Origin of the sequence: Pumilibacter muris, from assembly GCF_943193045.1 — a bacterium.
Classification (GTDB): Bacteria; Bacillota; Clostridia; order Christensenellales; family Pumilibacteraceae; genus Pumilibacter; species Pumilibacter muris.
The window spans coordinates 287,103-344,773 of record NZ_CALPCN010000002.1 but is presented as its reverse complement, the minus strand read 5'-3'; the positions used below and the strand labels follow the sequence as shown (position 1 = coordinate 344,773).

Here is a 57,671-nt window from a genome sequence, read left to right as displayed (position 1 = left end):
CGTTGTTAAAAAGCAAATGCGCGTCGTGCAGGAAATCGCGTCGCTTCTCGGCGAAACGACTGCCGAAACCAAAATCGCGCTCATTAAAATGCGCGATACGATTTCAGCCCAAGAGCGCGACGAGCAAAAATAAAGGAGCGACAAATGGAAGTTCTCGAATACGGGTATGTGTCGCTGAACAAAAAGAACGAGGAACTTTGCGGCGACAAGGTGGAAATGATTCCGTCGGAGGACGGCGGCGCAACGCTTGTGCTTGCCGACGGACTCGGAAGCGGCGTTAAGGCGAACATACTCTCAACGCTCACGAGCAAAATACTGTGCACTATGGCGGCGGCTAACGTCCCGCTCGAAGAGTGCATAGATACCGTTGCGGGCAGCTTGCCCGTGTGCAAACAAAGGGGAGTTGCGTATTCCACGTTTTCGCTTTTAACTGTGGGCGCCGACGGCAACGGATATTTGGCGGAGTTCGACAACCCGCCCGCAATACTGTTGCGCGGCGGAAAGTGGGTGCCGTTAGAGCGCGCCGAAAGAACATACGGCGGCAAAAAACTTTATATAAGCAAAGTTAAGTTAGAGCGCGCCGACGTTGTGCTTTTAATGAGCGACGGAGTTGTTCACGCGGGCGTTGGCGAAACGCTGAACTTCGGTTGGGATATAAAAGAAATACGCGAGTTTGCCGAAATTCAATACGACCCTGCGCTTTCCGCCCGAACTATGGCGAGCATTATGGCGAACGCGTGCTACGAACTTTACGGGCACCGTCCCGGCGACGACACGACTGTGCTTGCGGTGAAATACCGTGCGCCGCTAACCGTTAATATGATGATAGGACCGCCCTCGAACGCCGAAAGCGATTCTCTTGTGGTTAGCGAGTTTATGGCGCACGACGGCAAAAAAGTTGTGTGCGGCGGCACGAGCAGTCAGGTTGTGGCGCGTGAACTGAAAACGCAGGTAACAACGAGTTTCGACTACTTCGATAAAGACGTTCCGCCGATAGGCTATATAAACGGAATAGACCTAACTTGCGAAGGCGTGCTCACGTTAAAAAAATTGCTTGTTTACGCCGAAAAATACGTTTCCGTCTCCGACCCCGATATTAAAATGTTTAAAGGCAAAGACGGAGCGAGTTTGCTTGCGAATTTGTTGCTTATCGAGGCGAGCGCCGTTAATCTGTTTGTGGGGCGCGGCGTAAACCTTGCTCACGAGGGGTTGGGCATAGACAACAAAACAAAGCTCGATTCGGTTGTTAAACTGTTGAATATTTTGAGAGGACTGAATAAGTCGGTAGAAATTAAATATTATTAAAATATTGTTCCGTTTGGGACTACGACAAAAAAGAGAAAAACATGAAAGAAAGAGTATTCGATACAAAAGTTCAATTATTAAAGTATAAAGCGCTTAAAGCCGTAATCGAACGCGCCTATGCGGGCACGCTCAACCAAGCTATGTACGAAATTCCCAAAGAAATCGTGCCCGGACCTAAGTCGGACATGCGTTGTTGCATATATAAAGAGCGCGCGGTGCTCAGCGAGCGCGTTAGAATGGCAATGGGCGGCGACCCCGAAAATCCCAACGTAATAGAAACGCTTCCTGTAGCTTGCGACGAGTGCCCTATGGAGTCGTACTTCGTTACGCCCGCGTGCAGAGGTTGCATAAACCATAAGTGTATGGAAGTATGCCCGCGCGGAGCGATTTCGATTGTGAACCGCTCGGCGCAAATCGACGCGGAGAAGTGCATAGAATGCGGACGGTGCGCAAAAAGTTGCCCTTACGGCGCAATAATAGAACTTGCCCGCCCGTGCGTTAAGGCGTGCAAGATAGGGGCGCTGAAAATAAACGAAGATAAAACGGCGGTAATCGACAACGACAAATGCGTTATGTGCGGAGCATGCGTATACAGTTGCCCGTTCGGCGCGATTGTGGATAAGTCGTATGTGCTCGACTGCGTGGAAATATTAAAAGAGGCTGAAAAATCGAAGCGCAAAGTTTACGCAATCATAGCGCCCGCAATAGTGAGCCAATTCAAATACGCGAAAATCGAGCAGATAGTGGAGGGCATCAAAAAACTCGGTTTCCACCAAGTAATCGAAACGGCTATGGGGGCCGACATTACGCTCGGCAAAGAGCTCGAAGAGCTGAACGAACGCGAAAAAATGACCACAAGTTGCTGCCCGAGTTTTGTTATGTATATCGAGCGGCATTTTCCGAAGTTAAAGCAATACATATCGTCGTCGCCCAGCCCTATGGTTGAGGTAGCAAAGCTCATAAAGCGCACTTCGCCGGGTTGCAAGGTGGTGTTTATAGGTCCTTGCGCTTCCAAAAAGTACGAATGCAAACTGCCCAAAACGGACGGCGCCGTAGACTGCGTTATATCGTTCGAAGAATTGCAGGCGTTTTTGGACGCGCGCGGAATAGACGTTTCCACGCTCGAAGAGTCTCCTCTAAACAACGCGTCGAAATACGGGCGGATTTTCGCTAAGAGCGGCGGAATAACGCAAGGCGTTAAAGAACTCAAAGAAAAGTACGGCATAACAAAAGAAATTTGCCCTATTGCGCTCAACGGACTCGAACAGATAAGAATGGCGATGCTCAAAATGAACGCGGGCAAGCTTCCCGAAAACTTTATAGAGGGTATGGCGTGCGAGGGCGGCTGCCTAAACGGTCCGCTTTGCCTAAGTCACGGCGACAAAAACGTTCTCGACGTTGATAAATACGGCGCGCAGGCGCGCGAACAGGATATAGCTGCGAGCATGAAGTTATACGAACTTACCAAAAACGACGATAAAGACTGAAAACGCATTCATCGCGCCATACGGGCTACGCTTGCCGAGTCGACTTGGTCGAGTACGTGGAAGTACACTCCCGTCGTCGACTCGGCAACTGTTGCCCGTCTTGCGCGCGACTGCGTTTTCAACCGTATCATGAAGCATAAACTTACGTGATACGGCATCAAAAGGAAAAATACGCGACAGCGGAGGATAAAATTTAAAGTATGACAAAACTAAACGAAGAATGCGGCGTGCTCGGATTTTACGACAACGACGGCTACAACGTGGCGCACATGCTGTATACGGGCATGTTCGCGCTTCAACATCGCGGGCAGCAGAGTTGCGGCATAGTTACTAACGACGACGCGCATTTGCACCAAATGAAAGACAAAGGGCTTGTTAGCGAAGTTTTTCACGAACATTCGCTCGCGTCGCTCACAGGGAATATGGGCGTTGCGCATGTGCGCTACGCGAAAGAGGGCGACCTTCTCAAAGAAAACGCTCAGCCGCTTGTGTCGCGCTATTGCAAAGGAAGCATAACCCTTGCGCACAACGGCAGTATAGTGAACGCCAAGCAACTCCGCGAAGAGCTCGAACTCGGCGGCGCAATCTTCCAATCAACCAACGAAACCGAAGTTATAATGCACCTAATAGCCATAGCGAGAACTCGCACTAAGAGCATAGAGCAAGCGGTGTTAAAAGTTATGGAACAAATAGAGGGAGCGTATAGCATGGTTTTAATGTCGCCGCGCAAATTGCTCGGCATACGCGACCCTCAAGGCTTCCGTCCGCTGTGCATAGGAAAGCTCGGAAACAGTTATATTCTTGCGAGCGAGAGCGTTGCGCTCGACGTTATGCGCGCCGAGTTTGTACGCGACGTGGAACCGGGCGAAGTTGTGCTTATTGAAGAGGGCGGCAAAATTACGAGCTTTAAAAACTTTTGCGGCAAAAAGCCGAGCCTTTGCGTGTTCGAATACGTCTATTTCGCCCGTCCCGATTCTATTATAGACGGCGTGAGCGTGTATCAAACCCGCATAGAAACGGGCAAACAACTCGCTTTGGCTCATCCCGTTAAAGCGGATATGGTTATAGGAGTGCCCGACAGCGGAACGCACTTTGCGCACGGCTACGCGTATCAAAGCGGTATTCCGTTCGGCGACGGACTTATTCGCAACCGCTATACGGGGCGCACGTTTATAAAGCAAACTCAAGCCGAACGCGAAATGGCGGTGTCTATAAAGTTGAACGTGCTTAAAAGCAACGTCGAGGGCAAAAGAATCGTTATGGTAGACGATTCGATTGTGCGCGGCACCACGAGCGCTAACCTTATTAAAATGCTTAAAGACGCGGGCGCGAAAGAAGTTCACATGCGCGTGGCGAGCCCTCCGTTCTTGTGGCCTTGCTACTACGGAACCGACATTCCGAGCAAAAAGGAACTTATGGCGGTTAAATACTCGCTCGAAGAAATCCGCGAAAAACTCGGGGCGGACTCGATAGGGTATCTTCCAATAGAGGCGCTTAAAAACATAGGGCTCAGAAAAGATTTCGGCTACTGCGACGCTTGCTTTACAGGCAATTATCCCGTAAGATAGCATAATAAAAAGTGTGACGTTTTTTGCAGTAGTTTCCATAGAGAAGTTCGGTGATATGAAAGAGAACCAGGCATAGCATAAAGCTATGCCTTTTCTGATATTTTGACTTTCGCTTGTGTTTTTGCTTCCAAAATGATATAATGATGGTGCGTAAACAGTAATTTAGCGGAAAAAAGGAAATGCAAACGATGAAAAAGCTTATTGCATATTGCGGGCTTGATTGCGAGAGTTGCGACGCAAGAACAGCTACGCTTAATAACGACAATGCACTGCGTGAAAAGGTAGCGCGGCTTTGGTCGGAAATGAACGGCATTGAAATTACGCCCGAAATGATAAACTGCGAAGGTTGTCGTGTAGACGGAGTTAAAACGCCTTTTTGCGACAGCCTTTGTCCTATACGGCAATGCGCGCTCGGTAAAGGATGCGAAACTTGCGGCGACTGTTCGGCAATGAACGATTGCCGTACTGTCGGCATGGTAATATCGAATAACGCCGAAGCATTAGGCAATCTTAAAAGCAAAGATTAACAAAAAAGGCGCAAGAATTATGAATACGGTATGGTCGAAATTTATACAAGGCGCAAAGACCTTGTATTACAGTCGCAAGTTGCGGTTTGACGATAAATTCGCAAGCGAGTACAAAGAGTTATTCGGTTTAGACGAAACAAAGCAACTGAAAATTCTTGAAATAGGTTGCGGTTCGGGTGCGCTTGCAGGCTCGCTCGCACGTTGGTATCCAAACGCGGAAATAATTGCTATCGACCGCGACGGCGAATTTATACGCTTTGCAAAAGAACACGAAACAGGCGTAACTTTTATAGAAGCCGATATTGCCGCATTACCGTTTGCAAATGAAAGCTTTGACGTTGTGATTTCCAACACCGTTTGCGAGCATATTGAGCCGTCCGTATTTTACAAAGAGCAACTGCGCGTATTGAAACCGAACGGCGTTTGCTTGGTGCTTTCTTCGCGTAAAGGCATAACGGTCGCGCCCGATTGCTATGTTGAAAGTGATTACGAAAAAGTGTTTTGGCAAAAAGCGGAACAATTCGATAACGCCGTTGAAAAATACGGCGTGGGTAAATATTATCTGAACGAGGCGAAATTGCCTGCCGCTATGGAACGATACGGATTTAAGAGCGTTAAAACGGGATATGTGATAGCAAATTTAACGCCCGATAATCCCGATACTGCGCCCGAATTTGCCCGTGCGATAATCGACGCCGACAGGTATGCGGCTATCGAATCGATAGAATCGGTTGTGTATTCTATGCCCGAACACTTTTCAAGCAAAGAAATAGCCGAAATGAAACGCATTGTAAATAATAAGTACGATACCCGCATCAATCAATATGACAACAACGAAAAGCAATGGGATACGACCGTATCGGTAACTATGGTATTGCGCGGAATTAAGCCGAATGTAACGGAGATTTGCAAAACAGCATCAAAAGTGATATAATGAGATTATATATAAGAAATATCTGGAGATTGATATGAAAGATAAAGAAATGACTTATGAAGAAAAGTTGAACGTAATGGAAAAATTCGGTCTGCAAAAAGAATGGTCGAAGTGGGAATTGAAACAGGAAAACGAATATTTTGCCGTTCTTCCCTCTTTCCGCTTTTTGAAGCCGATTAGCGACCACCTTGAATTTCATAGGGGCGGCTTTGCTGATATGATAAAAAAATATCAAGAGCAGGGCGAGCTTGACGAAAAATTTCCCGAAGTATTCGCGCTGATAAAAGAAGGGGCTTCGATAGAAAGCATAGAAAAGTTTGCGTTTGAAAGAGTGCAAGAAGCCGTCGAGTGCATTTTGTACCAACTCGGCGACCAGGAGTCCGCAGAATGCGCAGACGTGTTTGACGAGATAGATTGTTCAAAAATAAAAAAGATGCGCCTTATGGAAATCAATGATGACGGAACGCCGACAGGTCGGCGCGCCGTTGAGCTTCACGGAAAAATTCCGTTTTCCGATATGGAAGATTGACGATTGATGTTTAATTCAAAATCGAACGACAAGGAGTAAACACTATGACGGACGAGCAGATTGCAAAGCAATTGTTAAATAAGTACAAAAAAGACGACGCGGGAAGTTCGTTGACGCCGGAAGTTGTAGCCCAATTTAACGCATTATTCCGCGAGGCGGTTATTGACTTTTTCCCGAAATTCGTTGAAAAACATAAGGGGCAAACAATATACGGCATTTCTTTTGAAATAGGCAATCTCGTACAGTTCGTATACGAAGAGGACTTTGAAACGTACCTGTATTTCAACACGGAAGAAGAATACCGCAAACAAATCAAAGACTGCGCGGAAGATGAAAAATTGTACTACCGCTTCGAGCCGTATGCCGAGTGGGACGTTGTTCCCGCAGGCACGAAAGCATTCAAAAAGCTGCAAAAATTTTTGATGCAGAACAGTCTTTACTACTGCACCGTGTATTATCACTACGACCATTTGTTAAGTAAGGAAGTTGTCGATTGGTTTGAAGAAAACAGCGAGGACTTCGAGGAAAACTTCGATAGCGAGCGCGCTATGTTCCGTACTTTAATGGCGGGCGTTTTATGCAACTTACGGCAGGAAGGCTTTTGGAAAGAACAAGGGCTTGAAAAGCTGTACGTAATTCCTTTTGAGGCAGAGGACGAATTGCCTTTTGAAGAAAAGATAGCAACGTATCTTTAAATGGATTTCGGTTGTCACGCCGGCGAAACGGATTATTTGGAGTATATAAAAAGGTAGCCTCGTTAAAAAGAAATTTATTGAAGATAAACGGCTTTGCAAAAATAAGCAATATAATATTTATATTTATCCTATCAAGATAAGCTCACGCTTAATCTTTTTGTTTTTCTATATCTTAAAACATGTCGCTTTATAAATTTACACATTGCCACAATTCGAAAAATGCGCATGAGCCTTAGCCGCTTGACAACATTGCCGCAGTGCTGTACAATATTATAGGTGAAATTTGCCGCCGAACGGAAGGTAGCATTTTAAACTTACGGACTACGGAGACGAAGTTAAAATACGGTCATGAAAGAATTGATAGGTGCAATATTGATGCTACTTGCCGGCTTGGGCGTTCTTATGACGGGCATGAAGATGCTAAGCGAAGGACTCGAACGAAGCGCAGGTTCGAGTATGCGCAAGCTCTTCGGCAAAATCAGCAACAACCGTTTTGCAAGCATAGGGGTGGGGGCTGTTGCAACCGTTCTCGTAAATTCGTCGGCGGCTACAACCGTTATGGTGATAGGTTTTGTGAACGCGGGGCTCATGAGCCTTGTTCAAGCCACCGCCATAATAATGGGCGCGAACATAGGCACAACTCTAACGGGCGTTATAATAGCGCTTTCGGGATTCAGCCTTAGCGCATATATGGCTATTTTGGCTTTTATCGGCGTGCTTATAAATATGATTTCCAAAAACGACACCGTGAAAAAGGTGGGCTCGGCTATAACGGGCTTAGGTTTAATGTTCGTGGGGTTGTCGTTCATGAGCGAGGCTTTTAAGGCTCAGAAGATTGCGTCGGCGCTCGAATCGGTGTTTTTGAAAGTCGATTTCCCGTTGGTGCTCATTTTAATAGGAATAGTGTGCACCGCGCTGTTTCAGTCGTCGGCGGCAATGACGGCGATAGTCGTTACTATGTCGGGCGCGGGAATTATTCCTCTTTCGAGCGCGTTGTTCGTGATACTCGGCACCAACATAGGAACATGCGTAACGGCGATAATCGCTTCGTTCGGAACGAATACAAACGCTAAGCGCACGGCGATGATTCATTTGTTGTTCAACTTGATAGGCACGTTTATATTTACGGTGTTTATTTGGATATTCAGAGACGGCGCGGTTTGGCTACTTCGGAAAATGTCGGATAATCCGCAAATGCAAGTTGCGCTTTTCCACGTTATATTCAATATTTTAACAACCGCTTTGCTTGTGCCGTTTATTAAGCCGCTAACTCGCTTAGCCACTCTTTTGGTGCGCGACAAAGGCGACGACAGCACGCCTAAAATGTATTACATAGACGACCGTATTTTGCACACTCCGCCCATTGCGGTGGCGCAGGTGCTCAAAGAGGTTTCCAACATGGCGGTGCTTGCCAAAGAAAACCTCGACAGAGGGTTTAACGCGATTGTAAACGCGTCTGTTGCCGAACGCGAAAAGATTTTGCAAACCGAAGAAAAAATAAATTTCGTAAACAAAGGGGTGGCTCGCTATCTTATTAAAATGTCGTCGCTCAGTTTGCCGCGAAGCGACGAAAAGCTTGTCGGTTCGTTACATCACGTTATAGGCGACGTGGAACGCATAGGCGACCATGCCGAGAACTTTTTGGAAGAAGCGCAGGAAATGCAGGAAAACGGAATAACGTTTTCCGACGACGCTATGGACGAATTGAACAACATGTATCAAAAGGTGCGTTACATGTTCGAAAGAAGTTTGTACGTTTTCGAAAACCGCGACGAAACTGCGCTTGCCGAAATATCCGAACTCGAATCCGAAGTGGATATGTTGAAACGCGTTCTCGGCAACAATCATATTATGCGGCTTAACAGCGGAAATTGCTCGGTCGAATGCGGCACGCATTTTTATGCCATTATATCCGCGCTCGAAAGAGTTGCCGACCACCTCACGAACGTTGCGTTCAGCATAAAGAGCCCGTCGGGTTCGCAAATAGAGGCTATGGAAAAGATAGCGAAAGAACAGGCGAAAAGGCATCATGCGTAAAATTTTTTTATTGTCTTATGCGATAAAAGAAGCGCTTTTTGTCTTACAGACATTTTGCTACGCTTGCAATTAAAGGAGAACTCGTGATATACGTTGTAGGCAGTTTGAATATGGATATATCGGCAACGGTCGCGCGGTTTCCCCGCGCGGGCGAAACGGTTGCCGCCGAATCGGTGCTTACAAGTCCCGGAGGCAAAGGAGCCAATCAAGCCACAGCAATAGGCAAGCTCGGCGGCGATTGCGCCATGCTCGGAAAAGTCGGCCCCGACGTTTTCGGCGAACAGATGATAAACAATTTAAAATCTTACGGCGTTAGAACCGAGCATGTAACCGCGTCGCAATGCGAGAGCGGAACGGCGCTTATATGGGTGCACAAAGGCAACAACAGAATTGTGCTCAATAGCGGCGCGAACGGAACGCTAACCGAAACCGACGTGAGCGAAGGATTAAAAAACGCAAAAGCGGGCGATATTTTAATGTTGCAGCTCGAAGTGCCGCTCGATACCGTTGCCCACGCGTTAAGAGTGGGGAAGCGGAAAGGAATGATTACAATGCTTAATCCCGCGCCCGCCGTGCAACTCGGTTTGGAGATATACGAAAACAGCGAAATAATAACTCCTAACGAAACCGAAACGCAAATTCTTACGGGAATTATGCCCGATTGCGAAGTGAACGTTGCGCTTGCCGTTAAAAAGTTCAGAGAAATGGGCGCAAGCAATGTGATTATAACGCTCGGCAAAACGGGCAGCGCCGTTGCGGTAGGAAAAGAAATCACGCTGATTCCGGCGCACAAAGTTAAGGTTACGGATACGACTGCGGCGGGCGACACCTATGTTGGCGCCGTAGCGGTGAAATTGAGCGAGGGCGAAAATATTGTAGACGCGGCGAAATTTGCGTCTTACGCGAGCGCGCTCAAAATTACGCGAAAGGGCGCGGCTGTGGCTATTCCCACCTTGAAAGAAGTGGAAGAGTTTATTGCTTTGCGCAACGCGACAAAATGAGGTATTTTTTATGAAAATAGACACGCATACTCACACAAGCGGCGTAAGTTTTTGCAGCGAGGTGTCGCCGCAAGAGTTTGCAGAGAGATACAGAGAAGAGGGTTACGGCGCCGTTTTGCTTACCAACCATTATTCGCGCATGTATATGTTTCGTTACGGCGAAACTTGGGACGAGCAAATAAAAATATATTTGAACGAATACCGCAAAGCGAAAGAAGCGGGCGACAACGCGGGAATACCGGTGCTACTCGGAGCCGAAGTGGCTATATCCACTCCAAAAAGCCCTTATATAGAATTTTTGCTGTACGGCGCCGACGAGGAATTTTTTATGAGCAATCCCCGTCTTTACGATAAGTCGCAAGCCGAGCTTTATAAAATCTGCCACGACAACGGCGTGCTGTTGTTTCAGTCGCACCCGTTCCGCGACGAGCAGGGACATTTTCCGCAAGACCCCGAATTTATGGACGGCACGGAAATAAACTGTCATCCGTATTTTTTGCGTCACGAAGACAAAGTGCGCGAATTTGCGGATAAGCATAATCTTATGCTTGTGTGCGGAAGCGATTTTCATTTTGCTTATCAAGCGGGAACGGCTGCCACGCTTGTGCCCGACTCAATCGGCAGCTCTAAACAATTCGCCGATTTTTTGCGCGGCAATCCGCGCCCCGAAATTTTTATAAAATAAAATATACAAATACGGCGCAAATTAGTACGCTTTCTTTTTGAGTTGAACGCCGTGTTACGAAAATTTTCCCGTATAAATCGAAAATTAAAAATACGTTAAAAATTTGCACGCTTGAATTAGCCATAAAACGTAAAATCGGTGAAAACCGACCGAAAATAAGCGCATTTCAGCGTTATTTTGACGTTTTTTACTTTAATTTTGTTGAATACGGTTGACATAATGTAGTAGTGCTTATATAATATAATAAGCGACGGGTGCGTGCGCTTTTTTGCGTGCGCGTCGTCGAAAAAAATACGAGGACAAGGTTCGCTAATGAGTTTTTATATCGCGGGCACGGGAAGCGCGCTTCCTCAAAAGGTTGTGTCGAACGACGAGCTCGGCAAAATCGTGGAGACAAACGACGAATGGATTCGTACCCGCACGGGGATACATAACCGCAGAGTGCTCACAAACGAAACGCTTACCGAGCTTTCCGCAAAAGCCGCGTCTTGCGCTCTTGCCGACGCGGGAGTGAAAGCGTCGGATATTGACCTTGTGATTTGCGCCACTATGAGGGGCGACACCGTAACGCCGTCGCAGGCGTGCCTGACTGCCGCAGAACTCGGCATAATAGCGCCTTGTTTCGACATAAACGCCGCGTGCAGCGCAATGCTTTACGGTTTCGATATTGCCGATTCTTTTATTCAAACGGGAAAAGCCGAGTGCGTTCTTATTATTGCGTGCGAGGCAATGAGCAAGCAGCTCGATTGGTCGGACCGCGCCACGTGCGTGTTGTTCGGCGACGGAGCGGCGGCTGCCGTTCTTAAAAAGGGCGACGGACTTTTGGGACAGTGTTTGGCGTGCGTCCCCAACGGAAAAACCATTTTTACGCCCGCTTTCGAGGGGGCGAGCCCGTTTTCCACTCGGGAAGCGCGAAAAGTTGCTCTCAACATGGACGGAAAGGAAACTTATAAGTTCGCGGTAAACGTTATGGTGGAGCAAATGGAAAAAGTGCTCGAAAAAGCGGGGCTTACCGTAAACGATATAGACTATGTGCTTCCGCACCAAGCGAATATTCGCATTATAGACGCGGCAAAGAAAAGATTTAATATTCCCGACGAAAAAGTGCTCACCAATATTTCGTCTTACGGCAATATGTCGGCTACGAGCATAGCGGTTCTACTCGACGAGAACGCGCGTTCGGGCAAATTCAAAAAGGGCGACAAGCTGTTGTTTGTTGCTTTCGGCGCCGGCATGACTGCCGCCGCCGCAATTTTAACGTGGAACAAATAGTTCGAGAGAACTTTTGTAAATAAAAAAAACAAATCGGAGACTTTCGTCTCGCATAAGGAGAACAACTATGGAAACTTTGAAAACTTTATCTGAAATCGTGAACGACTACAAGGGCGAAGCTGTGAACGTTACCGCCGATACCACTTTCGAAGAACTCGGCTTCGACTCGCTCGATAAAGTGGACCTTATGATGCAAGTTGAAGAAAAGTTCGGCGTAACGCTCGGCGACGACGTTGCCGTTGCTACCGTTGGCGAACTTGCGGCTAAAATCGACGAGTTGAAATAAAAATGAGCAAGGCTTTTTTGTTTGCCGGGCAGGGGGCGCAAACGCCGGGAATGGCGTGCGAGCTCGCTTCTCCGCGCGTAAAGGAGCTGTTTGACATAGCCGAATCGGTTAAGCCGGGAATAACCGAGCTTATAAGAAGCGGCACACTTGAAGAACTGAGCAAAACCGAGAACACGCAGCCTTGCATGTTCGTGGCTGATTTGGCTTACGCTTATGCCGAAGAAGAGCAAAACGGCGCGCCGCAAGCGGCGTGCGGTTTTTCCGTAGGCGAAATTCCCGCGCTCGTATACGCGGGAGCGCTTACCGTTACCGACGGGCTCCGCGTTATAATAAAGCGCGCGGAACTTATGCGCGACGCGGGAAATAAACGCGGCGGCACTATGCTCGCCGCTGTGGGGCTTACTCCCGAGCAAGCGGAAGAAGCTGCGGCAAGTTGCGCAAACGCGTGGGCGGCAAACTATAACGCGCCCAAGCAAACGGTTATAGCCGTTTCGCAAGAAAGCGAGCAAAAGCTTGCGGGCATTATAGCGTCTTTGGGCGGCAGAGCTATTAAGCTAAAAGTGTCGGGCGCTTTTCATTGCCCCGTGTTGAACGAGGCGTCGGAAGAATTCGGCGAGTTTTTGAACGGAATAACGTTTTCAAAGCCGCAAATTCCCGTTTTTGCCAACTTAACCGCGCAGCCTTACGGCGAGAATGCGCGCGAAACTTTGGCAAAACAAATGTGCTCTCCCGTCAGATTTACAGACACTGTGGCAAATATGCTCGCGTTCGGAATAGAAGAATTCAAAGAAGTGGGACCCGGAAAGGTTCTTACGGGTTTGGTGAATAAAATAAGAGCGTAACGCTCTTACGGCAAAAGCAAGACGCTTTTTAAAGCTAAGCTTGCTTTTTTGTATGCGTTTTGCGATGCGCGGGAGTTCCGCTCTTTACGCGTTTCGAAAACGTTTGTAACAAGGAGGTCATGGTTATAATTATGGAAAGTATATTAAAAGGTAAAACGGTTGTAGTTACGGGCGCGGGCAGAGGAATAGGGCAGGCGATTGCCTCGCTTTGCGCGCAAAAAGGAGCTAACATTGCGGTTCCGTTCGTGGGTCCTTATCCTACGGAGGCAATCGAAGAATTTCGCGGCTACGGAGTTAAAGCCGAAGCTTACGAATGCGACGTGGCGGATTTCGCGGTAACCAAAACGGTTTGCGATAAAATTTTAGAAGATTTCGGCACGGTGGATTCGCTTGTGAACAACGCGGGAATAACGGCGGACAAGCTCATTTTGAGCATGGGCGAATCCGACTTCGACAAAGTTATAGCGGTAAATCTTAAAGGCGCTTTCAATATGATAAAGCATTTAACGCGCAACTTTATGCGCAACGGCGGAGCCATTGTGAATATAAGCAGCGTTGTGGGCTTAATGGGAAACGCCGGGCAGGCGAATTATTCGGCGAGCAAGGCGGGACTTATAGGTCTTACCAAAACGGTGGCGCGCGAACTTGCTTCGCGCAACGTTACCTGCAACGCGGTTGCGCCCGGCTTTATAGACACCGCCATGACGGCGGCGCTCACTCCCGCGCAACAAGACGCCATTAAAAAGCAAATTCCGCTCGGCTATATCGGAAAACCAGACGACGTGGCTCGCGCCGTAGTGTTTTTCCTTGAAAACCGCTATGTGAGCGGCGAAGTTATTAAGGTAGACGGAGGAATGTATATTTAATATGGAAAAACGCGTTGCCGTTACGGGATTGGGCGTTATTTCTCCCGTAGGACTGAATACGGAAACAGCTTGGAACGCGGTTAAAAATGGAAAAAACGGCATTGCCCGCGTAACCAAATTCGACGTAACCGATTTTAAGTCTACGCTTGCCGCAGAGGTTAAAGATTTTGACCCTCTTATGTATATGCAGCGCGGCGAGCTGAGAAAAAACGACCTTTACACGCAATACGCTTTGGCGGCGGCGGCTCAGGCTGTGGAAGACAGCGGAATAGTCGGCAAGGTTGAAAGCGAGCGTTTCGGAGTTTATGTTGGCAGCGGCATAGGCGGAATTTCCACTATGATGAGCGAGCACGGCAAACTTTTGGAAGGCGGCTATCGCAAAATTAGCCCGTTCTTTGTGCCCATGATGATTTCAAACATGGCGGCGGGAACTATTGCAATAAAATATAAAGCTTGCGGAGTTACTCTGCCTATCGTTACCGCGTGCGCCACGAGCACCAACAGCATAGGCGAAGCGTTCCGTGCGATAAAACACGGCTATGCCGACGCTATAATAGCGGGCGGCAGCGAAGCGGCGGTTAATCCGCTCGCTTTCGGCGGATTTATAAACTGTATGGCTCTCACACAGGCAACCGACGCCGACGCGGCGAGTTTGCCGTTCGATAAGCGCAGGGGCGGATTCGTTATGGGTGAGGGCGGAGCTATACTTGTGCTCGAAGAATACGAGCACGCGGTTGCGCGCGGCGCGAAAATTTACGCCGAAATGACGGGCTACGGCAACACTTGCGACGCCCATCACATAACCGCGCCCGACCCCGAAGCCTCGCAGTCGGCTCGCGCTATAAAATTTGCTATGGATGAAAGCGGAATCGCCGGCGGCGACGGTGTGTATGTGAACGCACACGGCACGGGAACGCCGCTAAACGACAAAACCGAAACGGCGGCAATCAAAAAGGCGTTCGGAGAAGCGGAGGCAAAAAAAGTTAAGATAAGTTCCACTAAATCCATGACGGGTCATATGCTCGGCGCGGCGGGAGCTATGGAGGCGGTGCTTTCGGTGCTCGCTCTGCGCGACGGAATAATTCCGCCTACAATCAACTACCGCGAGCCCGACCCCGAATGCGATTTGTACGTTACACCGAATAAAGCCGAAAAAGCGGATTTGCAGTTTGCGATTTCAACAAGTCTCGGATTCGGCGGGCACAATGCGTGCGTTGCGTTTAAAAAAGCGCGATAGTGGCAAAAAAGCGCAAATAAGTGAATTTTGAGCGCGCGGAACGCGTCGTGAGTGTTGTCGCGCTTTCGAAAAACGTTTTGTGACAGGAGGTCACGGATAACAATGGATTTAAAAAGCATTAAAAATCTTATAAGCATATTCGAAAATTCTCAGCTCGGCGAAATGGAAGTCGAGTCGGGCGAAAACGGCGAAAGTTTGAGAGTGGTTTTAAAGAGGAACTCCGCTTCCGCCGCAGTGCAAGTTGCGTCGGTTGCCGTTCCTGCGGCGGCTCCCGTAGCCGAGCCTGCTCCGCAACTTAAAGCGGAAACGGGCCCGAGCGAAGGAGTGCTCGACTACAATTTGGTGTCGGACATAAAGTCGCCTATGGTGGGAGTTTTTTACAGCGCGCCCTCGCCCGAGTCGGAACCGTTCGTAACGCGCGGCACAAAGGTGAAAAAGGGCGATACTCTCTGCATAATAGAAGCCATGAAACTTATGAACGAAGTCGTTGCCGAGCGCGACGGCGAAATAGTCGAAGTTCTTCCCAAGTCGGGAGAACTTGTTGAGTTCGGGCAAGTGTTGTTCCGCATTTTTTAAGCGGCGCAGTTTATTCATATAAAGAAAAGAACCGAGCGCGAACTGTTTGCGGTCGGCTGAGGCAATAAAGACCCGATTGCGAAACGACGAAAACGTGACGAAATCGGCAAGGCATTAAAAAGAACCGAGCGCGGAAAGTTGAAAAATTTTTGCGCGTCGGCTGAGGCATTAAAAGAATGTTTACGAAAATTTTGATTGCCAATCGCGGCGAAGTCGCGGTGCGGGTAATACGCGCATGTAAGGAAATGGGCATTTCAACCGTCGCGGTGTTCAGCGAAGCCGACCGCGAGGGGCTTTGGGTGTCGCTTGCCGACGAGGCGTATTGCATAGGTCCCGCGTTTTTAAAAGACAGCTATTTGAATATGACGGCTATTATAGACGTGGCTGTGGCGACGGGCGCGCAAGCGATTCATCCCGGCTACGGTCTTTTGAGCGAAAATTCGAGATTTGCCGAGCTTTGCTCGCAGTGCGGCATAAAGTTTATAGGACCGAATTACAAAGTTATAGACGCAATGGGCAATAAAGACGAAGCGCGCCGCACAATGAAAAAAGCGGGAGTGCCCGTTGTGCCCGGAATGGACGCCATTACCGACGTGAACGAGGCTGTGAAAGTTGCGAAACAAATAGGCTATCCCGTTATCGTTAAAGCGAGCGCGGGCGGCGGCGGCAGAGGCATTCGCATAGTGGAGTCGGAAGAGGAACTTCCCAAAGCCATTAAAATCGCGTCTACCGAAGCGGCGGGAGCTTTCGGCAACGGCGAGGTGTATCTCGAAAAATACTTGACCCATGTTAAGCACGTTGAAGTGCAACTGCTGTGCGACGAACACGGCAATATAGTTACGCTCGGCGAGCGCGATTGCTCCGTTCAGCGCAAAAACCAAAAGATTATAGAGGAAAGCCCTTGCGCCACGTTGCCCGAATCCGTTCGCAAAAAAATGTTTGCGGCGGCGAGAAAAGCGGCTGAGGCGGTTGGCTATACCAACGCGGGCACTGTGGAGTTTTTGTTCGACGGCACGAATTTTTATTTTATGGAAATGAACACAAGGCTTCAAGTGGAACACCCCGTAACCGAATACGTTTCGGGCGTAGACCTTGTGAAATGGCAAATCCGCATTGCCGCAGGGTTGGAACTCGACCGCCTGCAAAACGACGTGCGCTTAGAAGGGTGCGCAATAGAATGCCGCATAAACAGCGAGGACGTGAAAAATAATTTCCGCCCGTCTTGCGGCAAAATTACGCTTTTGCACATACCCGGCGGGCCGTGGGTGCGGTTCGATACCGCTATTTATCAAGATTACACTATTCCGCCGTATTACGATTCGATGATAGGCAAGCTCATAGTGTTCGCGCGCGACCGCAAAGAGGCGATACGCAAACTTAACGCGGCGCTTTGCGAGCTTGTTGTGGAGGGTGTGAACTACAACGCCGAACTCGGTTGCGACATTCTCTCGGAGCCCGAGTTCGAAAACGGCACTTATTGCACCGATTTTATGGCGACGCACAAATTTTAGCCGTTTGCGGGTAAAATTGCGGTCTATAGCGCAAACCGCAAAAAACCGGACGTTCGTAAATAAATAAAAAAGAAAATTCCGACGGGCATTCGAGCGTTAGTCGGAATATATAAAAGGATATAAGAATGGGATTCGAAGAAACAATACGGAAAATATTTTTCCGCAAACCCAAAATAGAGCTCGAAGGCGGCGCCGACGGAAGTAAGCCTGCGGTGCCCGAAAAAGTGTCGGTACGATGCGAAAAGTGCCGGCAGATTTTGCTTTCGAGCGAGCTTGACGCAAACATGAAAGTGTGCCCCAAATGCGGCTATCATTTTAAAATAGGCGCGAGAGAGCGGCTTGCCGCGCTTGCCGACGACGGCGAATTCGTTGAAATGTTTTCCGAAGTTGTAACTCCCGCCGACGCGGATTTTCCGGGCTATTCGGATAAGCTTGAAAAGGCGAGGGCGGAAAGCGGCGAAACCGAAGGCGCGATTGTGGGCGTTTTGCGTCTGTCGGGAATGTACGTTGCCGTTTTCGCAATGGACCACCGCTTTATGATGGGCAGCATGGGATACGCCGTAGGCGAAAGAATTACGAGAATATTCGAATACGCAACGCTTCACCGCTATCCTGTGGTGGGATTCGCTCTTTCCGGCGGCGCGCGCATGCAAGAGGGAATAACGTCGCTAATGCAAATGGCTAAAACGAGCGCGGCTGTGGGCAAGCATAATGACGCGGGGCTTTTATACGTTCCCGTGCTCACCAACCCCACTACGGGCGGCGTGTCGGCGTCGTTCGCGTTTCTCGGCGACATTATTTTAGCGGAACCCGACGCTCTTATAGGTTTTGCGGGCCCGCGCGTTATAGAGCAAACTATTAGGCAGAAATTGCCTGCGGGCTTTCAGAGGGCGGAATTTTTGCAACAAAAGGGCTATGTGGATTTAATCGTTAAGCGAACCGAAATGAAAACGAAACTCGGCGAAATTTTGGCATTGCACACGGGAGGAGCTGAAAATGGCGGCGAAAACAGACAATAAAAAGACGCCCGCAAATGCGGATAAAAAGAAAGCGGCGCTCGAAAGCGTTGCTCCCGAGCAAAAAGAACTTACGCCTTACGAAATAGTTTGTCGCAGTCGCGATAAAACGCGCCCTACCGCAGTTAAATATATTGCGGGCATAGTAGACGGATTTATAGAGCTTCACGGCGACAGAGGGTTTGCCGACGACGCCGCGATAATAGGCGGAATAGGAAGAATAGGCGGTATGCCCGTTACCGTTATAGGAATAGAAAAGGGCGTAGACACAGCCGATAAAATAAAACACAATTTCGGCGGAGCGTCGCCCGAAGGCTACCGCAAAGCGTTAAGACTGATGAAACAAGCCGAAAAATTTAATCGCCCCGTGCTAAACATTGTGGATACGTCGGGCGCGGCTTGCGGCATAGGCGCGGAAGAACGCGGTGAAGCTGAAGCGATTGCGGTTAATCTTATGAAAATGGCGGGGCTTAAAGTGCCGGTACTTAGCCTGTTTATAGGCGAGGGCGGAAGCGGCGGGGCTTTGGGGCTTGCGGTTGCCGACGAAGTGTGGATAACAGAGACTTCCACTTATTCGGTTATATCGCCCGAAGGCTGCGCGTCTATTCTGTATAAAGATTCGTCTAAGGTGCGCGAAGCGGCGGAGGCTTTAAAGCTTACGGCGCCCGAGCTTTTAAAAAAGAAAGCCGTAGAGCGTGTTATAGAGGAAAAGGATTTTTCCGACGGGTATTTTGCGGCGCTTAAATCCGACATAGCGGAATTTTTCAAAAAGAAAGCGGCGGTGCCCGTTGAACAACTTGTTGCCGAAAGATACAAGCGTTTCAGAGCGTTTTAGAAATAGGGACTAAAAGAGGAATAAAAGCGTAATATGATTACCATTGTAACCGACACTTCAGTAGGGTATTCGCGCGCGGAGGCGGAAAGCAGAAACATTCGCTTGGTGAGCTTGGCTTATCTTATAAGCGGAATTCCGTACAGCGAGCAGCCTCGCGGCGAGAACGGCAATTTTGCGGAAAAAATGCGCGGAAAGCATCTTAAAACGAGTCAGCCCGCGCCGTTCGCGTTTTCACGCATTTTCGAGGAACTGACGCAAAACGGCGGCGAGGTGCTTTGCATAACTCTTTCGAGCGCGCTCAGCGGCACCTATTCGAGCGCAGTTAAAGCGGCGGAGCCGTTCGGCAAAAGCGTGCGCGTAATAAATTCGGGTACGGTAAACGGAGGACTTCATTTGCTTGTTGACGAAGCCGTGAATATGCTTGTGGGCGGACTTACGCTCGAAGAAATTTGCAACAACCTCGAAGGAATAAAGAGTAAAATCGGAACGGTTTTCACTGTGGAGTCGCTCGAACCTCTCAAAAAAGGAGGCAGGCTCGTTGCGAGCAAGTCGGCAAACACAACTCTTAACACTCGCCCCATTCTAACGCTTGTGGACAGCATACAGTTTGTGAGCAACGTGCGCGGAATAAAGCCGAGAATAGACGCGCTCGTTTCGGCGGTGCCCGATTCGGCAAGACGCATTTTTCTTATGAAATCGGAGGGAGCCGACACAACCCGCGTGGAATCCGCTCTTTCGGCGCGTTTCCCTCACGTTAAAATCCATTTGCGCACTGTGGGACCCGTGCTGACGGTGCACGTCGGAGAAGGGGCAATAGGAATTTCATATATAGGCAGATAAAATCGCCTTTACTTAGGAATCGTAAATTATGACTAACGAAGAAATAGACGCAAAACTTTTGTCTCTTGCCGACGCTGAATACAAAGAGTTTAACGCGAAAATAGTTAATTCGAATTTGAAAATGCTCGGAGTGCGCGCGCCGCAATTAAAAGGGCTCGCAAAAGTCATAGCGCGCGAGCCCGAAAATTTTTTCGATTCGTATAAGCTTGAAAATTACGAGCAAATACTTTTGTATTCGCTCGCATTTTCTTTTGCAAAGAAAATGCCTATTGAGGAAAAATTCGCACGGCTCGACAAGGTTTTGCCGCTGTTCGATAATTGGGCGCATGTGGATATGACGGTGGGAGCTTTTAAAGAACTCGGAAAATACCGCGACTTATTTTTAAGTCGATATGCGCGTTTGGTTGAAGCGCCCGAATACGAGCGCAGGTTTATGGTTGTGTTTTTAATGAGCTATTGCCTTACTCCCGAATATTTGCCTACCGTGTTCGGGCTGTACGAAAAAATGCAGTGCGATAAATATTATGTGAATATGGGAATAGCTTGGGGGCTGAGCGTTGCGCTCGTAAAGTTTTACGACGAAACGTTCGCGTTTTTGGAAAGAGGAACGTTCAACAACTTTATAGTGCGCAAAACCGTGCAAAAAGCGCGCGAAAGTTTCAGAATACCGCCCGAGCGAAAAGCGGAACTGAAAAACCGTTTTTTTCCCGTGTTGCCGCGAGCGTAGCGAACGGTGCTTCCCATGTCATTGCGAACTTAGCGAAGCAATCCCAAGCGTAGAGCGGAGATTGCCGCGTCACTAACATTCGTTCGTTGCGCGCAATGACAAGCGAACTGTCATTGCAAGCGAAACGGTCTTATGCGAGCGCACTCCCGAATCCCACATAAAAACAAAAAAAACAACGGAAGCGGGCAATAAAACCTACGTTTTTCAGTTGCCAAAGTTTGTTTCTTGTGATACAATGAATATACAATAAATACCGCATAAACACGGAGGCAAAAAAATGGCAAACGACAATAAGATTTTGAACGCCTACGACCTTGCGAAAGAGGCGTATAAAGATTTCGGGGTGGACACCGACAAAGCTATAGAGGAATTGCGCTCAACCCGCATATCGCTTCATTGCTGGCAGGTTGACGATATTAAAGGATTCGAAGAGGGGCAAGCGGAAAGCCAAAACGTTGTAACGGGAAACTATCCCGGCGCGGCACGCAATGCCGAAGAGGTTAAGCAAGACCTCGCCTATGTGCTCTCGCTTACGCCGAGCGGCAAAAAGATAAATCTGCATTCGGTGTATGCCGAACCCAAAAAACCGACGAGCCGCGAAAAGCTCGACGTTACCGCTTTCGAAAAGTGGATTGATTGGGCGAAAGAGAACAACGCGGGCATAGATTATAACGGCTCGTTCTTCGCTCACAAGATGATGGACGGCACGCTGTCGCTCACCTCGCCCAAAAAAGAAGTGCGCGATTTTTGGATTGAGCATTTAAAGACGAGCCGCGAAATCGCGTATAACATCGGCAAAAAGCTCAACGACGTTTGTGTGCTCAACACATGGATTCCCGACGGACTCAAAGACAATCCCGCCGACCGCTCGTATTACCGCGAACTTTTAATAGACAGCCTCGATAAAGGCTTTGAAAAGAACTACGACCGCAAACACCTTGTCGATGCACTCGAAGGAAAACTTTTCGGCATAGGCACCGAGTGCTTCGTGTGCGGCAGCTACGATTTTTATTTGGCTTACGCTCTTAAACACAATTTGGGCATCTGCCTCGATTCGGGACACTATCATCCCACCGAACAGATTTCCGACAAGTTCAGCGCTCTTAAATATTTCTTTAACGACATACTTTTGCACATAAGTCGCGGCGTTCGCTGGGACAGCGACCACGTTGTTATAGACGACGACACGCTTTCTTCGATTATGACCGAAGCTAAGCGCGCCGACGTTCTCGGCAAACTTCATATCGGGCTCGACTACTTCGACGCGAGCATAAACCGCGTGTATGCGTCGGCTATCGGTATGCGCGCCGCAGCTCGCGCCATGCTCCGCGCCATTTTGGAACCCACCGATATGATTAAAGCTGCCGAAAGAAAGGGCGACTTTTCGGAGCGTTTGGCGCTCAGCGAAGAGGCGAAAGCGCTTCCGTTCAACGCCGTTTGGGATATGGCTTGCTTAAAGGCGGGCGTTCCCGTAGGAAAGGATTGGCTTACTTCGGTGCGCGACTACACCGCGAAATACATTTCCAAACGCTAATATTAAACAAATTAAAAAGACGCAGGAATGCGGGCAAACCGCCCGCATTTCGTTTTTATAAGGAGACAATATGAACAAGAGAGTTTTGGCGCTCGATTTCGGCGCCACAAGCGGCAGAGCGATGCTTTGTTCTTTCGACGGAAATAAAATAGACATAGAGGAATTGCACCGTTTCGATAACAGCCCCGTTCAGATAAACGGAGTTCTTTACTGGGATATTTTAAGGCTGTATCACGAGCTGAAAACGGGAATTGTTAAAGCTAAGCTCAAAGGCGGCTTCGACTCGATAGGAATAGACACTTGGGGCGTGGATTTTGCGCTAATAGACGAAAACGGCAAAATGCTTTCTAACCCCGTGCACTACCGCGACCGCAGAACGGAGCGCATGCAAGAAGAAGTGTTTAAAATCGTTCCCAAAGACGAAATTTACGCCACAACGGGAATACAGTTCCTTGATTTTAACACAATATATCAACTTATGTACGTTAAAAAGTATTGCCCGCAAGACTACGAACGCGCAGATAAATTTATTATGGTTCCCGATTTGTTCGCGTATTTCCTTACGGGTGCGAAAGTGTGCGAACGCACAATCGCCTCTACGGGGCAGCTCGTTGACCCGCGCACCGGCGACTGGGCGTGGGGGCTTATAGATAAGCTCGGATTAAAGCGTTCGCTTTTCCCCGAAATCGTGGATAGCGGAAGCACCTACGGAATGCTCAGCCGCGAAGTGTGCGAGGAGTTGCAGGTTGAACCCGTGCCCGTAATCGCAGTTTGCTGCCACGACACCGCGTCGGCTGTCGTATCCGTCCCCTCGACCGAAAACAACTTCGAATACATAAGTTGCGGCACTTGGAGTTTGCTCGGCACCGAACTAAATAAGCCGCTGTTCTCTTGCCCCGACTACACCAACGAAATAGGGCACGACAGAACTATTCGCTATTTGCAAAATATAATGGGCTTGTGGATTATAAACGAAAGCAAGCGCACTTGGGATAAGCAAGGGCATTCGCTCGGCTACGGCGAAATTGCCGCGCTTGCCGAAAAAGAAGAGGGCGGAAAATTTATATTCGACGTGAACGACGACGAATTCATGTATCCCGGCGACATGCCCGAAAAGGTGCGTAAGTGGTTTATTAGCAGAAACTTGCCCGCGCCCGAAGGAATAGGGCAAATAGCCCGCTCGATTTACGACAGTATTGCCGAATGTTACCGCGTTGCAACCGACGGGCTCGTTAAACTAACGGGCAAAAAGAGCGCGATTCACATGATAGGCGGGGGAATAAACGCCACCCTTTTGTGTCGCCTTACCGCGTCGGCAACAAAGCTTCCCGTGTATGCGGGACCGAGCGAAGCCACCGTTATAGGCAACGCCGCCGTGCAGTTGATAGCGCTAAAAGCGATAAAAGACCTTTCCGCCGCGCGCAAAATTGTGAAAAACAGCGTTGAGTTGAAAGAATATTTGCCCGAGTAACTTCCTTGTCGCTACGAGCATGGCAAAGCATTCCCAAACATAGAGCGAGATTGCTACGTTGCCTCGCAACGATATAACTTACTTGTCACTGCGAGCGTAGCGAAGCAGTCCCGTACATAAAACGAATAAACAAAACAATAAGAACCGAGCGAGTTTAACCGTTCGGTTTTTTTATTGCGTTATTACGGAATGAATCGACGTGTTTTGCAATAAAAAGGCGCTTATTTTAGTGCGTAAAAACGTAATTCTGTTGCGCTTTTGTCCATTGTTTTTACTGCAAAAGTAATATATAATTGTCTTATAAAGCTAAACTTGAAAAAAGTTGGAAAATTTGCGTACAGGAGCAGAAATATGGAAGCGGTAAGCGTTGTAGTGGTGGGCTTCGGCGACAGAGCGGTTGCATATACGAAATATGCGCTCGCTCATCCCGATAGGTTAAATGTTAGGGCGGTTATAGACCCGAATCCGTTTAGGAGAGCGCTTGCGAAAGAAATGTTTTCGCTTTCCGACGACGTTCTGTATGCCGACATGTCCGAATGCTTAAAGCTCGGAAAAATAGCCGACGCCGTTATAAACGCGACTATGGACGAGTTGCATATTAAAACGGCGATTCCTTTTTTAAAGCTCGGCTACGACATGCTTTTGGAAAAGCCCATAACGAACAACAGAGAAGAACTTTTGGAACTCAAACGCGTTGCCGACGCGCACGGTTGCAAAGTTATGATTTGTCACGTTTTGCGCTATACGCCGTTTTATCTTAAAATTAAGCAAATAATGCTGAGCGGCGAAATCGGCGACGTTGTGGAAATAGAAACTAACGAAATGGTGGGCGTGGCTCATTCGTCCGCTTCGTATATTCGCGGAAAATGGAACAACCGCAAAAAATGCGGTTCGTCGATGCTTCTTGCAAAGTGTTGCCACGACGCCGACCTTTTGTGTTGGTTTAACAGCGGCTCAAAGCCTAAAAAGGTTGCGAGTTTCGGCGGCAGACACTATTTTATAGAAAAGAACGCGCCCGCAGGGGCGGGAACGCGCTGCCTCAACGATTGCGTTATAGAAGAGGAATGCCCATATTCGTGCAAAAAACTACTTATAGACAACGAGTATTTCAGCCAGTACATGTTCACGGAATTTAACAAAAAATACGAAGATATAACGCGCGACGAAAAAATAAAATCTTTGAAAGCCGATAATCCTATGGGGCGGTGTATTTATAAGACGGATGCCGACATAGTGGATAGGCAGGCGTTTATTTTGGAGTTTGAAAACGGCGTGATAGCAACTCACAGCATGGTGTCGGGCGTTGCGAGGCCCGGCAGAAACATACATATTATAGGCACCAAAGGCGAAATTCAAGGGTTTTTGGAAGACAACCGCTTTGCCGTGCGCACTTATAACCCCGCCAACTGCCTGTATAACGAGAGAATAGAAGAAATTACGGGTGTGGAAGCGGGCGACGGACACAGCGGCGGCGACAGCAGGCTTGTGAACGATTTTGTTAATATGGAACTCGGCTTGCCTCGTTCCATTTCCGCAACGGTGCTCGAAGATTCGGTGAACGGACATTTAACGGTTTACGCGGCGGATAAATCGCTTGATTGCGGCGGCATTACGGAAGAAGTGAAATGACCGAAAACTGCGAAAAAAGAGCGGCGTGGATTTGGTATCCCGGCGATTACGAAGCTTTGCTGTTTTGCAAGTGCATGGCGGAACGGAGAGAACGCGACGTGCTTATAACTCCGTTTTGGAGAATGGACAGCCACTATGTGTCGGTTAAATTTTACGCCGATTTCACCCTTTCCGAACCCGACGAAATAACCGTTAAGGTAGACGGCGATTTTAATATTTTTATTGAGGGAATGGGTTACATAAAGAATTTCGGAGGAAAATTGAGACTGCCTGCGGGAACTTACGAAATGCAAATTCTCGTAACTAACGTGTCGGAACTTCCGTGCATATACGTTTGCGGCAATCAAATAAAGTCGGGTTCTCATTCTTTCCGCGTAACGTGCCAAGACCATGTTTTTATGCCTGCGGCGCAAGGGGAGTTTTTCGATATAAACGGCAGCCCCAACAGGCGCGTTAAGAAAACGAGAGAGACAAAGCCCGTTTCGGAAGAAGATATAAACGGCGGCAAGCTTTACGACTTCGGCAAAGAAATTTCGGCGTATTTGAAATTGTACGAAACGAAAGACGCCGAAACCGAAATTTTTTACGGCGAATCGCGCGAAGAGGCGCTCGACACTGAGCACAGCGAGCAAACGGATTGCGTCGTAACGCGCGAGGGAGAAAGTTTTGTAACTCCCGTTACAAAGGCGTTCAGGTGGGCGTTTGTGCCTCGTTCGGGCGGCTACCGCAAACTTACCGCGCTGGAAGAAGTTTTCGGCAAAGAAAACAAAGGGCGGTTTAATAGTTCTGATAAGCTCCTTCAAAAAATTTACGACGTTTCCGTTTACACTCTCGGAATGTGTAAAAAAGAGTTTTTTCTCGACGGGGCTAAGCGCGACCGTTGGTCGTGGAGCGGCGACGCGTATCAAAGCTATCTTGTGAACTACTACACGTTTTGCGATTCCGACGCGGTTAAGCGCACCGTGCGCGCGCTTAAAGGCAAAGAGCCCATAAAAACGCACATTAACCACATAATGGACTACACCATGTACTGGATTTTGTCGCTTTACGATTATTATCTTTACACGGGCGATAAAGAGTTTCTTGCCGAAATGTTTTGCGGAGCGGAAGGATACGTTAAATTCTTGCTTTCGAGAACGAACGCCGACGGCTTTTTGCAAAACTATCCCGAAGACTGGGTGTTTATAGACTGGGCGAAAATAGACAATCGCGGAGAAACGTCGTTCGAACAAATACTGTTTTCGATTGCGCTCAAAAGATTTTCGGCAATTTGCGAAGAACTCGGAAAAGACGGTTCTTTTTACGCGGATAAAGCGAAAGAGGTTCTTAGCCGCACGCTCGAAGTTTTTTGGGTTGACGGGCGTTTTGTGCACAGGCGGGAAAACGGAGTTTTAGACCTTACCGTTACGCGTTATGCAAACATGTTCGCGGTGCTGTTCGATTTGCTCGACGAAGAAAAGCGAAAGAGCGTAATAGAAAAAGTTTTGTTAAACGACGAAGTTCAAAAAATAACTACTCCGTATATGCAGTTTTACGAACAAGCCACTCTTGCCGCAATAGGCATGCCCGAAAAGGTGCTGAGCGGCATGAAAGCGTACTGGGGCGGAATGCTCGGCGAGGGCGCAACCACGTTTTGGGAAGCATACAACCCCGAAGAGAAGGGCGCCGCCAAATACGCCATGTACGGCAGACCTTACGGCAAAAGTCTTTGCCACGCATGGGGCGCTAATCCCGTGTATCTTATATTCAACTGTTTGCTCGGCATACGCCCTAACGAGGCGGGTTATAAAACTTTCGTATGCTCGCCCCGATTAAACGTTTTGCCTGATTTCGATTGCGCGGCGCCCGTAGGCAAAGGAAAGTTGTTTTTAAAATACGACGAAAAAACTTTTACCGTGCATGCCGAGAATTGCGCGGGCTACGTTGAAGTTCCCGATTGTTTTGTCCCCGCGCCCGATAACGGAAGCCGCGCGGCTCAAACGGGGAAATGCGGCGGGAAATACTTTTTGGAAGCGTCCGAAAAAATTACTTTTGAAAAACGGGAAGTAGAGTATGTCGTTTAACATAGCAATGTTCGACTCTAAAGTTAATATCGTTGTTGTGGAAAGCGAGGGATACGGCTCCATAGTTCCTCATTCGCACGAGTTTGTGGAGCTTGTATACGTTAAGAGCGGCGAGGGCGAAAACATTATAGGCGAGAAAAAAATTCCCGTGAAACAAGGCGATTTATTTTTGCTCGCCGACCGCGAATTGTCGCACTCCATTTTTCCTTTCGGCAATCCCGCCGATTTCACCGTGTGGAACATAATATTCCCGTTTGATTTTTACAACTACAATTACGCTTTGATTTCGCCCGAAACGGTTGTTCCTCTCGAAAAAATAAAAGACGGAGAATATTTAATCAACCGAATTAAAGAGGAATACGAAAATAAAAACTGGATGTACGAGGAAATAACCTACGGTTTAACGGGCGCGTTGCTTGCCGAACTTTTCAGAGCTCAACCGTCGCGCAGAGGCAAGGCGAACCGCGAGCAGTCAAGGCAAAAATACATGAGCGAATACATAGACGTTGCGCTTGACTACATACACAAAAATTACGACAAGCAAATAAGCGTAAACGACGTAGCCGCCGCGTGCGGGGTGTGCAAGCCTTATTTGCAACGCATATTCAAACGCGAAAGAAATACGTCGGTTGTGGCTTATATAATCAAATACCGAATAGAGCAGAGTTGCCGTTATCTACTGAACACGAATTATTCGGTTGCCACAATATCGCAAATGGTTGGGTTCAACGACCTTAAATACTTTCACATGAAATTCAAAGAGCTTGTCGGCGACACGCCCAACAAATACAAGCAAAACGTTGAAAGAGAGTGCTAAAACTTTTTAACGGGAGGTGGACGCAATAAAATGGTTGCGGAAGCTGTTGAAGAAAACAAAAAAATCAAAAAGCGCGACGGATATGCGTTGAGCGTTCGCGGCAAAGCCGTTGTGCAGTCGGCGCTCATACTTTGCGCGCTCGCTCTATTTCTTGCGGGCGGGTTTGTGGAATATTCGTTTAACCTTATAAACATAAAGCTAAGCGGCGCCGACGTGCTTTCCGGCTCTTTTTACGGCGGCAACGTTGGCTATATGAACTACGGCACCGTTTTATATTTGCATATACCCGCATATATCACGTTGCTCGGTTGGCTTTGCACGGTTTTGCCGCTCGTATGCGTTTTGTTTTCGGTGCTCCGCTCGTTCGTTTTCAAAAAAGACAACAGTATAACTGCGTATACTTTGCTTGCGTTAGGCGGAATTTGCATAGTTATGTACGTTTTGCTTTTAACGTGCGGCAAAATTCCCGCAACCGACGTAAACGGAACGAAAACGGGTTTTTACAGAATTTTCGAAGTTAAATCCACGTTTTTGATGTTTTCGCTAATCGTTGTTTTCGCGGGATTCGTTCAGTTGTTTGTGAAACCGCAAACAATGCTTAAAGTTAAGCGTTTTGCGGTTTTCTACGTTATTCTTATAATTCCCACAGTGCTCGTTCTTATTTTTAACGTGTATCCGAGCTTGTTGCAAACGGTGCTCGCCTTTAAAGATTACACGCTTAGCACAGGCATTTGGGGTAGCGACTGGGTAGGACTGAGCAACTTTAAATATATATTTTCCGACAGGCAAATGCTTACCGTTATATGGCAAACCGTTTATTTGAGTTTTTTGCGGTTGCTTGCGGGCACTATTCCGTCGGTAGTGTTCGCACTTGTGTTCTACCATATCACTTCCAAAAAATATAAGGCGGCGGTTCAAACTATAGTATACATTCCGCACTTTTTCAGTTGGGTGGTTATTTATGCGATTATATCGGCGTTCTTGATGCCGAACGGAGTTATTAACAACGTTATAACGAACGTGTTTCACGGCACGCCGATAGACTTTCTTTCGCGCAAAGACTTATTTTATACGAATATGATTCTTTCGTCCATTTGGAAAGAGGTGGGCTGGGGAACGATTTTATACACCGCAAGCCTTATGGGAATAGACCGTTCGCTGTTCGAGGCGGCGAGTATAGACGGCGCGGGCTTTTTTAAAAAACTGTGGCACATAACCCTTCCGAGCGTTATTCCTATGCTCGTGTATCAAGTTATTATGGCTGTCGGAAACCTATTAAAAGGCGCGGGCGGCGAACAAATACTCATTTTCGCAACAAGCGCGGTTAAAGAGAACAAAGCGCTCGTTATAGACACTTGGCTTTATTGGGAAGGGTTGCAAGAGCTCAAATACGGGCTTAGCGGAGCGGTGTCGTTCGTGCAGTCGGTAATAGGTTTCGGCATGGTTGTGGGCGCTCACAAGTTGTCGCAAAAAACCGTCGGGATAGGCGCTTGGTAAGGAGGCGGCGGCATGGTTAGAGGAAAAGGAGAAAAAATATTCGAAGCCGTTTGTATAACTTTGGCGGCTTTGCTCGCGCTGATGTGCCTGTATCCGCTTTTGTACACGCTCGGAGTGTCGCTTTGCAGCGAAGCGGAATGGACGAGCAAAAACGGACTTTTGATACTGTTTCCCACGCGCCCGACGTTTATCGCGTACAGAAAAATTTTCGGCGTGGGAAGCTACGTTCTTAAAGCGCTCGGAATGTCGTTTTTGCGCACTGCGGTGGGCACGGTTACGTCGGTTGCCGTAAACGCGCTTGTGGGCTACGTTCTTTCGCGCAGAGACTTTCCCGGCAAAAACAAATACATATATTTGTTGCTGTTCACTATTTTCTTTTCGGGCGGACTTATTCCGAACTATCTTGTTATAAAGGAATTGCACCTACTCAACAATTTTTGGTCTATGATACTCCCGAACATTGTGAGCGCGTGGAACATTTTGGTTTTTAAGCAGTTTTTCACCGGGCTTCCCAAAGAAATAGAAGAAGCGGCTATTGTAGACGGCACCGGCGAGATAAAACTGTTTTTGAAAATAGTTTTGCCGCTTTCCACTCCCGTTGTGGCGTCTATCGGCTTGTTCACAATGGTAACTCACTGGAACAACTGGTTCGACGTGATGATTTACATAGACCAAGCTCATTCCGCGCTTTGGACGCTTCAATACTACATAATGATAAACTTCAATAATCTTTCGCAAATCGATTCTTCGGTTATAATCGGCACGGGCGGCGTTTCTCAACTAACGCAGAGAATGGCGCTCACCATAGTGGGATTTTTGCCCATACTGTGCATTTACCCGTTCTTTCAAAAATTCTTTAAAGACGGCGTATTTCTCGGCGCGGTTAAAGGCTGAAATTATAAAATATTTTTAGGAGGACTAAGGAAAATGAAAATGTTCAAGCGGATGAGCTTTGCTTTTATGGCTCTCGTAATGTGTGCGAGCGTGTTCTCGTTCGCGGGATGCAAAGACGCGAAAATAGTGGGAGGGGTCAGTTCGTCGAACAAAGTAACTATTTTAACAACTGCTGCGGTGGGTACCGCAACTACCGACGCCGACCCGTACAAAAAGTATATACAGGATAACTACGGGCTCGACGTTACGCTTATAGCGGCGAGCGACTTTTCCACTACGGCGCAGCTCAAATTCTCGAACACCGACGATATGCCCGACATTGTGGCGTTCGAGAGCATAGACTCGTTTCGTACCATTTACAATCAAGGAGTGTTGATAAACGATTGGACGCCGTACCTTGATTCCATGCCTAACTTTAAAACCATTGTAAACACGCCCGACGCCGACCGACCCGGCGAGGATTCGATAGCTAAACTGATGCTTACCGAAAACGGCGGGCTTACCGCGCTTTGGACTTTGCCCGACCCGCCCGCATGGTCGCTTAAAATTCGTGAGGACTGGGCGAACGAATTCAGGCAAACGCCCGACGGAGAAGGGTGGATGCCCGATTCCCCCGACGCTCTGTTGGAATTTGCGCGGTGGATAAAAACGGCTAAAAACTCCGACCAAAATAATCTTACCTGTTTCGGATTTTCTACGGCGGGCGAGCAAAAAGATTTCGGCGTTTTGGGAACGTGGATTCCTTTAATGTACGGTGCTGTGTGCCAACTTCCTTGGGGAATTTATTTCGACGACAAAGGAAACGTGGATTTCGGAATAACCGACGGCACCGAAAAACTCATGCTCGATTTCATTCGCACTCTTGTGCTCGAAAAATTGATTGAACCTAATTGGTATTATCAAAACGCATCGCAGAAAACCTCAACCTCAGGCAAAATAGGAATAGAGTGGTACACGGGAGAAATAAGCGAGAGTACCCAAAGCTACCACAACCGCAACGAAATCAAAGACCCGTCTACGGGCGACATAGTTGACACCACCGAATGGTGGAAAACGTATCCCGTGCCCAAAGCGGGCGGAAGAGTTTACGGCGGGTTCCAACCGTCCGACGGCTTTTTGGGAACTATTATCACCGTTTCGGTTAAAGCCGCCAACGACGAGCAAAAAATGCAAAAAATAGTAAAATTATTAAACGACCTCGCCATGACCAAAACAACCGACGACGAGGGAAACACCACCTATAACCGTTCGGCCGCATACGACGCTCTTCGTTGGGGAGTGGGAATAGAAAGCTCTCTGTCGTTCAGCGAAATTGAGGGTTCTTCGCAAGTTTATATTTACACCGGCGACGAGGGTGTTTCGGAGCGCTCGTACCGTTCGCAATATCCCGGCGCTTGGGACTGGGGAATGTTTTTCCGCTCGAAAGACGACGGCGTTGTGCAAGGCACTACCGACAAAGAAGTTACCAAAATAGTAAACAAGGTTATAGAGCACGATGCCACAACTGCGGAATACCCGCGCAGATTGCAATACGGTTCCGTTTTAAAGCTCGACACGTCTACGGTGGCGTCGCTCACCAAAAAGATGCAGGCTTTCGAATATAACTACGTTACAAACACAAGAAGCTCTTCGCCTCAGGATTTGCAAACTTTATACAATAATTTTATGGCGGATTGGAAAAAGAGCGGCGGCGACGCCCTTTTGAAAGAGGCGGCTCGTCAGTTTAAAAGCTACGGTTGGATTGCCTGAAAACGCGGTTAAAGTAGGTTTTCCGAAAGTAAGAGCGCGGCTGCGCGAAGGCGCCGAAAACCGCGCTATGTTAAGGAGGTTATAACTGTAAATGAAAAAATTTAAAACCATTATTGCGGCGCTTTGCGTTGCCGCTGTGGCGCTAATGGGAACTGCGGTTCTCGCAAGCGCTCAAACGGACGAAAGCGTTGCGCCTTACGTTATCGATTTATCGAACGAAAGCTTTTTCGAAAACGCGGTCGCGTCGTTTGTGCCGAGCGGAGGCAAGGGCGCTGTGGAGAAAGCTTCTTCGCACTGGACTCAGAGCGGCTCAACCGTTACGCGCAAGAACGACACCGAAACTGCGGACGTTGAAGGAAATTATGCGGCGCTTTATTTTAACGATTGCTATCTTCGCTATTTCGAACTCGACGCGCGCGTTAAATACGGGCAAAGGGGACTTACGGGAATTATATTCGGTAAAAAGGACGTAAAACAGCGCCACATTGCCGACGGGAACGCTCTCTACTTTTTGCCCGACCCTTGCGTCGAACTTAAAGGAAGCACGCTAACGGCAAAGAAAACGTCGGCGAAATTTGCGGCGAAAGGCGATTCGCAAGACGGCGGTTACTACGCGTTAAAGCTTGTTGTGTGCGCCGACTATATAAAGTGTTTTGTAGACGGCGAGCTGAAATTGGAAACCGAAGTTCCCGAAGAACTTATAGGCTACGGCAGGTTGGGGCTTTTTACCGCGAATGCCGCCGGTTCGTTTAGCGGCAACGTTGAAATTTACAGCCTCGACGCTCGCGGAAACCGAATCGCTTTCCAAAGTGCGGTTCTAACCGAGCAAATCACCGTTTTGAACGACAGCGCGGAAATGGAGGTTGGCGGCGAGAGTAAAAAGTTCGACTACGCAGTGCTACCCGAGAACGCCGCGAACAAAAACGTGCGTTTTTGTTCGGAGAATCCCGACATAGCAACTTGCGACTTGCTCGGCAATATTCACGCCTTAAAAGCGGGCTCAACCGAAATTTACGCCATTACCGAAGACGGCGGATTCCGCGCGGCTGTTCGCGTTACCGTTACCGAAACCAAGCCTGTGCTCAGCGGAATAACTCTTTCTCAAAATAATGGCGAAATAAACGTGGGTGAAAAACTTTATTTGAGCGCGGGAATAACACCCGACGACGCCGAAAATTTGGGTTTTCGGTGGAGCAGTTCAAACAACAAAGTGGCTATGGTGAACAACGGCACCGTTACCGCGCTCGGCGAAGGCGAGTGCACCATTACGGTGAAAGACTATAACGGCGAGTTCTCGGCGGAATGTAAAATAACCGTGAAAGCGTCCGACGAGAAAAAAGAGAGCGGCGGTTGCGGCTCGTCGGCGGGCGCGGTTGCGCCCGTTGCGGCGGCGGGATTATTGCTCGTTGTTTCGGTTATTGTGGCAGTAAGGAGGAAAAAAGAAAATGTTTAAAAAGATTGCGGCAACGGTTTTAAGCTGTATGTTAATATTTTCGTGCGCAAGTTGCACTATGAAAAAGCCGAACGACGGCAACGACGAAAACAACGTAGGCACAATGAAAGAAATAGAATACGAGCAAACGAAAAACGCGCAAAAAACGGGCTCCAACGTAAATTTGGTTATTCCGCCCGCTTCGGCGGCAAAAACGGGAGCAGAACTCACTGCCTACGTTATGCCCGATATAGACCTCGAAAATTACAACTACTACATTGTGGACTGGGGCGACGGAACGTGGAGTTATAACGGTCCGTATGTGTACAACGACGACCACAAGGTTATGGGCGAAGTTTACCACACCTATAAAAAGGCGGGTTCATACAAATTAAAAGCTTGCGCCGTTAATTTGGGAGTGGGTAAGCTATACGGTTGGACGGAAGAACAAACTCTTACCGTGACGGGCGACGATTATGCGGGCAACATGATTACGGGCGTAAGCGCTATAAGTTCCGCAAATTCTGACAACGCTCATTCTGCGGCGAAAATTGCCGACGGCGACAACTCTACGCGTTGGCAAAGCGCGGTGTCGGATTCCGTTTCGTCGCAGGATTATGTGGGATATTTGTTCGACGGTTATTATACTCTCGACACTCTCGAAATAAAATTCCCGTCCGACGTGCAAATATTCCCCTCGAACATAAGCGTGGAATACACCACCGACGGCGGCGAAAATTGGTATATGCTTCCGCACTACTACTATGTGCTTCCGAACTCGGAGGGGCTGTACAGTTGCATAATGAATTTCCCCAACCCCAAAGGCGCGACGCTCGACTTGCCGCTGAATCAAATAACGGCTAACGGCATACGGATTAAGAGCTTATTGTATCCGCTTTCGAGTTCGGGCGTAAAATATTTTGCCGTTGAGGAAATGCGGGTATACGGCAATAAGGGAACGCTTTTATACACCTCTTACGACGGCTACTATAACGCCGACCTCAGCAACATGTGGGCGATTTTCGGCATAGCGAAAACCGAACCGAGAATGTACAATTCGCTTCGCGGAGCGTCAACCAACGTCGAGCCGTTCCGCTCGGGGCAAACTATGACGGCGTCGATAGAATGGACGGAATGGAACGGCGCGCAACTAAACTGGTCGGGCTACGACGAAGCCGTGAACATTCATGTAAATTCGCTTAAAAACGCGGTGTACGGCGGCGACGGGTGGTATAAAGATTCGAGCGGCAAATACGTTGTGGACACGTCGGAATACAACAACAATTCGCGCGACGACGGTTTTATTTGGGCAACCGAAAGCGCTCCGCAACATTTGGGCGAGCAAAACCACTACACGAACAATCCCGCGCTTATAATAGCTTCGCGCGATTATCTTTTAACGGGCAACGGCACGGCGGGCTTTTTAGACAGCGTGAACAGCAGAGGGCAAAAGATGCTCGACAAGCTCCGCAAAGCTATGGAATACATGCTTATAAATCTTAACGGCGAGTCGGGACTTATGACTATTTACGACCCGCGCAACGACGGCACCGTGCGCGGCGTTTCGTCGAACTACTGGGATTCGCTGAATTTCTTCGGCTATAATTCCGCTTACGAAAACGTGCTTTTCTACCGTTCGGTGCTCGCAATGGCGGATATAGAGAACTATATCGGAAATACTTCGGACGCGGAGTATTACGCCGAACTCGCGCCCAAAATCAAGCGGGTGTTTAACGAAACTTTTTGGGACGACGAAGCGGGGCGTTACATAACGGCAATAAACGTTAAGGGAGACGTGCTCGATTTCGGCGTAACGTTCGTAAACTTTATGGCGGCGTCTGCGGGACTTGCGAGCGAAGAGCAGGCAAAGCTCGTATACGATTGGGTGGACGGCAAACGCATTGTGGAGGGCGACACTTCTACGGGCGAAGATATTTATAACTTTAAAGTGTCGGCGCGCTCTAATACGGTGGCGGTTGAAACTATTGTTGAAGACGGACTGCACTACTGGTGGTATAACGGGCACTCGTTCAACGACGTGCTTCCCGGACACTGGGGCGAATACGGCAATCAAATGCAAAACGGCGGAACTATTTTCTATATTTCGCATTACGACGTTTCGGGCAGAACGGTTGTGTCGGCGGATAACGCGATAGGCAGATTCAACGCTATAATGGACGAATTCCACAAAGACCAACTGCGCCGCGACCCGCGCACAAAGTTCGGCATTTATCAAGTGAGCATAAACGGAGAGTTCCCCGAATCGGGGCTTGTGCCGCTCACGTTTGTAACCGACGTTGTGGGAATTACGCCCGCGCTTAAAGGACTTAAAATAGAAAGCAATTTGCCTTCGGATATGAGCTATGCGGGAGTGCGCGAATATCGCTACGGGAACCGAGTATATTCTGTTGAAGTAAACAAGAATCTTTCCAAACCCGAAATAAAGAAAGACGGCGAGAAGTGGAGCGTTAAACTTCCCGCAGGCAAAACGTGGTATATAACTCTTGAAAACAAACTTATAGAGGAGTAGGAAAATGAAAAAGAAATTTACGCTTACGGCGTTTTTGCTCGCCTTAGTTATTTGTTTGAGTTGCGTTTCCGCCGTAGCTTTTGCGCAAACGCAAGAGAGCGCAAAAAGCGGCTACGACAAAGAAATATCGCTCGGCGAACGCGCCGAAATAGAAGAGAACTTCGATTTTCACTTTGTTTCCACTCAAAACGCCCGCCGTACCGACAAGCTCGATTACACTTGGCAGGTGCGCGACGGCGCTATATGGCGCGTCGGCAATTTAGACAGCGAGTCGGATACCGTGAACATAGCTATAATGACGTACACGGGCGACGTGTTCGACGATTTCGAATTGAGCGTGGATATTAAAGCGGGAAACCTCACTTCGTTTTGGCCCGTGATAGGCATACGCCAACAAATTCCCGGAAAGTATTACACAACTTCGGGCGGCGGCACCGGCGTGTTCATGCAGCAAAACGGCAAAATTACTTTATGGGGACCTTTAAGCAACGGAATTGTGGAGAAAGACGCGGTTAAAAATTGGCTTCCCATGATGTGGCACAATATGAGAATAACGGCGCGCGGAACTCTTGTGTCGGTGTGGGTAGACGATGCTCTTGTGCTCGAACAAACTCTCAATTCAACCGACTACGTTAAAGGCTATGTGTCGTTGCAGTCGGTGAACAACGATTGCGCGTTCCGTAATTTTAAGATTAAAAGTTTGTCGAAGCAACAGGTTGGCGCCAACGAAGAAAACAAATATTCGGGCGCTCACGACGGCACGCCTCTCGAAGAACTTATATAGCGGCAATGACAAACGGTTACAGTGTATTAGCCGAGCACACGCAGTGTGCGAACGCCACGAGCCGTAGGCGAGTATTGCGAGCGCAGCGACGCAATCCCGTGCAACAATGTCATTGCGAGCGATAGCGACGCAATCCCCAACATGGAGCGAATAACGAAACAGAGATTGCCGCGTCACTCACTGCGTTCGTTCCTCGCAATGACAAGGGGGGGTGAGTATGTCATTGCGAGCGCAGCGACGCAATCCCCAACATGGAACGAATAACGAAGCAAAGATTGCCGCGTCACTCACTGCGTTCGTTCCTCGCAATGACAAGGGGGGGTGAGTATGTCATTGCGAGCGATAGCGAAGCAATCCCGTGCAACAGTGTCATTGCGAGCGATAGCGACGCAATCCCCAACATGGAACGAATAAAAAAGTATTTTTATTAAAAAAAATTATATGATTTAGGAGGTCATAAAAATGAAGAGAAAATTGTTTATTAAACTACTTGCGCTCGCGCTGTGCCTTGTGTGCGCAGTGTGTTGCATGTTCGCGTGCGGCAAAACCGACGACGCGAAAAACCCGCCGAACGGCGACAACGTGCAAACGCCGCCCGACGGCGACGACCCGGATAATCCCGACGACGACCTGCCCGATGTGCCGCAAATCACCGCGCCCACAGTTACGCCCGCGTCCGCGCGAGCAGACGCGAACAACTGCGCGAATGGGCTCGAATTTACCGTAAACTACGGGGGGGGGTCGTTTATTTCGCTAACCGAAAGCGGAATACCGTTGCCTTCCACCGCTTATCGTCGCCGCGTGAGCAAACTGACGTTAAACGGCGATTATATAGCCACACTGTCGTCGGGGACGCATACGTTCGTGCTCGCGGCTGAGGGCGGCGAGTGCTCGTTTACGGTTGACGTAACCAAAGAGGGAATAACGTTTACCGACCCTGTTCGAATGAAGAGCTACGACGGCAACGCCGTTTCGTTTAAGGTGGATTTCGGAACGGGCGCGCTCACCAAAGTAACTGTGAACGGCGCGGAACTCGCGCCCGCGCACTATTCTTATGCCGACGGCAAAATTACGCTCGGCAAGCCGTTTTTAGACACTCTTCCGAACGGACTTTACGAATTTGTGTTCTTCGACCAAAAGGGAGGATACGCCGATTGTGCCGTTACCGTAGGCTTTGAACCCAAAGAGACGTTTTTTGTAAACTACGACGGCTTTAAAACGCCGAGCGGTTACGGCGCGGGACTGTCGGTTAAAGAGGTTGACGAGGGGCTTATAGGCAAAGGCGGGCACGTTTCAAGCCCGAGCGCGGGAGTGCTTTTTCAGTTGGACGCGGGCGAATACGGATTTACGAGCGGCAAAAAGTATTCGCTTACAGCGTATTTCAACTTCGAGCGCACGCAAGCGGGCACAAGCAGCGTGCTTGATTTGCTCGTTCCCGTTCGCTTCTTTACGGCAACTCCCAATGTGAACGCAGATTTGGGATATATTCGTTATAACGAAACCGACGGCTATTATTTTACTTCCGACAGCGCGAGCACCTTTTCGCAATTCACAAAGGCGGGCGAGTGGTACCGGCTTTATATTGAGTTTACATATAAGAGCGAATGGAAAGTGTTCGACATGGCTGTGTGGATGGTTGGCGATTTAACGGTGGACGGCGTTAAAATAACTCCGCAGTGCGGAAAAATGGCTGTTGCCGAAACAGATTCGGTAAGAGTTCCGCTTAATGCCGAATCGGATGTGTCGATTACTTTCGGTTCCGAACGTTTGCTCGGGCTAACGCTTAACGGCGCCGCGCTTTCGGAGAACGAATATTCTTTTGAAAACGGAACGCTCACGTTAAAGGCGAGCGCGCTTTCCCCTCTTTCTGCGGGCGAACACGTTTTAACTGTGTTTTCGGCAAACGGTGTTCAAACGCTTACGCTTGTTGTGAATAATTATTCGTTCGAGGTTACCGCCGACAGCTTCCGCTATACTCTTAATAACAAAGACATGGATTTTGCGGTTAAATGCGACGGATTTTCTTTGAGCGACGCCACGATATCGGATTCGAAAGGCGAGCTAAAAAGCGGCGATTATTCGGTTAGCGGAAACACGCTCACGCTTAAAGCCGCCTATCTCGAAAAAATTTCGGGAAAAGAGGACGTTACGATTACGTTCGAAGAAAACGCCGACGTTGCTTTTACGGTGGAATCGAACAAACTCATGTTTATAGACTTTGACAATAACGATATAAACAAAGGTTTCGGCATAGAATGCGACGCCCAAGAGGTTGATGGAAAAAGCGGTAACGGAATGCAACTTACCGTAACGAAAACCGCCACTATGCTCGCGCTCGGCGGTCCGTTCTATCCCGTAACGTTCGAGGCGGGCAAAACTTACCGAATGGAATTCGATATAAAACTTGTTAGCGTTACCACCGAAACGAATTTCGTTATCGCGGGGAACAGCCTTTATATGCCCGTTACTTTCGGAAGCGGAGCCGACGCGGTTTATATCCGCGTTACAAAAACGGAAAACGGCTACACTGTGCAAAACGAGGGTCAGCAGGTTGGGTCCAACACTTCGGTGTCGGCGCCCGACGAAAACGGGTTCTACCATATTGCGTTCGATATAACGCCTAACGAAAATTGCACAAAACTCGATTTCAATTTGTGGATGCCGTCGGTTATTGTAGTTGATAATTTAACGCTCACACAGCTTTGAGCGTGGGTTATAAAAAATTAAAGGAGAAATTGTTATGAGGAAAACACGAACGACATTGCTCTCGTTTTTGTTGGCGGGAGTGTTGGCTATTGCGGGCTTCGGGGGGGGGTATGCCTTTTTCCGCTCGCAAATTTCTGCGGCGAATGCCGCCGAGCAATCCACTGCGGTTCCGCCCGTAGAAGCGGTAACGAAAAATCTTGCGCGCGGCAAAGCGGGAGAATTTCGCAGTTTAACCGATTTTTCGCAAACGCTCGATTATTACGCGTATTTTCCCGATTTGAACGGCGACGCGATTGCTAATTCGGGATGCTACAACGCGAGCAATATCGGAAACACCACCGCCGTTCTCACCGACGGCATAGGCGATAAGTGGGAAAAGTGGAACGCCATTTCCACAGCTAAGGACGTGCGCGGTTGGGCGGTTGTCGATTTGGGCGCGCCTTATCCCATAGAGCGCGTTAAAGTTCATTTGCTCGCCGCTTGGTGCTTTACCGATATGATTATTCAGGTGTCGAACGACGCGAATTTCGAAAGCGGCGTAACAACTATTATGAGCACTGTGGATTCGCTCGAATTTAACGGCGAAACGGTTTACAGCGGCGGCAGAAAGGGGCTTAGCGTTGAAACCAAACCGCTTACAGGTTGGAACGGTAGCTTGGGAATAGACAGCAAGCAGGCGGAAGGAAATATTTTCCCCGCGAACAACGTTATGGCGCGCTATGTTCGCATAACGAACAACACTCACGGCAACGGAAGCGAATACAGCAGCAACACCGTGTTCACCGAAATAGAGGTGTACGGAGTTGAAAAGGGCATGCCGCCGCTCGCCTCGCTCGAAGCGGGTTTCCACTCTTCGCTCGGCGAAGTTACTCTTTCCACTCCTTATGAGAACGGAAAAATATATTATACGCTCGACGGAAGCTATCCCACAACGAGCTCTACTCTCTATTCGGGTGCAATCGATTTGAGCGCAGTTGAGGAAGCTTGCGTTCTTCGCGCAATAGTAGTAACCGACGAATGGCAGAGTTTGGCGGCGGACTATCAATATAAAATAGGTTTGCCCGCAGGAAACTTATTGTTAAACAAAACCGCAATTTTTAAAAGCATGACGGATTTTTCTCAAACGCTACCCGCTTACGCTTATATGCCCGACGGCAACGGCGACAGCGGCGCAGGTTCGGGTTGCTATAATCTGTCTTGGGCGGGAGGAAATACCGCGCGACTTACCGACGGAAACACTAACGATTGGGCAGGCTTTAATACTTTGAGCACGGCGGGAAACACGCAAGGCTGGGTGTTTGCGGATTTGGGAAAAACATATCCCGTTGCTCGCGTTAAAGTGCACATGCTTGCGGCATGGTGCTTCCAAAACGTTATTGTGCAACTTTCTAACGACCCTGCGTTTGAGCAAAACGTTATAACGGTGTTCAGCACTGTTGAAAGTCTTGAAATTGACGGGACTACGGTTTACAACGGCGGTAAACAAGGACTTACGCAAGAAACGAAAAACCTTACGGGTTGGAACGGGCAAATAGGCGTTGACAGTAAGATGAATGAAGGAAATGTTTTCCCGTGCGACGGCGTTTCGGCTCGTTATGTACGTTTTACTAATAATAACATGGGGAACGGGGGCTCCGACAGCAACACTTGCTTGGGAGAAATTGAGGCTTATGCCGCCGCGAAACAAATCGAAGATATTGAGGTGGAGCAAACGGTTAAAAGCGCGAGCTTTACCGCTAAAACGGTTGAAGTGCCGTATAACACTCAAATAGAACAAGTACGCGAAAAATTGAATCTTCCCGCGCAGGTAAACGTGCTCGACTACGCGGGCAACTCGCATTCGGTTGCGCTCAGTTGGACGGAGCCGGAATACAGCGCTACCACTGCGGGCAACTACGAATTTACCGCCGCTTATTCCTTGCCCGAAAATCTTACCGACGTATTCGGAAAAATGCCCGAGTTTAAAGCTACCGTTACGGTTGCCGAAAAAACGGATACAACCGAATTGCAAGCGGCGCTCGACGCGGCTTCCGCTCTCGTGGAAGAAGAATATACGGCGGCGTCGTGGGCGGTGTTGCAAACCAAAATAGACGCGGCGCAAGCTGCGGTAAACAACCTTTCGGTAACCGAAGAAGAAGCCGCGACCGCTCTCGAAGAATTGAACGCGGCAATAAAGGCGCTTGCCCGAATTGCAAGCTCCGCCGAAAAAGCGGCGCTCAAATCTGTTATAGACGAGGCGAAAGCTCTCGACAAAACGCTTTACACATCGGCGAGCTTAAACGGACTCGAAGGAGCTATTGCGTCCGCCGAAGAGACTCATTCGAACGCGAATGCGTCGAGCTCGCAGGTGAACGCGGCGAAAGACGCTTTGCAAAAAATTCTTGCGGCGAAAGAACTTAAAGCGACGCAAGCGCAAATAGAAGAACTTAACGCTTTTGCGCAAGAAGTTAAAAATGCGGGCTACACTACCGAAAATTATACGCAAGCTTCTGTTGCGGCGGTAGAGGACGCACTCGAAGAAGCCGAAGCTCTTTCGGCGCAAGCCGAATGTTCCGCAAATGCGGTAACTGCGGCTAAAACCGCTCTTGAAGAAGCCGTTGCGGGGCTTGAAGCCTACGGCGACGCAAGCGAACTTAACGCGCTTATAACCGAAGCGGAAAAACATGCGGCGGCAGACTATACCGCGTCCACGTTCGACGCGCTAAAATCGGAAATAGAAAAAGCCGAAAGCGTTGCAGCCGAAAAACACTCTCAGTCCGAATTCGACGCCGCAAAGAACTCGTTGCAAACCGCAATCGACTCGCTCGTATCCGTTAAAGAATTGCGTGCGGCTATTCAAAACGCAGTTCCCGAAGAGGGGAAAGAATACACCGCATTGTCGCTTCAAGTGCTTGCCGACGCAAAGACCGAAGCCGAAATCATTTTGAAGAAATCGGACGCAACAAAAGAAGAGGTCGCGGCGGTTACGCAGAAACTGAACAAGGCATTCTCCGAGCTCGCTCTTAAATCGGACGAACCCGCAGACTCCGAGCCTGACGCCAAGCAAGAAAGCAAGAAAAAAGGTTGTAAATCAAGCTTTGGCGGAGCAAGCGTCGTTATTGCGATTTTGTTCGTTGTTTGTGCCGTTGCGCTTATTAAGAAAAAGAGGGTAAGAATATGAAAATAAAGAAAAGGAAAAAACTCGCTCTTTTGTTGCTCGGCGCCGTTATGGCGTGTTCGGCGGGAGCGATTACGGCAAATAAAGCGATGAAGGCGAGCGCCGAAGAGGAGGTTTTTGTTCCTCGCAATTTAATAAACGAATTTATGTTCGGCTCTTGGGTGAGTTATTACGATTTGAGCATTAAAAGCTACGCCGAGCAAACGGAAGACATGGGCGCGGCGGGCATAAACTTTAACTGGCATCCCGAAGCCATAGGAACCGATATAAATCACGACGGCGCCAACTTTTACGACTACGACGCAATCGAAAAAGCTTACGCCGACAACGGAATGATGTATTTGTACGACGCCACTAAAAGCGGCTCAAACGGATACAACGACCCCGCCTTTAAAGAAATGGCTAAGCATTGCGTCGGCTATTATGTTAAAGACGAACCGAGCGCGTCGCAGTTTAAAGCTACGGCGGAGCTGTTCGATATGTGTTTGAAAAGCGACCCCGAGCGCAGCCCGTATGTAAACCTTTATCCGAACTATGCGGGCACTACCGCTCTCGGAGGAACTTACGCTCAACACGTTCAGAACTTTGTTGATATTGTTGGCGCGGAAAACCTCGAATATTTGTCTTACGACCATTATCCGTTCACCGCGTCGGAAACAGTGCGCAACTCGTATTTTTCGGATATGGAAACAATACGAAAGGTAGGCTACAACAGCGGGCGGCTTAAAACGCTCGGAATGCCACAGTCGGGCTGGTGGGCGGGAATGCGCAAGCCGAACGTTGACGAAATGCGTTGGAACGTAAACACATACGTTGCCTACGGTTTTAAAGCGATTTCGTATTTTTGTTGGGCGTCTCCCAAATATACGTCGGTGGCAGACGGCGGCGAAGCCATGCAAGACTTTGTTATAGACCGCGACGGTACAAGAACGGAGCTATACGAACCTCTTGCCGAGCAAAACTGGCAAATTCGTCAGCTCGGCGATTTATTGATGAGCATAGACTGCGCCCACGCTTACCACAGCGGAAGCAACGTTGCCGACGGCGCGGAAAAGTTGCCTAAAAGTTTTTTCATACAGCCCGAAAGCAAACAGGATAGCTACATAATAAGTCTTTTCTACAACAAAGACAACACCGAAACTTACGTTATGATTATGAACAACTCCACGAGCGAAAGCAAGCGCGGTAAGTTTTCGGTGTCGGCGGATTCGGGCGTTACTTCTATAACCGAATTTAAGTCTACCGTAAGCGGCGATAATTTGCCCAACCATAAGGATTTAAAAAACACGCTCGGCAAACCGTCGCAAACCGAAATAAGCGTTGAGAGCGGCGTGTTCGTAACAGATTTTCTTCCCGGCGAAGTAAAAATTTATAAACTAAACGGCGAAAATATTTCGATTTCGGAAGGGGTTTCAACTCCCGAATTGTCGCACCTGAGCGGCACATACTACGGAGCGCAACAGGTGAAAATAACCGTGCCTCAACAAAACGCTCGCATTTACTACACTCTCGACGGTTCGTTCCCGAGCGTGAACGAATTCGGCGAACCGCAAGGCTCGACTCTCGAATACACTTCGCCGCTCACAATAGGACGCGACGGCGAATGGAGCTATAAAGCGCTTCGCGCCGCAGTGGTAAAAAACGGAGAGTATTCGCAAATCGCGGAAGCCGACTACATAATAACCGACGGTAGCAAAAACGTTTCGCTTAATTCGAAAGTGAGTTTTTACAACAAAGAGTTTACACAGCTTATAGAAGTAGACAACGAAAAGGGCGAAAACGTGAAAGGCGACGTGGTTGTGGACGGCTATCACGACCCTTATACCGAAGTGTTCACCAAAGAAAAAACCAACGGTTGGGCTGTGGTGGATATGGGCAAAAGCCACGTTATCGATAAGCTCAGCGTGTCGTTTTGGGCAAACTGGGAGTTTTCCGACGTTATTGTGCAGGTGTCCGAAGATTTCAACTCATGGACGAGTGTGTTCAACAACGACACCGACGGCAGCATGCAAAGCGTGACGGGCGAAGTCGGCACGGACGGAACGTATAAAGACGAAATGCACAGCGGCAACGTTATTGCTTTCGAGCCTAAAAGCGTTCGTTATATCCGCGTTCACAACGTGGGCGCGGGCGGCGGCAGTTTAACGGGCAAAAGCATTTGGCAGGAAATTTCGGCGTTTTCTTTGTTCGATACAAACACCGTGCCCAACACAGTCGACCTTTTGAAAACTTACGGAACGCTCGATTCGTGGAATTCGCTCGGCGGCGGAAGTTGGAAAATCGAAAACGGAAAAATAGCGGCGGCGGGAGTGGGCGGTTGGGATAGAGCGCTGGCTCTCACCGAAAAGAAGTTTAAAAACTTTATAATAGAGGGCACGTTCTCCATGACCGACGTAACCGCCGGTCTTGTGGGCTTCGAGCTTTACAAAACGTCGCCTAACGGCGTTCTTAACGGCAACAACGGCTACATAGTGTTTATCGAAAACAAAGGGCGTGTCGGCGCTTACGACGGAGTGAACGGCGGTGCTCAGGAATTCGGCGGCACCAACATTCAGGCAACTAATTTCACTCCCGCGCAATTCACTTTCAGGGTTACTTCCGCCAACGACTTGTTGTCGGTTATGGTGAACGGCGAAACGGCATACACTGTGCGCAATCCGCGTGCCGATATGGACGCGGGCTACATTGCGATTCACGCGGGCTCGATAGGCATAACCGTAGAAAATCTTTGGATTAAAGAACTTACCGACGCCGACGGATTAGGCGCGCTTAAATTCGAAGACGCTTTATATGAGCAAGCCGAAGAAGTGACGGCAGCGGTTAAGCTTTACGACAAAAAGGAAGAGGCTCTCGCCAAACTTCCCGAAACGGTAAAAATTAAAACGGTGGGCAATAAAGAACTCGAATTGAGAGTTAAAGGTTGGCACAGCGAAAACTATAACCGCAAAGTTGCGGGTTGGTACGATTTTTCGGCGGAGTTCGACCTTACGGGTATAGAAAACACCGTAAACGTAATGAACGTTTCGGCGTCGGCGAAAGTTTGGGTGTCGGCGGGATTCGACGGAGAGGCGCTGCAAAACTTTATAGATTTAGCCGAAAGTTTGGAACGCTACGACTTTACCGAAGAGAGTTGGAGCGAGCTTATGCAAAAGCTAAACACTGCGAAAGAAATTATGTCTGACCCTTTCACTGTGCAAAACTCTGTAGGCGTGGCGTCGTTCCAATTAAAAGACGCGATAGACGCGCTTGTGAACATAAGCCATAATAAAACGTTGCTTGCGTCGGCACTCGAAAAATGCAACTATAAAGCGGATGACTACACAAGGGTATCGTTTGACGCTTATTCGCGCGCACTTGACGCGGCGCAAGAAGTCAACAAAAGCAGCATAGCCAAGCAAGGCGAAATAAACGGCGCTGTTTTAGAGTTGAACAACGCTGTAAAGGCGCTCGTTAAGCTGTACTCCAAGTCGGAATTGCAGGCGGTTATAGACGGCGCGAAAGTTAAGGAAAACAAAACGGAACGGCTCGATTACGCAATAGCGCAAGCCGAAAAACTTTGCGAAAACGACGAAATTACCGAAGCGCAAGGAGAAATTGCGGCAAAGGCAATAAAAGACGCGGTTTCCGCAATGGAAAAAACCGAACCGGATAAAGACGGTTCTGGCGGCAGTAAATCGGGTTGCGGTTGCGGCGGCTCCGCAGGCGGCGCAAGTATACTTCTTTCGGTGTTCGCTTTGGCGGCGTGCGCGTTGCTTATGCGTAGAAAGAGAATAAACTGAATAGCTTAACAGTCAAAAAAATTCCCGTCCGTTCGTTTAGAAAGGACGGGAATTTATATGTATACTCACATAATTATGTTTTCTATCAATCCGCCGCGCATGGCTATGTCGCAGCGGGGTGCCGTTCCGTCCGACTTTACGAGCAAATAGCCTTTTTGCGGAGTGAAAGTATTTTCGCGCACAGCAATCACGCCGTCGAAAAAGTCGGCGAGAGCTTCGTCGGAAATCGAATCCGAAAGCTCGGAAGTAAGCATGGAGCGCGCGGCTGAAAAATTACCTTCGCGCACAAACGCGAGAAGTTGGGCGGGCGCCGACGCGCTCGGCACGGAAACTGGTGTTTGAGGCGAAAAAACGTAAGCGCAACGCGGCTTTAATTCAATGTAAAAATGTCCGTCGCCCATATCGCAACACACGGCAAGGCTCTTGTTAGAAAGAGCCTTGCCGTTTAATATTTCGGCAGTGTAAGGCAAATACATGGCTTCAAGCGGCAGCACCGTTACAAAAAGAGGTTCGTTCGAACTGTATCGCACGCTTTGCGCCGACTGCACAAACGAACCGTTTAAAAGCAACACGCTGTTTTCCGCAATAAAATGATAGACCGATTCCATACCGTATTAGCTAACCTCTATAAACGTTTTAGCGATACACGCAGAGAGCGTTCTCCGTAAGCTCCGACTTCTTAGGGGTTTAAAAGCGTAAAACTTTTGCGCGCGTGCTATAAAGCGGCTTCGGGTGAGAAATTCGGAGTTGGCTATGCGTATAAAACATATTTATGATTTTATGTATAAAAAAATGACGGTTTGGCTATTATTGCGTGTAGTATTAAAATAAACGGAGGACTTTAATTACTTATGGAAAATAATTGGACAATCGAACAAACAAAAACGCTGTTTAGCCTTGCGCGCGAAGCGAAAGAAAAAGAGCGCGGTCTCGTGTGGGCGTTTTCGGCAATGAGCGACAAAACGGGCAGAAGCGTGAACAGCGTACGCAATTATTATTACAGCCAGCTCAAAATGTTCGAGCTCGTGCCCAGCCTCGCCAAAGATTTGGGCATAGAACTTGTGGACTCTTCGCGCGAACGGTTCGAATTATTCGAGGCAGACGAGATAGACGAGTTACTTGAAAACGTGCTTTCGGGAAAGGCGCGCGGCGTAAGCGTGCGTCAGGTTATTGCCGATATGTCAGGCGGCGATGGGAAAAAGGCACTCAGACTTCAAAACAAATACCGCAGCATGATTTTGCACCACCGCGAAAAGGTGAACGAAGTTATGCGCAGAATAGGCGCGAGCGGAAAAGATTATTACAATCCGTATTTGAAAGAAACGGTTGCGGCGGGAAGCGAAACCGACAACTACAAAAAACTTAACGACTACATCGCGTCGCTCGACGAGGCGGAAGTGGGCGAGTTTTTGCAAATAATGAAAAAGTTTTTCGCGTGAGTTTTTTTGCGTTGCACGAACTGCGTTATTGTAAGCGGGCGTTACGGACGAGGAAATCTTAGCCATAGAGCGAACATTTTTCGTTTGACAAAAACTTCCTTTGAGTGTATACTGTTACAAAAAATGCAACGGAGGTAATAAAATGTTAGATTTGTTGCGTAATTTTTGGCTCGGATTTTCTCCCGAATATCGGTTTTATCTTGTGGTTATAGCGCTGTTTATTCCGCTTACTATCGCCGGCGTTGTGGCTCAAATAAAAGTAAGTTCCACTTTCAACAAATGCAATGTGCGGGCGGATTGCGGACTTACTGCGGCGGAAGTGGCTCGCAAGGTTCTTGACCGCAACGGGCTGTATTCGGTGCAAATAGTGCGCGTGGCGGGGCATTTAACCGACAATTTCAATCCTACAAACAACGTGCTGTCTTTGTCGCAAAGCGTATACGGTTCAACGAGCGTAAGCGCGATAGGCGTTGCTTGCCACGAAGCGGGGCACGCTATTCAGCACGCTAAAAAGTATGTGTTCTCGTCGCTTAGAATAAAGCTTGTGCCTGTGGTGAATTTTGCCAACCGCGCGCTTTTTCCTCTTTTGCTTGTGGGCATGCTTTTCGGTTTTGCGTCCCCCTATACGCTTGTTGGCAGAATATTTATTTGGGCGGGCATAGTCGTGTTCGGGCTCAGTATGCTTTTTTCGCTTGTAACTCTTCCCACCGAGTTCGACGCAAGCAGGCGGGCGCAAAAGGAACTTAAAGAAAATTTCTTTTCAAGCGAAGAAGCTGCCATGTCGCGCAAAGTGCTTACCGCCGCCGCAATGACGTATGTTGTGAGCTTTTTAATGTCGCTTATTCAATTCCTGCGCTTTTTCGCTCTTTTGCTCATGTCGCGCAACCGCAACCGTTAATTCGGAACGGCGGCAACGGTTTTCCGCTTTTCGTTCCGTTTGTATAAAATGCCGAGCTTATATTTATTTTAGCTCTTTGCGGGCGCGGGCAAAACGTTTAGAACAGTTCTATCGTTTGCTCGCGCTTTTTTGCTTTTTGTTTGTCGGGAATTTATTCTTTCTGCGAGAGCATGCCGCAAAAATAATTCCGCCGCAGTGGAATCGCTTGAAATATCGTGTTAAAAGTGTTAAAATATATTCGTTGCGGAGTTTAAAAAAATTGCGGCGCAAAATCTGTTCGAATTGAAAAAAAGTTGGCGTTCGAAACAAAGCGGGCTGCATAGCGGAGAAAAAATTATGAAAGTTATAGGAAAGCAACGAAATAGCAAAATGTGCATAATGTGCGGGCTCGACAACGAATACGGCGTTCGCGCGCCGTTTTATAATTTGGAGGACGGCAGCGTTGCAACGCTTTTTTCTTACCGCGAGGCGCACCAAAGCTATCCGGGCAGAGTTCACGGCGGACTGATAACCGCCATGCTCGACGAAATGGGATTGCGGGCGCTTTGGGCGAAAGAACTTTCGGAAAAATCGTTCGGCGTAACGTTTTCGCTCGATACCAAATATCGCAAACCTGTGCCTTACGGTGTGCCGCTTGTGGGCGTTGGCAAAATCGTGCGCGACACCCCTAAGTTCTTTTCGGCTCAAGTCGCCCTTTACGATTCCTGCGGCAATATTCTTGCGAACGGCACAACAAACTATATGCGTCTCGCGCCCGAGCAAATTGCCGAAAACATTTCCGTTCACGATGAAATGTGCTACATGATTCCCGACGACGTTAAAGAAATAGAAATTTAAAGAGAAAAGTAGGTTTTACTGAGAATCGTCAATAGTGCTTTTTTGGTGTTTAAGGTTTGAAGTTATAAACGTTACTTTTAAGGTTGATAATATGTTTGATTTTGTATCGACAAAAGAAAACGTCGAAAGATGGAATATTTCACAAAAAAGAGCTTCCGTTTTATGTGGCAAAAATAGAAACAACTGCGAAATTATGGTTGCCAACAATCATAATTCTGTTTTAAAACCTTTTGTTAAGTGGGCGGGAGGAAAAGGTCAAATTGTTAGGGAACTTGAAAAGATGTTGCCTATAAACGGCGAAAAAGACTTGACAAAATATTGCGAGCCTATGGTGGGCGGCGGCGCGTTGTTTTTTAACATATTATCAAAATACGATTTTGAAGAAATGTATATTGGCGATATAAATGCCGAGCTTATAAACGCTTATCAAGTTATTAAAAGGAACATAGATAGTTTAATCGAAAAATTGCAAGAAATGCAAACTTTTTTTTGGCGTATTGATAAAAACGGAAGAAAGCTTTATTATTATTCTGTTCGTGAAAATTTTAATACTACAAGTTTATGCGAGACTACGGCAATAGATAAAGCGGCAGATTTTATATTTTTAAATAGGACTTGCTTTAACGGTCTTTATCGTGTAAATAAACATGGGCAATTTAATGTTCCTATGGGAGAATATAAAAAGCCGAAGATTTGCGATTTTGAAAATTTGCGAAATGTACATAAGGCTTTGCAAAATGCAACCATTGTTTGCGGCGATTATTCGCTCTCCAAAAAATTTATAGACAAAAATACTTTTGTATATTTTGATCCGCCGTATCGTCCGCTTTCGAAAACATCTTCGTTTATATCATATACATCTGATATTTTTGATGACGACGCGCAACGAAGGCTTGCAAAATTTGTAGATGAGATAAATAAAATCGGTGCGAAATTTGTGTTAAGTAATTCCGACCCTAAAAACGTCAATTTCGACGACACTTTTTTTGACGAACTTTATAAAGAATATGAAATAAAACGTATATCGGCAAGCCGAATGATAAATAGCAAAGCCGCAAATAGAGGCAAAATAAACGAGTTGCTTATTTGCAATTAAGGGGAAGCGTAATATGAAAAGGAATTTTAACGAATGGCTTAAATCTTTCAAATCAAATATTTGCAATTACGACTACTATGTTGATTTTAAGAAGGTGTATGGTAATGTTGAAAAAATAAAAATTGAGTTGAATATACTCAATTCGCTTATCGGCTCTAAAAATATCGAAAGTGACTTTCAAAAGCTTATAGAAGATTATCCGCAAGTTTTAAAGTGTATTCCTATTTTGCTTGCCGTTCGTGGTCGTGAGCTTTACGCTATTGACGGTGACGGCGAATATTTTTTCAATTTTTGTAATCCAAACTACACTGCAAAAGAATACATGATGCTTATGCTAAAAACAGGGCTGTTCGATTTAATTGCAAATCATGTAATAAATAACCTAGTGGATTATGTTACCGGCGTAGAAGTAGGTCTTGATAGTAACGGTCGCAAAAATCGCGGCGGACATTTAATGGAAAAACTTGTGGAAGATTATCTTATCAAAGCGGATCTCGTGAAGGGCGAAACATATTTTAAAGAAATGAAGTTATCTGCGATTGAAAAGAAATGGGGTGTTGATTTGTCGGGTATTTCCAATCAAGGCAAAGCCGAAAAGCGATTTGATTTTGTAGTTAAGAAAAGTAAAACGATTTATGCTATAGAAACGAATTTTTATTCGGTTGGCGGATCGAAATTGAACGAAACTGCAAGAAGCTATAAAACTATTGCCTTAGAAGCAAAACAAATCGAAGATTTTGTTTTTGTATGGTTTACGGACGGTTACGAAGGTTGGAAATCTGCGCGACATAATTTAGAAGAAACTTTTGATGTTTTAGACAATTTGTATTGCATTTCCGATTTAGAAAACGGAGTTATTTCTAAACTGTTTTATTGATGTTAAAAAGCTCTTGAAATTCTTTCAAGAGCTTTTAACTTTTATATAATTGTATTTTAGAATTGCGTGATAAACTGCACTTTTTTTATGTTACACAAACTGGCTGTTATAAAGTTCGGCGTAAAACCCGCCTTTGCCGAGTAGCTCGGTATGTGTGCCTTGCTCGATTACGTTGCCGTCGCGCATAACTAAAATTAGGTCGGCGTCGGCGATTGTTGAAAGGCGGTGGGCAATAACAAAACTCGTTCTGCCTTTCATCATTGCGGCGAAAGCGGACTGAATCTTTTGCTCTGTGCGGGTGTCTATGTTGCTTGTGGCTTCGTCGAGAATTAGCATGGGTGGCTGCGTAAGCATAATTCGCGCAATGCACAAAAGTTGTTTTTCGCCCTGACTGATAGAACTGCCTTCGTCGTCTATAATAGTGTCGTAGCCGTTTTCGAGCTTTTCTATAAAAGAATGTATGTGGGCGCGTTTTGCGGCGTCCTCGATTTCTTCGCGCGTGGCGTCGGGTTTTCCATAGGCTATGTTTTCGGCAACGGTGCCGCGAAAAATCCAACTGTCTTGCAAAACCATTCCATAGGCGCCTCTAAGCGACGAACGCTTTATGTCGGTTACGGGTGTGTTCGAAATCAAAATGCGCCCGCTTTGCACGTCGTAAAATCGCATAAGTAGGTTTATTAAAGTAGTTTTGCCGCAACCCGTAGGGCCAACGATTGCCACGCGTTTTCCGGGCAGTACGGAAAGATTTAGGTCTTGAATCAAGGGGCGCGAGGGGACGTAGGCAAAATCCGCATGTTCTATATCGATTTGACCGTCGCAATATTCGAGTGTGGGCAAGCCGTCGTCGTCGGGTTCTTCTTTTTCTTCGAGAAGCTCTTTAACACGTCCTGCCGCAGCCGACGCGGTTTGCAGTTCGGTGACAACGCCCGTAATTTCGTTGAACGGCTTTGTGTATTGATGCGCGTAAGATAAAAAGCAACTGAGCATTCCGACGGTGAACGCGCCGCCCGTAGAACGTATAACCATTAGCGCGCCTACAACCGCCACTGCGGCATATACAATCGCGTTCACAAATCGGGTGCCCGGATTAGTCAGAGCGCTGTAAAACATTGCCTTTGTGCCCACTTTGCGCAGTTCTTCGTCAACTTCGTCAAATACTTTTTGCGCTATTTCTTCGCGGTTAAACGCTTTAACAACTTTAATTCCGCTTAAAACTTCTTCGGTTAGTCCGCTGAGTTCGCCGCGCTTACTCTGTTGCGTTTTAAACATGTTGTGGGTGGCTCGGGCAATAAGATAGGCTACGCAAATAGAAACGGGAGTTATAAGCACCACAACCAAAGTAACGGAAACGTTAAGGCTAACCATAAATACTATTGTGCCCGCAACGGTGACAACTCCCGAAAACAGTTGCGTAAAACCTTGAATGAGTCCGTCGGAAATTAGGTCGGTGTCGTTCACCACGCGAGACAATAAATCGCCGTGCGCGCGCGTGTCTATAACCGAAAGCGGAACGCGGTTAAGCTTGTTGAAAGCCGCGCAACGCAAGTCGCGCACGGTGTTCATAGCGGCTTTGTTTGTGCAAAGCGACGCCAACCACTGAAAGACCATAACGACGGCTATAAGCCCCATAAGAACGTATGCCCGTCGCATAACTTGCTCTAAATTTACGTTGCCCGCCCCTATTATATAGTCTACGGCGTCGCCGATTACTACGGGGGCGTATAACGTTGCCGCTATTTGAATAACGCTGAATAACAGAGCGAGAGCTATTAGCGGATAGTACGGGCGCATGAATTTTAGAACAAGCTTTATAGAGCCTTTAGAATTCGCGTTTTTTTGTTTTTTCATTTCGCTCTTTTCTCCTTGCCGTCGCTCTCTTCGGTTTTTGTTTGGCTCTTGCAAATTTCGCGGTATACGTCGCAATTTTCGAGAAGCTCGGAATGTGTGCCGTATCCTGCCGCCGCGCCGTTTTCGAGCACTAAAATTTTGGTCGCGTGCATAAGGCTGAACGCTCGTTGGCTTATGAGTATTACAGCGGGCTTAAACGGTAATTCTTCGATTGCGTGGCGCATGCGCGATTCGGTTGCGTAATCGAGCGCGCTCGAAGAATCGTCGAGTATTAAAATTTCGGGTTCGCCCACAAGCGCTCGCGCAACGGTTAAGCGTTGCCGCTGTCCGCCCGAAAAGTTTTTGCCGCCTCTGCTCACTTCGCTGTTTAGTCCGTCGGGCAGTTTTTCAACAAAGTCGAGCGCCTGAGCGGCTTCGAGCGCTTGAAACAACTGTTCGTCGGTGGCATTTTCGTTGCCGAATTTAAGATTGTCGCGCAGCGTGCCCGAAAACAGCACCGCTTTTTGCGGCACTATACCTATTTTTTTGCGAAGCTCGCGCATGGGGTATTCTTTCACGTTCGCGCCGTCTATTTTCACTTCGCCGAAACTTGCTTCGTAGAAGCGGGGCACAAGGTTTGCAAGCGTGGATTTGCCGCTTCCCGTAGAACCGATTACGCCGAGCGTTTCGCCGCCGTTTATCGAAAAGTTTATGTCGCTAAGAGCGCACCTCCCGCCGTCGTAGTATGAAAAACTAACGTTTTCAAATTCAAGTTTTGCGCTTCCGTCTTGCCGAGCGGGGCTTGTTGTTGCGGTGTCTACGATTTTGGGCGTTGTGGCGAACACTTCGTTTATGCGCGCCGCCGAAGCGGACGCTTTCGTGAAAGTTACCGCAAGGTTTGCCGTTACCACGAGAGCGAGCAAAATTTGCGACAAATAGTTTACAAGCGCAATAACGTCGCCTTGCTTTAAATTGCCCGCTTCCACAGTTTTGCCCCCGAAATATAAAACGGCAATAACGGCGAGATTTATAACGGCGTAAGTTAAAGGATTTAAAAGGGCGGAGAGAGCGTTTGCTTTAACGCTCTTTTTTTTGAGCGAATCCGCCGACGCAAAAAAATCGTGTTGTTCGGTTTGTTGGTTTGAAAACGCGCGCACAACTCTTGCACCCGAAAGAGTTTCGCGGGTGAGAAGAGAAACTTCGTCGAGATTAGCTTGAATTTTACGGTAATACGGCGCGGTGCGCGACATAACGAGCCATAAAATTATGCTGACGATTACAGCCGTAATTAGGAAAATGATACTTATTTTCGGACTTATGGATATTGCCATAACGAGCGCGCCCGCCACCAAAAACGGTGCTCTGAGAACAAGTCGGATAAACATTGCAACGCCCGTTTGAGCCTGCACGGTGTCGGAATTTATGCGCGTGAGTAAGCCTGCCGTGCCGAAGCGGTCGAGTTCGGAAAGCGACAGAGAATGTATATGGCTGTACAACGCGCCTCTTAGGTTTGTGCCGAATCCGGTGCTTGCCCGCGCCGCCATATATTGCGCGGATATTGCGAGCGCAAGACCGGCGGCTCCGAGCGCAAGCATAACGCCGCCCATTTTCCAAACATAGGCAGTGTTTCCGCCCGCGATTCCCACGTCTATAATGCGCGCCACAACAAGCGGAATAACGAGCTCGCCCACAGCTTCGAGCAGCTTTAACAGCGGACCCAAAACCGTGACTGCGCGGTAGCCTTTTAAAAAGCCGAGTAGTTTGTGCATAGCCAAGATTCTCCCAAAAGATGCTACGGGTATTTTACCACATTTCTGCAGCTTTGTCATGCTTTTTGCATAGTTCCTTTTGCCGTATATTTAGCCCGCTTATTATGTATGCGGTTTACATGGTTTCGCTACCGCAAACTTATTCGCCTGAAAACACACAACGGCGGAAACTCTTTTTTAATAAAATCAAAAGAGAAAATCATTAAATAAAAACATTTTTATGCGGCGCTCTATTTAATTGACGAGAGGACCCGTTTTGCGCTATAATATTTTAAGAATATTCAGCGGAGAAAAAAGCGTATGAAGATTATTTGTAACGGAGCGGATTTGTCGGATGCGGTGAGCAAGGTGTATAAGGCGGCTTCCGCTCGCACCACAAACGTAATACTCGAAGGTATAAAACTCAAAGCGGCCGACGGAAGTCTTACGCTTACGGCAACCGACCTCGAACTTGCGATAGAAAAGTGTATCGTAGCCGATGTTCTTATAGAGGGCGAAACGGTTGTGCCCGGCAGATTCTTTTCGGAGTTCGTTAAAAAACTGACGTTCGACAGAATAGAGCTCAGCTTGACCGACGCGAACCAACTTAAAATAAAGTATACCGACAGCGAGGGAATGCTTCAATGTATGAACCCCGCCGAATATCCTCAAATCAAGGAGCTCGGCGAAGCGCAAGCGTTCACTGTGGCGAAAAAAGATTTCCGCGACCTTGTGAATAAAATAGCGTTTTCGGTTAGCGTTGACGACGCTCGCCCCTTGCTTAAAGGCGTGTTGTTGGAAATAGGGGACGATTCCGTAACGGGCGTGGCGCTCGACGGCTACCGACTTGCGAAGTGCGTTAAGCCTATCGAAAAAACCACCGCTATGATGAGCGCCGTTGTTCCCGCGCGTTGCCTCGTTGAAATTTCCAAACTTCTCGAAGACAACGAAGAGCCTGTGGAAATTCGCATTCAGCGCAATTATATGCTTGTGGATTTGGGGCATACGAGAGTTACAACGCGATTGCTTGACGGCGATTTTATAAACTACAAGCAAATTATTCCGGGTTCGTTCGAAAGCACCGTAACCGTTCCCAAAGACCAGTTCGAGTCAGGGCTTGAACGCGCTATCTTGCTTGCCCGTTCGGATAAAAACAATCTTGTGCGGTTCGACGTGAAAGAAGGCGTCATGCAACTTTCGAGTAACAGCGACATAGGAAACATAACCGAAAAAATTCCCGTAAAACTCAACGGTCTCGATATTGCCATAGCGTTCAACGCCAGATACTTTACCGAATTGTTGCGCTATATAGACTGCGACAACATTGTTATTAAATTTATAAATTCGGTTAGCCCTTGCGTGGTTGTTCCCGCAGGCGGAGTGGAAGATTTTATGTATCTTATTTTGCCCGTGCGCATGCTCGGCTAAAATTTTGAACACGACGCGCAAATTCCACGTAAAAACAGCTTGAAAATCCTTGCGTTTTTCGCGCGTTTATAGTAAAATAAAAAAGCTCGGTTCGTCGCGTCCGCCTTTATGGGCGCGATAACGCGCTTTTAAAACAAATATGCTCCTGTGGCACAGCTATCGAGCGAGTGCTTAGCCGAGCACGAAGTGCGAACGCCACGAGCGCAAGCGAGTATTCGTAATCACGATTACGAATCACCCAAAGTATCTTAAACAAAAAAATATGCTCCTGTGGCACAGCTAATCGAGCGAGTGCTTAGCCGAGCACAAAGTGCGAACGCCACGAGCGTAAGCGAGTATTCGTAATCACGATTACGAATCACCCAAAGTATCTTAAACAAAAAAATATGCTCCTGTGGCTCAGTTGGTAGAGCGAGTGATTCGTAATCACTAGGTCAGCGGTTCAAGTCCGCTCAGGAGCTCCAAGGTAAGTATACAAACCTGTGTCATGTGAGATGACGCAGGTTTGTATCATTTAAGAGACAAAACGAAGATATTTTGCAAAATCATAATTTAACTCAATAAGGTTGTGTTATGATTTTTTTCTTACAAAGGAGACGGTATGCAAAGGGTAGTAGTATATTGCAGAGTAAGCACCAAAGAAGAATTGCAACAACATAGTCTCAAAGCGCAACAAGAGTATTATGAAAAGTGGGTAAAAGAA

At 48.0% G+C, this 57,671-nt stretch carries 46 protein-coding genes and 1 tRNA gene (2 of these 47 cut by a window edge); 44 read left to right on the top strand and 3 right to left on the bottom strand.

The features are described 5' to 3' along the window. The 36 genes from NFR62_RS04230 to NFR62_RS04055 form a co-directional block, all read left to right on the top strand. Positions 1-133, top strand: partial view of a [Fe-Fe] hydrogenase large subunit C-terminal domain-containing protein gene (locus NFR62_RS04230; RefSeq protein ID WP_251614743.1) — the final stretch only. Its footprint begins 1,574 nt before the window's first position; the window shows 133 of its 1,707 coding nt (coding positions 1,575-1,707); its start codon lies off the left edge, out of view; it ends in the stop codon at positions 131-133. A gap of 11 nt (positions 134-144) precedes the next feature. After that, positions 145-1,305 (top strand): SpoIIE family protein phosphatase, encoded by a 1,161-nt coding sequence (locus NFR62_RS04225; RefSeq protein ID WP_251614741.1) that lies wholly within the window; start codon positions 145-147, stop codon positions 1,303-1,305. A gap of 41 nt (positions 1,306-1,346) precedes the next feature. Further along, positions 1,347-2,792 (top strand): 4Fe-4S dicluster domain-containing protein, encoded by a 1,446-nt coding sequence (locus NFR62_RS04220; protein ID WP_251614739.1) that lies wholly within the window; start codon positions 1,347-1,349, stop codon positions 2,790-2,792. Positions 2,793-2,992: 200 nt separating this feature from the next. After that, on the top strand, positions 2,993-4,360 hold the full coding sequence (purF, locus tag NFR62_RS04215; protein WP_251614737.1) for an amidophosphoribosyltransferase: 1,368 nt from the start codon (positions 2,993-2,995) through the stop codon (positions 4,358-4,360). 188 nt (positions 4,361-4,548) lie between these two features. Then, positions 4,549-4,887: a DUF3795 domain-containing protein gene (locus tag NFR62_RS04210; RefSeq protein ID WP_251614735.1), complete on the top strand. Its 339-nt coding sequence runs from the start codon at positions 4,549-4,551 to the stop codon at positions 4,885-4,887. Positions 4,888-4,906: 19 nt separating this feature from the next. Further along, positions 4,907-5,821, top strand: coding sequence for a class I SAM-dependent methyltransferase (locus NFR62_RS04205; RefSeq protein ID WP_251614733.1), 915 nt, complete (start codon positions 4,907-4,909; stop codon positions 5,819-5,821). Positions 5,822-5,855: 34 nt separating this feature from the next. Next, positions 5,856-6,350, top strand: a complete 495-nt coding sequence (locus NFR62_RS04200) for a hypothetical protein (protein ID WP_251614731.1) — start codon at positions 5,856-5,858, stop codon at positions 6,348-6,350. Positions 6,351-6,394: 44 nt separating this feature from the next. Next, the gene (locus NFR62_RS04195) at positions 6,395-7,045 is read left to right on the top strand and encodes a DUF4303 domain-containing protein (RefSeq protein WP_251614729.1); all 651 of its coding nucleotides are present in this window, start codon (positions 6,395-6,397) and stop codon (positions 7,043-7,045) included. A gap of 348 nt (positions 7,046-7,393) precedes the next feature. Further along, entirely contained in the window at positions 7,394-9,082 is a 1,689-nt protein-coding gene (locus tag NFR62_RS04190; protein ID WP_251614727.1) for a Na/Pi cotransporter family protein, read from the top strand. 38 nt (positions 9,083-9,120) lie between these two features. After that, positions 9,121-10,083: a ribokinase gene (gene rbsK / locus NFR62_RS04185; protein ID WP_251614724.1), complete on the top strand. Its 963-nt coding sequence runs from the start codon at positions 9,121-9,123 to the stop codon at positions 10,081-10,083. A gap of 10 nt (positions 10,084-10,093) precedes the next feature. Beyond that, a complete protein-coding gene (locus NFR62_RS04180) occupies positions 10,094-10,768 on the top strand; it encodes a PHP domain-containing protein (protein ID WP_251614722.1) in 675 nt (224 codons plus the stop codon). Positions 10,769-11,080: 312 nt separating this feature from the next. Next, positions 11,081-12,040 (top strand): beta-ketoacyl-ACP synthase III, encoded by a 960-nt coding sequence (locus NFR62_RS04175; protein WP_251614720.1) that lies wholly within the window; start codon positions 11,081-11,083, stop codon positions 12,038-12,040. 67 nt (positions 12,041-12,107) lie between these two features. Next, complete coding sequence (locus NFR62_RS10135; RefSeq protein ID WP_275556880.1) at positions 12,108-12,326, top strand: acyl carrier protein; 219 nt, start codon at positions 12,108-12,110, stop codon at positions 12,324-12,326. Between the two features lie 2 nt (positions 12,327-12,328). Continuing rightward, positions 12,329-13,168, top strand: coding sequence for an ACP S-malonyltransferase (locus NFR62_RS04165; RefSeq protein WP_251614717.1), 840 nt, complete (start codon positions 12,329-12,331; stop codon positions 13,166-13,168). A gap of 131 nt (positions 13,169-13,299) precedes the next feature. Continuing rightward, entirely contained in the window at positions 13,300-14,034 is a 735-nt protein-coding gene (locus NFR62_RS04160; protein ID WP_251614715.1) for a 3-oxoacyl-ACP reductase family protein, read from the top strand. A gap of 1 nt (position 14,035) precedes the next feature. Further along, positions 14,036-15,271 (top strand): beta-ketoacyl-ACP synthase II, encoded by a 1,236-nt coding sequence (fabF, locus tag NFR62_RS04155; RefSeq protein ID WP_251614713.1) that lies wholly within the window; start codon positions 14,036-14,038, stop codon positions 15,269-15,271. 102 nt (positions 15,272-15,373) lie between these two features. Further along, positions 15,374-15,847 (top strand): acetyl-CoA carboxylase biotin carboxyl carrier protein, encoded by a 474-nt coding sequence (gene accB / locus NFR62_RS04150; RefSeq protein ID WP_251614710.1) that lies wholly within the window; start codon positions 15,374-15,376, stop codon positions 15,845-15,847. A 176-nt stretch (positions 15,848-16,023) separates the two neighbouring features. Then, complete coding sequence (gene accC / locus NFR62_RS04145; RefSeq protein ID WP_251614707.1) at positions 16,024-17,358, top strand: acetyl-CoA carboxylase biotin carboxylase subunit; 1,335 nt, start codon at positions 16,024-16,026, stop codon at positions 17,356-17,358. A 125-nt stretch (positions 17,359-17,483) separates the two neighbouring features. Continuing rightward, positions 17,484-18,377: an acetyl-CoA carboxylase, carboxyltransferase subunit beta gene (accD, locus tag NFR62_RS04140; protein WP_251614703.1), complete on the top strand. Its 894-nt coding sequence runs from the start codon at positions 17,484-17,486 to the stop codon at positions 18,375-18,377. Next, the gene (gene accA / locus NFR62_RS04135) at positions 18,349-19,209 is read left to right on the top strand and encodes a carboxyltransferase subunit alpha (protein WP_420851354.1); all 861 of its coding nucleotides are present in this window, start codon (positions 18,349-18,351) and stop codon (positions 19,207-19,209) included. Before accD ends, accA begins: the two co-directional genes overlap by 29 nt. Positions 19,210-19,242: 33 nt before the next feature. Then, complete coding sequence (locus tag NFR62_RS04130) at positions 19,243-20,049, top strand: DegV family protein (protein ID WP_251614698.1); 807 nt, start codon at positions 19,243-19,245, stop codon at positions 20,047-20,049. Positions 20,050-20,077: 28 nt separating this feature from the next. Beyond that, a complete protein-coding gene (locus NFR62_RS04125; protein ID WP_251614695.1) occupies positions 20,078-20,776 on the top strand; it encodes a DNA alkylation repair protein in 699 nt (232 codons plus the stop codon). 277 nt (positions 20,777-21,053) lie between these two features. Further along, positions 21,054-22,310: an L-rhamnose isomerase gene (locus NFR62_RS04120; RefSeq protein ID WP_251614692.1), complete on the top strand. Its 1,257-nt coding sequence runs from the start codon at positions 21,054-21,056 to the stop codon at positions 22,308-22,310. A gap of 70 nt (positions 22,311-22,380) precedes the next feature. After that, complete coding sequence (locus NFR62_RS04115) at positions 22,381-23,781, top strand: rhamnulokinase (RefSeq protein ID WP_251614689.1); 1,401 nt, start codon at positions 22,381-22,383, stop codon at positions 23,779-23,781. 351 nt (positions 23,782-24,132) lie between these two features. Continuing rightward, complete coding sequence (locus NFR62_RS04110; protein WP_251614686.1) at positions 24,133-25,410, top strand: Gfo/Idh/MocA family protein; 1,278 nt, start codon at positions 24,133-24,135, stop codon at positions 25,408-25,410. Beyond that, positions 25,407-27,473 (top strand): alpha-L-rhamnosidase-related protein, encoded by a 2,067-nt coding sequence (locus NFR62_RS04105; RefSeq protein WP_251614683.1) that lies wholly within the window; start codon positions 25,407-25,409, stop codon positions 27,471-27,473. Before NFR62_RS04110 ends, NFR62_RS04105 begins: the two co-directional genes overlap by 4 nt. Beyond that, positions 27,463-28,290, top strand: coding sequence for an AraC family transcriptional regulator (locus tag NFR62_RS04100; protein WP_251614680.1), 828 nt, complete (start codon positions 27,463-27,465; stop codon positions 28,288-28,290). Before NFR62_RS04105 ends, NFR62_RS04100 begins: the two co-directional genes overlap by 11 nt. Before the next feature lie 30 nt (positions 28,291-28,320). Beyond that, positions 28,321-29,787, top strand: coding sequence for an ABC transporter permease subunit (locus NFR62_RS04095; RefSeq protein ID WP_251614676.1), 1,467 nt, complete (start codon positions 28,321-28,323; stop codon positions 29,785-29,787). A 12-nt stretch (positions 29,788-29,799) separates the two neighbouring features. Then, positions 29,800-30,681: a carbohydrate ABC transporter permease gene (locus NFR62_RS04090; protein ID WP_251614673.1), complete on the top strand. Its 882-nt coding sequence runs from the start codon at positions 29,800-29,802 to the stop codon at positions 30,679-30,681. Between the two features lie 33 nt (positions 30,682-30,714). Then, complete coding sequence (locus tag NFR62_RS04085; RefSeq protein ID WP_251614669.1) at positions 30,715-32,430, top strand: type 2 periplasmic-binding domain-containing protein; 1,716 nt, start codon at positions 30,715-30,717, stop codon at positions 32,428-32,430. Positions 32,431-32,521: 91 nt separating this feature from the next. Then, positions 32,522-33,883, top strand: coding sequence for an Ig-like domain-containing protein (locus tag NFR62_RS04080; RefSeq protein ID WP_251614665.1), 1,362 nt, complete (start codon positions 32,522-32,524; stop codon positions 33,881-33,883). Further along, positions 33,876-36,392 (top strand): discoidin domain-containing protein, encoded by a 2,517-nt coding sequence (locus tag NFR62_RS04075; protein ID WP_251614663.1) that lies wholly within the window; start codon positions 33,876-33,878, stop codon positions 36,390-36,392. The genes NFR62_RS04080 and NFR62_RS04075 overlap by 8 nt, the downstream gene beginning before the upstream one ends. 4 nt (positions 36,393-36,396) lie before the next feature. Then, entirely contained in the window at positions 36,397-37,176 is a 780-nt protein-coding gene (locus tag NFR62_RS04070; RefSeq protein WP_251614660.1) for a 3-keto-alpha-glucoside-1,2-lyase-like domain-containing protein, read from the top strand. Positions 37,177-37,638: 462 nt separating this feature from the next. Beyond that, positions 37,639-39,882: a X2-like carbohydrate binding domain-containing protein gene (locus tag NFR62_RS04065; RefSeq protein WP_251614657.1), complete on the top strand. Its 2,244-nt coding sequence runs from the start codon at positions 37,639-37,641 to the stop codon at positions 39,880-39,882. 34 nt (positions 39,883-39,916) lie between these two features. After that, positions 39,917-43,042 (top strand): chitobiase/beta-hexosaminidase C-terminal domain-containing protein, encoded by a 3,126-nt coding sequence (locus NFR62_RS04060; RefSeq protein ID WP_251614653.1) that lies wholly within the window; start codon positions 39,917-39,919, stop codon positions 43,040-43,042. After that, a complete protein-coding gene (locus NFR62_RS04055) occupies positions 43,039-46,818 on the top strand; it encodes a chitobiase/beta-hexosaminidase C-terminal domain-containing protein (protein ID WP_251614650.1) in 3,780 nt (1,259 codons plus the stop codon). Before NFR62_RS04060 ends, NFR62_RS04055 begins: the two co-directional genes overlap by 4 nt. Positions 46,819-46,883: 65 nt before the next feature. Here the strand turns inward: NFR62_RS04055 and NFR62_RS04050 are convergent, their stop codons facing one another. Then, the gene (locus NFR62_RS04050; protein WP_251614648.1) at positions 46,884-47,426 is read right to left on the bottom strand and encodes a hypothetical protein; all 543 of its coding nucleotides are present in this window, start codon (positions 47,424-47,426) and stop codon (positions 46,884-46,886) included. A 243-nt stretch (positions 47,427-47,669) separates the two neighbouring features. Here NFR62_RS04050 and NFR62_RS04045 point away from each other — a divergent pair, with 243 nt between their 5' ends. The 5 genes from NFR62_RS04045 to NFR62_RS04025 all read left to right on the top strand — a co-directional run bounded on the left by NFR62_RS04045 (position 47,670) and on the right by NFR62_RS04025 (position 51,965). Further along, positions 47,670-48,257, top strand: coding sequence for a hypothetical protein (locus tag NFR62_RS04045; RefSeq protein WP_251614645.1), 588 nt, complete (start codon positions 47,670-47,672; stop codon positions 48,255-48,257). 142 nt (positions 48,258-48,399) lie between these two features. Beyond that, a complete protein-coding gene (locus tag NFR62_RS04040) occupies positions 48,400-49,155 on the top strand; it encodes a zinc metallopeptidase (RefSeq protein WP_251614641.1) in 756 nt (251 codons plus the stop codon). Positions 49,156-49,491: 336 nt separating this feature from the next. Beyond that, positions 49,492-49,992, top strand: a complete 501-nt coding sequence (locus NFR62_RS04035) for a PaaI family thioesterase (protein ID WP_251614638.1) — start codon at positions 49,492-49,494, stop codon at positions 49,990-49,992. Between the two features lie 91 nt (positions 49,993-50,083). Then, complete coding sequence (locus NFR62_RS04030) at positions 50,084-51,088, top strand: DNA adenine methylase (RefSeq protein WP_251614634.1); 1,005 nt, start codon at positions 50,084-50,086, stop codon at positions 51,086-51,088. Between the two features lie 13 nt (positions 51,089-51,101). Continuing rightward, entirely contained in the window at positions 51,102-51,965 is an 864-nt protein-coding gene (locus tag NFR62_RS04025; protein ID WP_251614632.1) for a type II restriction endonuclease, read from the top strand. Between the two features lie 90 nt (positions 51,966-52,055). Here the strand turns inward: NFR62_RS04025 and NFR62_RS04020 are convergent, their stop codons facing one another. Then, entirely contained in the window at positions 52,056-53,813 is a 1,758-nt protein-coding gene (locus tag NFR62_RS04020) for an ABC transporter ATP-binding protein (protein WP_251614629.1), read from the bottom strand. After that, positions 53,810-55,561: an ABC transporter ATP-binding protein gene (locus tag NFR62_RS04015; protein WP_251614627.1), complete on the bottom strand. Its 1,752-nt coding sequence runs from the start codon at positions 55,559-55,561 to the stop codon at positions 53,810-53,812. Before NFR62_RS04015 ends, NFR62_RS04020 begins: the two co-directional genes overlap by 4 nt. A 300-nt stretch (positions 55,562-55,861) precedes the next feature. On the opposite strand from NFR62_RS04015, the gene dnaN reads away from it, so the two are divergent. The 3 genes from dnaN to NFR62_RS04000 all read left to right on the top strand — a co-directional run. Continuing rightward, on the top strand, positions 55,862-56,968 hold the full coding sequence (gene dnaN / locus NFR62_RS04010) for a DNA polymerase III subunit beta (protein ID WP_251614623.1): 1,107 nt from the start codon (positions 55,862-55,864) through the stop codon (positions 56,966-56,968). A 388-nt stretch (positions 56,969-57,356) separates the two neighbouring features. Continuing rightward, a tRNA-Thr gene (locus tag NFR62_RS04005) sits at positions 57,357-57,432 on the top strand. A 137-nt stretch (positions 57,433-57,569) separates the two neighbouring features. After that, a protein-coding gene (locus NFR62_RS04000) for a recombinase family protein (protein WP_251614620.1) crosses the window boundary here: on the top strand, positions 57,570-57,671 show its start. It continues 1,065 nt past the right edge of the window; 102 of the gene's 1,167 nt are visible here — the first part of the coding sequence; its start codon is at positions 57,570-57,572; the stop codon falls past the right edge of the window.

Coding starts and splice junctions, on each gene's coding strand:
- accD (WP_251614703.1), top strand. CDS start 17,484: ATGGGATTCGAAGAAACAATACGGAAAATATTTTTCCGCAAACCCAAA.
- NFR62_RS04175 (WP_251614720.1), top strand. CDS start 11,081: ATGAGTTTTTATATCGCGGGCACGGGAAGCGCGCTTCCTCAAAAGGTT.
- NFR62_RS04070 (WP_251614660.1), top strand. CDS start 36,397: ATGAAAAAGAAATTTACGCTTACGGCGTTTTTGCTCGCCTTAGTTATT.
- NFR62_RS04110 (WP_251614686.1), top strand. CDS start 24,133: ATGGAAGCGGTAAGCGTTGTAGTGGTGGGCTTCGGCGACAGAGCGGTT.
- NFR62_RS04035 (WP_251614638.1), top strand. CDS start 49,492: ATGAAAGTTATAGGAAAGCAACGAAATAGCAAAATGTGCATAATGTGC.
- NFR62_RS04060 (WP_251614653.1), top strand. CDS start 39,917: ATGAGGAAAACACGAACGACATTGCTCTCGTTTTTGTTGGCGGGAGTG.
- NFR62_RS04095 (WP_251614676.1), top strand. CDS start 28,321: ATGGTTGCGGAAGCTGTTGAAGAAAACAAAAAAATCAAAAAGCGCGAC.
- NFR62_RS04200 (WP_251614731.1), top strand. CDS start 5,856: ATGAAAGATAAAGAAATGACTTATGAAGAAAAGTTGAACGTAATGGAA.
- NFR62_RS04160 (WP_251614715.1), top strand. CDS start 13,300: ATGGAAAGTATATTAAAAGGTAAAACGGTTGTAGTTACGGGCGCGGGC.
- NFR62_RS04100 (WP_251614680.1), top strand. CDS start 27,463: ATGTCGTTTAACATAGCAATGTTCGACTCTAAAGTTAATATCGTTGTT.
- NFR62_RS04125 (WP_251614695.1), top strand. CDS start 20,078: ATGACTAACGAAGAAATAGACGCAAAACTTTTGTCTCTTGCCGACGCT.
- NFR62_RS04205 (WP_251614733.1), top strand. CDS start 4,907: ATGAATACGGTATGGTCGAAATTTATACAAGGCGCAAAGACCTTGTAT.
- fabF (WP_251614713.1), top strand. CDS start 14,036: ATGGAAAAACGCGTTGCCGTTACGGGATTGGGCGTTATTTCTCCCGTA.
- NFR62_RS04015 (WP_251614627.1), bottom strand. CDS start 55,561: ATGCACAAACTACTCGGCTTTTTAAAAGGCTACCGCGCAGTCACGGTT.
- NFR62_RS04080 (WP_251614665.1), top strand. CDS start 32,522: ATGAAAAAATTTAAAACCATTATTGCGGCGCTTTGCGTTGCCGCTGTG.
- NFR62_RS04050 (WP_251614648.1), bottom strand. CDS start 47,426: ATGGAATCGGTCTATCATTTTATTGCGGAAAACAGCGTGTTGCTTTTA.
- NFR62_RS04090 (WP_251614673.1), top strand. CDS start 29,800: ATGGTTAGAGGAAAAGGAGAAAAAATATTCGAAGCCGTTTGTATAACT.
- NFR62_RS10135 (WP_275556880.1), top strand. CDS start 12,108: ATGGAAACTTTGAAAACTTTATCTGAAATCGTGAACGACTACAAGGGC.
- NFR62_RS04220 (WP_251614739.1), top strand. CDS start 1,347: ATGAAAGAAAGAGTATTCGATACAAAAGTTCAATTATTAAAGTATAAA.
- accC (WP_251614707.1), top strand. CDS start 16,024: ATGTTTACGAAAATTTTGATTGCCAATCGCGGCGAAGTCGCGGTGCGG.
- NFR62_RS04120 (WP_251614692.1), top strand. CDS start 21,054: ATGGCAAACGACAATAAGATTTTGAACGCCTACGACCTTGCGAAAGAG.
- NFR62_RS04190 (WP_251614727.1), top strand. CDS start 7,394: ATGAAAGAATTGATAGGTGCAATATTGATGCTACTTGCCGGCTTGGGC.
- NFR62_RS04130 (WP_251614698.1), top strand. CDS start 19,243: ATGATTACCATTGTAACCGACACTTCAGTAGGGTATTCGCGCGCGGAG.
- NFR62_RS04055 (WP_251614650.1), top strand. CDS start 43,039: ATGAAAATAAAGAAAAGGAAAAAACTCGCTCTTTTGTTGCTCGGCGCC.
- NFR62_RS04085 (WP_251614669.1), top strand. CDS start 30,715: ATGAAAATGTTCAAGCGGATGAGCTTTGCTTTTATGGCTCTCGTAATG.
- NFR62_RS04020 (WP_251614629.1), bottom strand. CDS start 53,813: ATGAAAAAACAAAAAAACGCGAATTCTAAAGGCTCTATAAAGCTTGTT.
- NFR62_RS04195 (WP_251614729.1), top strand. CDS start 6,395: ATGACGGACGAGCAGATTGCAAAGCAATTGTTAAATAAGTACAAAAAA.
- NFR62_RS04030 (WP_251614634.1), top strand. CDS start 50,084: ATGTTTGATTTTGTATCGACAAAAGAAAACGTCGAAAGATGGAATATT.
- NFR62_RS04210 (WP_251614735.1), top strand. CDS start 4,549: ATGAAAAAGCTTATTGCATATTGCGGGCTTGATTGCGAGAGTTGCGAC.
- NFR62_RS04225 (WP_251614741.1), top strand. CDS start 145: ATGGAAGTTCTCGAATACGGGTATGTGTCGCTGAACAAAAAGAACGAG.
- NFR62_RS04115 (WP_251614689.1), top strand. CDS start 22,381: ATGAACAAGAGAGTTTTGGCGCTCGATTTCGGCGCCACAAGCGGCAGA.
- NFR62_RS04045 (WP_251614645.1), top strand. CDS start 47,670: ATGGAAAATAATTGGACAATCGAACAAACAAAAACGCTGTTTAGCCTT.
- NFR62_RS04075 (WP_251614663.1), top strand. CDS start 33,876: ATGTTTAAAAAGATTGCGGCAACGGTTTTAAGCTGTATGTTAATATTT.
- NFR62_RS04180 (WP_251614722.1), top strand. CDS start 10,094: ATGAAAATAGACACGCATACTCACACAAGCGGCGTAAGTTTTTGCAGC.
- NFR62_RS04025 (WP_251614632.1), top strand. CDS start 51,102: ATGAAAAGGAATTTTAACGAATGGCTTAAATCTTTCAAATCAAATATT.
- NFR62_RS04105 (WP_251614683.1), top strand. CDS start 25,407: ATGACCGAAAACTGCGAAAAAAGAGCGGCGTGGATTTGGTATCCCGGC.
- accB (WP_251614710.1), top strand. CDS start 15,374: ATGGATTTAAAAAGCATTAAAAATCTTATAAGCATATTCGAAAATTCT.
- dnaN (WP_251614623.1), top strand. CDS start 55,862: ATGAAGATTATTTGTAACGGAGCGGATTTGTCGGATGCGGTGAGCAAG.
- NFR62_RS04065 (WP_251614657.1), top strand. CDS start 37,639: ATGAAGAGAAAATTGTTTATTAAACTACTTGCGCTCGCGCTGTGCCTT.
- purF (WP_251614737.1), top strand. CDS start 2,993: ATGACAAAACTAAACGAAGAATGCGGCGTGCTCGGATTTTACGACAAC.
- NFR62_RS04040 (WP_251614641.1), top strand. CDS start 48,400: ATGTTAGATTTGTTGCGTAATTTTTGGCTCGGATTTTCTCCCGAATAT.
- NFR62_RS04165 (WP_251614717.1), top strand. CDS start 12,329: ATGAGCAAGGCTTTTTTGTTTGCCGGGCAGGGGGCGCAAACGCCGGGA.